The sequence below is a fragment of the Streptomyces sp. NPDC014764 genome, assembly GCF_043082785.1.
GTDB lineage: Bacteria > Actinomycetota > Actinomycetes > Streptomycetales > Streptomycetaceae > Streptomyces > Streptomyces althioticus.
Genome location: NZ_JBIBXY010000017.1, coordinates 79,440 through 125,394, shown reverse-complemented (window position 1 = coordinate 125,394; position 45,955 = coordinate 79,440). Strand labels below are relative to the sequence as shown.

Below are 45,955 nucleotides of genomic sequence, written 5' to 3'. Positions count from 1 at the left end.
CAGCGGGGTCTGGCCGCCGACTACCCGGTCATTCTCGGCGGCGCCGCCCTCACCCGCGCCTACGTCGAGCAGGATTTGCACGAGATCTACCAGGGGGAGGTCCGCTACGCGCGCGACGCGTTCGAGGGTCTGCGCCTGATGGACGCCCTGATCGGCATCAAGCGTGGTGTCCCCGGCGCGAAGCTGCCGGAGCTGAAGCAGCGGCGGGTGCGTGCGGCGACGGTGGAGGTCGAGGAGCGTCCCGAGGAGGGCAGCGTCCGCTCCGACGTCGCCACCGACAACCCCGTCCCCGTCCCGCCGTTCCGGGGCACCCGCGTCGTCAAGGGCATCCAGCTCAAGGAATACGCCTCATGGCTCGACGAGGGCGCGCTGTTCAAGGGCCAGTGGGGTCTGAAGCAGGCCCGCACGGGCGACGGCCCCACCTACGAGGAGCTGGTGGAGACCGAGGGCCGGCCGCGGCTGCGTGGTCTGCTGGACCGGCTGCAGACGGAGAACCTGCTGGAGGCGGCCGTGGTCTACGGCTACTTCCCCTGCGTCTCCAAGGACGACGACCTGATCATCCTGGACGAGGACGGCAACGAGCGCACCCGCTTCACCTTCCCGCGCCAGCGCCGTGGCCGCCGTCTGTGCCTGGCCGACTTCTTCCGCCCGGAGGAGTCCGGCGAGACGGACGTCGTCGGTCTCCAGGTCGTCACCGTCGGCTCCCGCATCGGCGAGGAGACCGCCCGGCTGTTCGAGGCCAACGCCTACCGCGAGTACCTCGAGCTCCACGGCCTGTCCGTCCAGCTCGCCGAGGCCCTCGCCGAGTACTGGCACGCCCGCGTCCGCTCCGAGCTGGGCTTCGCGGGCGAGGACCCGGACGTCATGGAGGACATGTTCGCCCTGAAGTACCGGGGCGCCCGCTTCTCCCTCGGCTACGGCGCCTGCCCGGACCTGGAGGACCGCGCGAAGATCGCGGACCTGCTGGAGCCGGGACGCATCGGCGTGCAGCTCTCCGAGGAGTTCCAGCTCCACCCCGAGCAGTCCACGGACGCCATCGTGATCCACCACCCGGAGGCGAAGTACTTCAACGCCCGCTGAGCCGGTCCGGCGACGCCCCTGGCCGGCGACGCCCGCCGGTCCGGCGACGCCCCTGGCCGGCGACGCCCGCCGGTCCCTTGCGGCCGCCGCCCCGGAGGCCGCACCAGGCACTTCCGGCGCGCACGACGTACACTGGTCGGTCCACCGCAGGCCGGTTCCCTTCGTGGGAACCGGCCTGATCGTCCCTTTAGGAGGTATGTGGATGACCAGTACGGTCCCCGCGCTCGGAACCCTTACGGCCGAAGGCTCGGCCCTCCAGGCCGTGCTCCTCGACATGGACGGCACCCTGGTGGACACCGAGGGCTTCTGGTGGGACGTCGAGACCAAGGTCTTCGCGTCACTCGGCCACACCCTCGACGACGCCTGGCGCCACATCGTGGTCGGCGGCCCGATGACCCGAAGCGCGGGATTCCTCATCGAGGCGACCGGGGCCGACATCGGTCTCGACGAGCTCACGGTGCTGCTCAACGACGCCTTCGAGAGCCGCATCGACCACAACCTGCCGCTGATGCCGGGCGCCGCGCGCCTGCTCGCCGAGCTGGCCGAGCACGAGATCCCTACGGCGCTCGTGTCCGCCTCCCACCGGCGCATCATCGACCGGGTGCTGCCCGTCCTGGGCGCCGAGTACTTCGCCCTGTCCGTGGCGGGTGACGAGGTGCCGCGCACCAAGCCGCACCCCGACCCCTACCTCGCGGCGGCCGCCGGACTCGGCGCCGACCCGCTGCGCTGCGCGGTCGTCGAGGACACCGTCACGGGCGTCACCGCCGCCGAGGCCGCCGGCTGCCAGGTCGTCGCGGTGCCCTCCGTGGGTCCGATCACCCCGGCCGCCCGTCGCACGGTCGTCCCGTCGCTGGACGTCGTGGACCTGCCGTTCCTGCGCGGTCTGATGACAGACCTGCGCTGACCGCTCACGCGGTGTGCACCGTCGGCGGATCCGGCATGCGCGGCGCTCCGTCCTGGGGCCGTTCCGCCCGAGCCGTACGCATGCGTTTCCGGCCGCCGGTGGCTGAATCCGCAGGGCCTGCGAGCCACTTTTCACACGTGATGTTCACCACATTCACACGCATCGACAACGATGTCCGGGCGTGCATCCCGCCCGATTGGGGAGATCACCGGCGCGCCCATGTGTCCTGATTGGTGGGAAGCTGCACCAATCCTTCCCCGGTCATCCCTGTCGGTCCGTTCACACCTGGTTCCGCTGCGTGATGAGGCCCCAACTCCGGGGGCTGCGGACCCTTCTGCGGACCCGGACTAATCTCGTCGCGAGAACCTCACCCCTCGCTGTTCGCCGCCGTGCCGACCCCTGCACGCGCGGACGGCGCGGAGACGACGACGTCCTGGAGAAATTCGAGCATGAACCGCAAGACTTTGGTGCTGGCGGCCGCGATGGGCCTGCTCGCGCCGGTGCTCGCCGCTTGTGGCGACACCGAGAGCGGCAGCGGCGACGGCGACGCGATCGTCGTGGGCACCACGGACCGGTTCACCGCCTCGGAGGAGGAAGGGCTCGCCCCCCTCGACCCCGCCTGGGCCTACGACGTCGGCACCTGGAACATTCTGCGGCAGACCGTCCAGACCCTGATGGTCCAGCCTCGCGGCGACGGCGAACCCGTGCCCGAGGCGGCCGAGTCCTGCGGCTTCACCGACGCCGGCAACGAGCGCTACAGCTGCACCCTGCGTGACGGCCTCCAGTTCTCCAACGGAGACAAGATCACCGCGCAGGACGTGAAGTACTCCATCGACCGCGCCCTCTCCCTCGAAGGCGACAGCGGTGTCTTCGCCCTGCTGTCCACCATCGACACCATCGAGACGCAGGGCGACCGCGAGGTGATCTTCCACCTCAAGGCGGCCGACGCGACCTTCCCGTACAAGCTGTCCACCCCGGTCGCGGGCATCGTCAACAAGGACGCCTACGCCAAGGACAAGCTGCGCGAGGGCTTCGAGGTCGACGGCTCCGGCCCGTACACGATGGAGTCCGAGGTCAAGGACGGCGCCCTGGTCCGCGCCACCTTCACCAAGAACCCGTCGTACAAGGGCGTGCTGCAGGCCAACAACGACAAGGTCGAGCTGGTCGCGTACGACAGCGCCGACTCCATGGGCGACGCGCTGGAGGACGGCAAGATCGACGTCATGTCCCGCAGCATGTCGCCGGAGCAGATCCAGCAGCTGGCCAACGCCACCGACGGCGAGATCGAGCTCGTGGAGTCCCCGGGTCTGGAGATCCGCTACCTGGCCTTCAACACCAAGGCCGAGTCGGTGAAGGACAAGGCCGTCCGCCAGGCGATGGCCCAGGTGATCAACCGCGACGAGCTCGTCGCCAAGGTCTACGGCAGCCAGGCCGAGCCGCTGTTCTCGCTGGTGCCCGCCGGCGTCACCGGCCACTCCAACGCCTTCTTCAACAAGTACGGCGACCCGAACGTGGCCAAGGCGCGCGAGCTGCTCGAGGAGGCTGACGTCGACACGCCGGTGAAGCTCACGCTGCACTACACGACCGACCACTACGGTCCCGCCACCAAGGCCGAGTTCGAGCAGCTCAGCAAGCAGCTCAACGACAGCGGTCTGTTCCAGACGGACACCGAGGGCACCTCCTGGGACAAGTTCCGCCCGGCCGGCCAGAAGGGCAAGTACGACGTCTACGGCATGGGCTGGTTCCCGGACTACCCGGACGCCGACGCCTTCGTCGCGCCCTTCCTCGACGAGGACAACTTCCTCAACTCGCCCTACGTCAACAACGACGTCCGCAAGGACCTGATCCCCCAGTCGCGCCGCCAGGCCGACCGTCTGAACGCCTCGAAGACGTTCGAGGAGATCCAGGACATCGTGGCCGACGACGTGCCCGTGCTGCCGCTGTGGCAGGGCAAGCAGTACCTCGCCGCCCGTGACGACATCACCGGCACCGCCTACGCGCTCAACTCGTCCTCCACGCTCCAGCTGTGGGAGCTCGGACGCGGTGTCAGCGGCTGACGAATCTGTACGCCGGGATCCGGTGGCTCGGTCCGGACCCACGGAAACGACAAGGCATCGCACGTGAAACTGCGCACCCAGTGGCCGGCACTGCCCCTCGTGGCCGTGCTGGCCTCCGGCCTGCTGACCGGCTGCGGCTCCGAGGAGGGGGACGCGGCGACGAAGGGCTCCAAGATCGTCGTCGGCATGTCCGACGACGTCCTCGCCACCGACCCCGCGTCCGGATACGACCCCGGTTCCTGGCTGCTGTTCAACAACGTGTTCCAGTCGCTCCTGGGCTTCCCCAAGGGAGGCACCGAGCCGCAGCCCGACGCCGCGAAGAGCTGCGAGTTCTCCGACACCGCCACCCGGGTCTACACGTGCACGCTGCGGGGCGGACTGAAATTCAGCAACGGTGACCCGCTCACCTCGGAGGACGTGAAGTTCTCCTTCGACCGCATGCTGAAGATCGACGACCCCGACGGCCCCGCGGTCATGTTCCCGACCCTGGAGCAGGTGGAGACGCCGGACGAGAAGACGGTCGTCTTCCGGCTGAACACGGCCGACGCCACCTTCCCCAGCAAGATCGCCTCCGGCGCCGGCGCCATCGTCAACCACCGTGAGTACGACCCGAACGGTCTGCGTGAGGACGGCAAGGCGGTCGGCTCCGGCCCGTACAAGCTGGACTCCTTCGACGACGGCAAGGCCGTCTTCTCCGTCAACGAGCACTACAGCGGCTCGGCCGAACCGCAGAACTCCGGTGTGACGCTCCAGTTCTTCCACGGCGACCAGGGAGGTCTGAAGAAGGCCCTGGAGAAGGGCGAGGTCGACATCGCCTACCGCGGTCTCACCGCCCAGGACATCACCGAGATCGAGGAGGCCGACACCGGCGACGGCGGCATCGAGGTCGTCGAGGGCAGCAGCGCCGAGGTGCAGCACCTGGTCTTCAACATGGAGGACCCGGTCGCCGGCCGGCTCGGCGTCCGCAAGGCCATGGCCTACCTGATCGACCGCGACGCCCTGATGCACGACGTGTACGAGGGCACCGCCACCCCGCTGTACTCGATCATCCCGGCCGGTGTCGCCGGCCACAACACGGCCTTCTTCGACACCTACGGCGCCCGCCCCTCCAAGGCCAAGGCCAAGGCCGCGCTCGAGGAGGAGGGCATCACCGAGAAGGTGGAGCTGACCCTCTGGTCCACCCCGGCCCGGTACGGCCCGGCCACCGACCAGGAGCTCGAGACGATCGCCAAGCAGCTCAACGCCAGCGGCCTGTTCGACGCCGACGTGAAGTCGGTCGAGTTCGCCCAGTACGAGAAGGACGTCGCCGCCGGCAAGTACGGCGTCTACGTGAAGGGCTGGGTGCCGGACTACCCGGACGCCGACAACTTCACCGCCCCGTTCTTCGGCGAGGGCAACGTCCTCTCCAACAACTACGACCCGGGCGAGATCACGAAGTCGCTCCTGCCGCGCACCGCCGCCGAGAGCGACCGCGGCGCCACCGACAAGGAGTTCGGCGCGATCCAGGACCAGGTCGCGGAGGACATCCCGCTGCTGCCCATCTGGCAGGGCAAGCAGTACGCGGTCGTCCAGGACGGCGTCTACGGCCTCGAGTACTGCCTCGACGCGTCCACCGTGTTCCGGTTCTGGGAGCTGAGCAAGAGCAGCTGACCCGCCGCACACACGAACGTGGGGGCGCCCTCCCGACCGGGAGGGCGCCCCCACGCTTGTCCGGGACGACGTCGCGCTACTGCGCGCCGGGGCGCACCAGCCCGCTCTCGTACGCGTACACCGCGGCCTGCACACGGTCGCGCAGACCCAGCTTGGTCAGCACATGGCCCACGTGCGTCTTCACCGTGGTCTCGCTGACGAACAGGTCGGCGGCGATCTCCGCGTTGGACAGCCCGCGCGCCACCAGCTTCAGCACCTCGACCTCGCGGTCGGTCAGCGTGTGCAGGGTGTCCGGCACGGGCTCCTCGCCGGACGGCAGATGCGTGGCGTACTTGTCCAGCAGGCGGCGCGTGATACTCGGAGCGAGCATCGCCTCACCGGCGGCCACCACCCGGATCGCCTGCACCAGCTCGTTGGCCGGGGCGTCCTTCAGCAGGAAGCCGCTGGCCCCCGCCTTCAACGCCTCCACCACGTACTCGTCGAGATCGAACGTCGTCAGCACCAGCACCTTCGCCGGACCGTTCCGTTCCGGGCCGGTGATCTGGCGGGTGGCCTCCACCCCGTCCATCCGCGGCATGCGGATGTCCATGAGCACCACGTCGGGCTGCAGCGCCCGCACCTGGTCCAGGGCCTGGAGTCCGTCCCCGGCCTCGCCGACGACCGCGAGGTCCTGTTCGGCCTCCAGGATCATCCGGAATCCGGTGCGCAGCAGCGGCTGGTCGTCGACCAGTAGGACGCGGATGGCCACGTAAGTCTCCTTCGCTAGTCCGGCCCCATTCTGCCCTGCTCGGCCCCGCCGGACTCAGGCGCCCTCAAGGGCAGCGGATAGGGCGGGGGAGTGCCCCCGAACTCGGGGCAGTGCGCCTGGTGGTCGCACCAGCCGCACAGCTTCGTCGGCCGGGGCCGCCAGTCGCCCGTCTCGGTCGCCCGACGGATCGCCTCCCACAGCGCGAGCAGCTTGCGCTCCACCCGCTCCAGATCCGCGAGCACCGGGTCGTACGTCAGCACGTCCCCGCTGCCCAGGTACACCAGCTGGAGGCGGCGCGGGACCACCTTCTTCAGGCGCCACACCACCAGGGCGTAGAACTTCATCTGGAACAGCGCGCCCTCCGCGTACTCCGGGCGGGGCGCCTTGCCCGTCTTGTAGTCGACGATCCGCACCTCGCCCGTGGGCGCCACGTCCACCCGGTCGATGATGCCGCGCAGCCGCAGCCCGGAGTCCAGCTCCGCCTCCACGAACAGCTCCCGCTCGGCGGGCTCCAGCCGGCTCGGGTCCTCCAGCGTGAACCACCGCTCGACCAGCGCCTCCGCCTCCGTCAGCCAGCGCGCCAGCCGCTCGCCCTCCGGGTCGTCCGCGAACAGCTCCGTGACCTCCGGTCTGCTCTCGCGCAGCCGGTCCCACTGGCCGGGGATCAGCGACTTCGCGCGCGGCACCGTGCGGTCGCCGGCCGGGGCGTCGAACAGCCGCTCCAGCACCGCGTGCACCAGAGTGCCCCGGGTCGCCGCCTCGCTCGGCTTCTCCGGCAGCCGGTCGATCACCCGGAACCGGTACAGCAGCGGGCACTGCATGAAGTCACTCGCACGGGACGGCGACAGCGAGGCGGGCGGCGCGGCGGGTGGGCCGGCCACCACGACCGTGTCCGCTGCCTCGCCGGGCCCGGCCGGGCTGATCTCGGGCCGTGCCGCGCCCTCGGTGCTCGTCTCCATGACCACAGACCTTACGGCCCGCCGCCGACATCACGGCGACCCTGTGGACAACCTCCTCCGGGGCACGTGGGCAGGGAGGGTGCCACGGTGGAGCGTGGGGAGGAAGGGGAACGAGGGGGTAGAGACAGGGGTGCGGGGCGGAAGAGGCGGCGGACGCCGCATACCATCGAACCAGGACCCTCCCGTCCGGCAGGCGCGGGAGACGCAGCGAACGAGGGGACACCGGTGGACGTAAGCGGCGGGCGCGGACAGCCGCGGCCCGGCAACGACGAGTCGGCCGAGCACGCCGGGCCCGAGGCCCAGGCCCCCGGCGACACCGGCGACGCCCCCACGACCCCCTCCGCGAAGCCCGTCGACGAGACGGACGCCCGGCCCGAGGGCCCCACGCCCGGTCCCGGCGCCCAGGCCCCCGGGGGCGGCTCGCCGCACGACACGGGCGCCGCCCCGGAGCACGACGCCCCCGCGCCCGGCCACGACCGGCACCGCACCCCGGCGCACACGGAAGCCCCGGCGGACCGCCCCTCCCACGCGCCCGCCGGACGGCCCGAGCACCCCGACCACCCGTTCGCCCACTCCGGAAGCGGCAAGGGACAGCCCCCGCAACGCCCCGAGGAGCGCAAGCGCGGCGGACTGCTGATGGGCCGCCCGTTCGGCGTGCCCGTGTACGTCGCGCCCAGCTGGTTCCTCGTCGCCATCCTCATCACCTGGGTGTTCGGCGGCCAGATCGACCGCGTCCTGCCCGAGCTGGGCGCGGTCAGCTATCTGGTCTCCCTGTTCTTCGCGGTGGCCTTCTACGCCTCCGTGCTCGTGCACGAACTGGCGCACACCATCGCCGCCCTCCGCTTCAAGCTCCCGGTGCGCCGCATCCAGCTCCAGTTCTTCGGCGGCGTCTCCGAGATCGAGAAGGAGGCCGAGACGCCCGGCAGAGAGTTCGTACTGGCGTTCGTCGGCCCACTGCTGTCCCTGGTGCTCGCCGGGCTGTTCTACCTCGGTCTGCTCGCCGTCGACCCGAGCAGTGTGCCGGGGGTGCTGCTGGCCGGACTGATGGTGTCCAACCTCATCGTGGCCGTCTTCAACCTGTTGCCCGGTCTGCCGCTGGACGGCGGCCGGATGCTCCGCGCGGTCGTCTGGGCGATCACCGGCAAGCCCATGACCGGCACCGTCGCCGCGGCCTGGGTGGGCCGCGCCCTCGCCGTCTGCGTGCTGATCGGGCTGCCGCTGCTCACCCAGTCCGGGGCGCTCGGCTCCGACGCCGTGGACAACGTCGGCATGGACACCGTCCTGGACGCCCTGCTCGCCGCCATCCTCGCCGCGATCATCTGGACCGGCGCCGGGAACAGCCTGCGCATGGCCCGGCTGCGCGAGCACCTGCCCGAGCTGCGCGCCCGCACCCTCACCCGACGCGCGGTCCCCGTGGAGAGCGACGCCCCGCTCTCCGAGGCGCTGCGCCGGGCCAACGCGGCCGGCGCCCGCGCGCTGGTCGTCGTCGACGCCGAGGGCGTGCCGTTCTCCCTGGTCCGCGAGGCCGCGATCGTCGGCGTGCCCGAGCACCGGCGCCCCTGGGTGCCGGTCGGCACGCTCGCCCAGGACATCACCGAGGGCATGCGCGTCTCCGCGGAACTGGCGGGGGAGGAACTGCTGGACGCGCTGCGCGCGACGCCCGCCACCGAGTACCTGGTGGTCGAGGAGACCGGGGAGATCTACGGCGTGCTGTCCGCAGCCGATGTGGAGCGGGCCTTCGTGAAGGCCATGGCGCGCCCCTCCTGACCCGCCTCCCCGCCGCCGTCCGTGGTCGGCGGCCCCTCCGGGGACCGGTAGGCTGGTCACATGTCCGAACCGACCGGTGCCGCCCGCAGGCGCGGGCCCTTCAAGGTCGGGGACCAGGTACAGCTGACCGACCCCAAGGGCCGCCACTACACGTTCACGCTCGAGGCCGGGAAGAACTTCCACACCCACAAGGGTTCCTTCCCCCACGACGAACTGATCGGCGCTCCCGAGGGCAGCGTTGTCCGCACCACCGGGAACGTCGCCTACCTCGCGCTGCGCCCCCTGCTCCCCGACTACGTCCTGTCCATGCCCCGAGGGGCAGCCGTCGTCTACCCGAAGGACGCGGGGCAGATCCTCGCCTTCGCCGACATCTTCCCCGGCGCGCGCGTCGTCGAGGCCGGCGTGGGCTCCGGCTCGCTCAGCAGCTTCCTGCTGCGCGCCATCGGCGACCAGGGCATGCTGCACTCCTACGAGCGCCGCGAGGACTTCGCCGACATCGCCCGGCAGAACGTGGAACGCTACTTCGGCGGCCCGCACCCCGCCTGGCAGCTCACCGTGGGCGATCTCCAGGACAACCTGTCCGACGCCGACGTCGACCGCGTCATCCTCGACATGCTCGCCCCCTGGGAGTGCCTGGAGGCCGTCTCCAAGGCGCTCGTCCCCGGCGGCATCCTCTGCTGCTACGTGGCCACCACCACCCAGCTCGCCCGGACCGTCGAGTCCATCCGGGAGATCGGCTGCTTCAACGAGCCGACCGCCTGGGAGACGATGATCCGCAACTGGCACATCGAGGGCCTGGCCGTCCGCCCCGACCACCGGATGATCGGTCACACCGGCTTCCTGCTCACCGCCCGCCGGCTCGCCGACGGCGTGGAGCCGCCCATGCGCCGGCGCCGCCCGGCCAAGGGCGCCTACGGCGAGGACTACTCCGGCCCCAACGCCGACGGAGGCACCGGCCGCTGACGCGGTCCGCGCCCCTGCAACGCTCCGGCGCCGTGCCGCAGTTCCCCCCTCCCGGCGGGAACTGCGGCACGGCGCCGAAGCATTGACGCCCGGACCCGAGCCGGACCCCACGGCACACCTCCGCACGACGACTGCGGACCCCGCCGTTCCCTCCGTCCTGTGACGTGTGGCACGATGCTGGCCACCCCCACCGGCACAGCCCTCACAGGAGACACTCCTCGTGCAGTCTTCCGCCGTTCCGGAGCTCGCCCACACGCACGCCCGGCCCATCCACTGGGTCGCCACCGCCACGGCTGTCGCCGGTGTCGTGGCGCTCTCCTCCGTCCTGCAGCCCGACCACGCGACCGCCGCCGCGCCGGGCGCCCCGCACACGAGGAGCGCACCGGCGCAGGCGCTGCCGCCGGACCCCGCCGACGTGGACTTCCCGCTCGACTGCGGTCCCGTGAAGCTGGTGGTGAAGAAGCACGCGTCCGGCGACCTCGACGGCGACGGCCGCCCCGAGACGGTCGCCGCGGTCCACTGCGACGCACCGATGGGCACCCCGCCCGACGGCGTCTACGTGCTCACGCAGGCCGCCGGCGCGGAGCCGCGCCTGGTGGCCACGCTCGTCGATCCCGAGGACCGCACCAACGTCGAGAACTTCACCGTACGCGGCGGGGACGTCGTCGCCACGCTGCTCGGCTACTCGACCACCGACGTGCCCCGTTGCTGCCCCGACGTGCGCGAGACGGTGAAGTGGCGTTGGGAGAACGGCGCGTTCGTCCGCTCCGCGCCGTCCGACGCGCGGAGCGTGTGACCCGCACCCGGGCGCGCGGCGACCGCGTGCGCCCGGGCGTGTGAGGAATTCGGACAGGCGTGACCGGCCGTGCGGCGGCGGTCACCCCGCGTCGGGCCCGTACACCTCGACGCTGTCCGAAACGCGCCGGACGTGGATGCACTCGCCGGGGCACTCCTTCGCGGAGTCGACGACGTCCGTGAGGAGCGGCAGCGGGACGGGCGTTGCCGCGCCCTTGTCCTGGAGCAGTTCGTCCTGCCCGTTCTTCACGTACGCCAGGCCGTCGATGTCCAGCTCGAACACCTCTGGCGCGTACTGGGCGCAGATTCCGTCGCCGGTACACAGATCCTGGTCGATCCAGACCTCCAGGGCCTCGGCGCCGGTTGCGGCCTCCTGCTGCACGATCGTCTCTCCTGCCGTTGGGTGCGCCGAGCCGAGCGGGAATCCGGCCAGCTCCGACGGGTGTTGAACACGTCGACCCTAACGCCGACTGGGTTCCGATCATTCTCGATGGGTATTCCCCTGGCGTGAGGGAGAGCGCAAGGGTGAAGATCGGACACACCCCGACCGTCTTTGTGATCTAGGGGTTTCAATCGACACCCGCCCAGGTAGGGTCTGGAAGCGTCCAACTCCCCTTGGAGGAGGTGAGGACCGTGGCAGCCCACGACGACGACATGAACCGCGGCATCCGCCCGGGACGCGGGTCCGACGACCCGGCCGGGCAGATCGCCTACCTTGAGCAGGAGATCGCCGTCCTGCGACGCAAGCTCGCCGACTCTCCGCGGCACACGAGAATTCTCGAAGAGCGGATCGTCGAGCTGCAGACAAACCTGGCCGGTGTGTCCGCCCAGAACGAACGACTGGCGAGCACCCTCCGTGAGGCCCGCGACCAGATCGTGGCCCTCAAGGAGGAGGTCGACCGGCTGGCCCAGCCCCCGGCCGGCTTCGGTGTCTTCCTCACGGCGAACGAGGACGGCACGGCCGACATCTTCACCGGCGGCCGCAAGCTGCGGGTGAACGTGAGCCCGAACGTCGAGCTGGAGGACCTCCGGCGCGGCCAGGAAGTGATGCTCAACGAAGCGCTCAACGTGGTCGAGGCCATGGAGTTCGAGCGCGTGGGCGAGATCGTCACCCTCAAGGAGATCCTCGAGGACGGCGAGCGTGCCCTGGTTTTGGGCCACACCGACGAGGAGCGGGTGGTGCGGCTCGCCGAGCCGCTGCTGGACGTCACCATCCGTCCCGGCGACGCCCTGCTGCTGGAGCCCCGCTCCGGCTACGTCTACGAGGTGGTCCCGAAGAGCGAGGTCGAGGAACTCGTCCTCGAGGAAGTCCCCGACATCGGCTACGAGCAGATCGGCGGCCTCGGCGGCCAGATCGAGGCCATCCGTGACGCGGTCGAGCTCCCGTACCTCTACCCGGACCTGTTCAAGGAGCACGAGCTGCGCCCGCCGAAGGGCGTGCTGCTCTACGGGCCTCCCGGATGCGGAAAGACGCTCATCGCCAAGGCCGTGGCGAACTCGCTGGCCAAGAAGGTCGCCGAGGTCACCGGTGTCGCCGCCGGCAAGAGCTTCTTCCTCAACATCAAGGGCCCCGAGCTGCTGAACAAGTACGTCGGTGAGACCGAGCGGCAGATCCGCCTGGTCTTCCAGCGGGCCCGGGAGAAGGCCAGCGAGGGCACTCCCGTCATCGTCTTCTTCGACGAGATGGAGTCCCTCTTCCGCACCCGTGGCTCCGGCGTCAGCTCGGACGTGGAGAACACTATCGTCCCGCAGCTGCTCGCCGAGATCGACGGTGTGGAGGGCCTGCAGAACGTGGTCGTGATCGGTGCCTCCAACCGTGAGGACATGATCGACCCCGCCATCCTGCGTCCCGGCCGGCTGGACGTGAAGATCAAGATCGAGCGTCCGGACGCCGAGGCGGCCAAGGACATCTTCGGCAAGTACCTCACCGAGCGCCTCCCGCTGCACGGCGACGACCTCACCGAGCACGGCGGCGACAAGTCCATGACGGTCCAGAGCATGATCCAGACCGCCGTGGAACAGATGTACGCGGAATCCGAGGAGAACCGCTTCCTGGAAGTCACCTACGCCAACGGCGACAAGGAAGTCCTGTACTTCAAGGACTTCAATTCCGGTGCCATGATCGAGAACATCGTGGGCCGCGCCAAGAAGATGGCGATCAAGGACTTCCTGGAGAAGAACCAGAAGGGTCTCCGCGTCTCCCACCTCCTCCAGGCCTGCGTGGACGAGTTCAAGGAGAACGAGGACCTGCCCAACACCACCAACCCGGACGACTGGGCCCGGATCTCCGGAAAGAAGGGCGAGCGGATTGTTTACATCCGCACCCTCATCACCGGAAAGCAGGGCGCGGACACCGGACGCTCCATCGACACGGTGGCGAACACCGGTCAGTACCTGTAAAAGCAAGGGCGGCTGCGGGTGCCCACGTCGGGTACCCGCAGCCGACTGCTTTTCGGGCCACGGCTGGAGCACAGCAATGACGCAAATGATCTCCCCACCAGGGCGAAGGCGTTCTAGGCTCGTCCGTACCGCCGAGTCGCGCAGTGCGGGGACGGGCACCGCACACGCACCGGAGCGCCAGCGGTACAGCAGCGCCCCCGACCGGGGACGCCGCCGGGCAAGGAGGGCCGCATGACCGTACGGCGAGTAATGGGCATCGAGACGGAGTACGGGATCTCCGTCCCCGGCCACCCCAACGCCAATGCCATGCTCACCTCGTCCCAGATCGTGAACGCCTACGCGGCGGCGATGCACCGGGCCCGCCGGGCCCGCTGGGACTTCGAGGAGGAGAATCCGCTGCGCGACGCGCGAGGCTTCGACCTCGCCCGGGAGACGGCCGACGCCAGCCAGCTCACCGACGAGGACATCGGCCTGGCCAACGTCATCCTGACCAACGGCGCGCGGCTCTACGTCGACCACGCCCATCCGGAGTACAGCGCCCCCGAGGTCACCAACCCGCGGGACGCCGTGCTGTGGGACAAGGCCGGCGAGCGGATCATGGCGGAGGCCGCGGAGCGGGCCGCGCAGCTGCCGGGCGCCCAGCCGATCCACCTGTACAAGAACAACACCGACAACAAGGGCGCGTCCTACGGCACGCACGAGAACTACCTGATGAAGCGGGAGACCCCCTTCTCGGACATCGTGCGCCATCTGACGCCGTTCTTCGTCTCCCGGCAGGTCTTCACCGGCGCCGGCCGCGTCGGCATCGGCCAGGACGGCCACGAGCACGGCTTCCAGATCAGCCAGCGGGCGGACTACTTCGAGGTCGAGGTGGGCCTGGAGACCACGCTGAAGCGCCCGATCATCAACACGCGCGACGAGCCGCACGCGGACGCCGAGAAGTACCGGCGGCTGCACGTGATCATCGGCGACGCGAACCTCTCCGAGATCTCGACCTATCTCAAGCTCGGCACGACCGCGCTGGTGCTGTCGATGATCGAGGACGGGTTCATCGCGGTGGACCTGGCCGTCGACCAGCCGGTGCGGACCCTGCACCAGGTGTCGCACGATCCTTCGCTGAAGCACCTGGTCACGCTGCGCAGCGGCCGGACGCTGACCGCGGTGCAGCTTCAGATGGAGTACTACGAGCTGGCCCGCAAGTACGTGGAGGAACGCTTCGGGGCCGACGCGGACGAGCAGACGAAGGACGTCCTCACCCGTTGGGAGGACACGCTCACCCGGTTGGAGAACGATCCGATGAGTCTGGCCGGCGAGCTGGACTGGGTCGCCAAGCGGGAGCTCATGGAGGGCTACCGGCGCCGTGACGGCCTCGACTGGGACGCCGCCCGGCTGCACCTGGTCGACCTGCAGTACGCCGACGTACGCCCCGACAAGGGCCTCTACAACCGTCTCGTGGCCCGCGGACGGATGAAGCGGCTTCTCGACGAGGCCGAGGTCGAGCGCGCCCGTACGCAGCCCCCGGAGGACACCCGCGCCTACTTCCGCGGGCGGTGCCTGGAGCAGTACGCGGACGACGTCGCGGCCGCCTCCTGGGACTCGGTGATCTTCGATCTGCCGGGCCGGGACTCGCTCCAGCGGGTCCCAACCCTGGAACCGCTTCGCGGAACGCGTAATCACGTCAAGGCGCTCCTGGACCGCTGCCGGACGGCGGAAGACCTGGTCAGGGTGCTTTCCGGCGGCTGAGCGGGTGAGCCGCGCCCGTACCGGGTACCTGCGAGTACCCGGTACGGACCGGCCGGACAGGGTGGAAGTCCGCCCGTCCGGGAATCATCGAGGTGGTCCCCGTACGTTGGAGCAACTGCGGGGGCATTGTCGGACCCGGCTTGTAGGGTCTGATCTTGACCGAGCAACTGTGTCGGGCGAACCGAGCGGGGTGAGGGTGATGGCGACCAAGGACACCGGCGGCGGACAGCAGAAGGCCACGCGGTCCACCGAGGAGGTCGAGGAGCAGGCGGCAGAGACGCAGGCTTCCGAGGACCTCAAGGAGCGTCACGAGCAGCTCAACGACGACGTGGACGACGTCCTGGACGAGATCGACGACGTGCTCGAGGCCAATGCCGAGGACTTCGTCCGGTCCTTCGTGCAGAAGGGCGGCGAGTAGCCTCACCGGCTTCGCCGGTTCGGCAGTCACTGCGGTAGGCGGTGAGGAGAGGGCGCTGTCCGCGGCCGGTCCTGTGGCCGGTCGCGGGCGGCGTCCGCTCGGCTCCGGGTGGTGGCGCCGACGGCTCTTCCAGAAGCTGTTGTCGTAAATGTGGATCATTGCTGTGGGGCGGGTAGGGTCCGTGGCGTAATGTGCTTCAACTGCAATTCGGCCATCGGCAAGTTGGGAGATGATCCCGACGCTGTTCGTCGGGCAGCTGCCTACCTGGAAGGAACTTCGTGGAAGCCAATACTCCTGGCACCGGGCGTCTGCCGGCTGCCTTCCTGACGCCGGGCTCCTCCTCCTTCATGGACTTCCTCTCCGAGCACCAGCCGGAGCTGCTGCCGGGCAGGAGGACGTTGCCGCCCGTGCAGGGCGTGATCGAGGCCCCGCACGGCACGACCATCGTGTCCGTCACCTTCCCCGGCGGTGTGGTCCTCGCCGGTGACCGGCGGGCCACCATGGGGAACGTGATCGCGCAGCGGGACATCGAGAAGGTGTTCCCGGCCGACGAGTACTCGGCGGTCGGCATCGCCGGCACGGCGGGCCTCGCCGTGGAGATGGTCAAGCTGTTCCAGCTCGAGCTCGAGCACTTCGAGAAGGTCGAGGGCGCGCAGCTGTCGCTGGAGGGCAAGGCCAACCGGCTGTCGACGATGATCCGCTCGAACCTGGGCATGGCCATGCAGGGCCTGGCCGTGGTGCCCCTGTTCGCCGGGTACGACATGGACCGGGAGAAGGGCCGGATCTTCTCCTACGACGTCACCGGCGGACGGTCCGAGGAGCACGGGTTCGCCGCGACCGGATCCGGGTCGATCTTCGCGCGCGGTGCGATGAAGAAGCTGTTCCGTGAAGATCTGAGCGAGGCCGAGGCCACCACGCTGGTGGTGCAGGCGCTGTACGACGCGGCGGACGACGACTCGGCGACCGGTGGTCCCGATGTCGCGCGCCGGATTTATCCGATCGTCACCGTGATCACCGAGGACGGCTACCGCCGGCTCTCCGAGGACGAGTCGTCCGACATCGCCCGGTCCGTGCTGGAGCGCAGGCTGGAGCAGCCGGACGGGCCTCGGGCCTCGTTGCTGTAGAGCAGGGCTCAGCGTGGTCCTTCAGGGTGGTCCAGTGACTTCGACAGAAAGGGACGGGTAACCGGTGTCGACGCCGTTCTATGTCTCACCTCAGCAGGCGATGGCGGACCGGGCGGAGTACGCCCGCAAGGGCATTGCCCGAGGCCGCAGCCTGGTCGTGCTGCAGTACGCCGACGGGATCGTGTTCGTCGGCGAGAACCCGTCCCGTGCGCTGCACAAGTTCAGCGAGATCTACGACCGGATCGGGTTCGCCGCGGCCGGCAAGTACAACGAGTACGAGAATCTGCGGATCGGTGGCGTGCGGTACGCCGATCTGCGGGGGTACACCTACGACCGCGGTGACGTCACCGCGCGCGGTCTGGCGAACGTCTACGCGCAGACGCTCGGCACGATCTTCTCCAGCGTGGGGGAGAAGCCGTACGAGGTGGAGCTGGTGGTGGCCGAGGTCGGGGAGACCCCGGAGCAGGACCAGATCTACCGGCTGCCGCACGACGGGTCGATCGTCGACGAGCACGGCTCGGTGGCGGTCGGGGGCAACGCGGAGCAGATCAGCGGGTACCTCGACCAGCGGCACCGGGACGGGATGACGCTGGCGGAGGCGCTGAGCCTGGCCGTCCAGGCGTTGTCGCGGGACACGAACGGCAGCGAGCGGGAGATTCCCGCGGAGCGGCTGGAGGTGGCGGTGCTGGACCGGACACGGCCGCAGAAGCGGAAGTTCAAGCGGATCGAGGGGCGGCAGCTGGTTCGCCTCCTGGAGGCGGCAGGCGGCGGGTCCTCGGAGGAGACGCGGTCGGGCGGGGACGTGGAGTAGGCCGCGCTCCTGCCCGGTGGGGTTGCGGTATGACGCCTGCGGGGTGGGTGCCCGTCCGGTAGGGGTTGCGGTCTGACGCCTGCGGCGCAGGGTTGCGGTCCGTGGGGGGGGCTGACGTAGCGCCCAGGGTGGGGTGGTGGTGCGGGGCCGCGGCGGGGGTAGTCGTCCTCGGTCTGGCGCGAGAGTGCGTGCTTCTACGTGCAGGGCACGGACGCGCCAGCCGCTGCGGGCGCCCACCCCCACCCCGTCCCCTCCCCGCCGTGGGCGACTACACCGCCACCGGCTGGCGGGCGTCGCCCGCCAACTGCGGGCAGTCGTGCCGCCTGGGGCGGCACGGGTGGGCGCGGCGGCACCCCGTAAGCGCCGGGGTGCGCGAACACCCCCCGGCGCGCACCGACGCGGGTGACTGTCGGGGCCGGGTGCGTCGATACCCGCCCGTGCCCGCCCTTACGGAACCCGGGTCGTGGAACCCCGGACCTCCAGGTGGACCGGGATGTCCGTCCCGGAGGGCTGTTCGCCGTTCAGGACGGCGAGCAGCGTCTGCATGCCCCGTTCGCCGAAGAGCTCCGCGTCCAGCCGGACAGTCGTCAGCTCAGGGTCGATCGCCGTGGCGAGCGCCAGATCGTCCATTCCGGTGACGGAGAGGTCCGCGGGGACGCGCAGCCCGAGGCGGCGGGCCGCCTTGTAGACGCCCGCCGCCAACTGGTCGTCGTCGCAGACGACCGCCGTCACCCCGTTCCCCGGGGCAAGCGCGGTCTCCGCCGCGGCCTCCGCCCCCTTGATGGAGATCGGCGAGCGCGCCGTGCGCAGCGACGTGCCCGGCACGCGGCGGAGCCGCGCCTGCAGCTCCCGTGCGCGGACCTCGAAGGTCCAGGACGGTACGTCCGCGCCGAGGTGCAGGAAATGGCGGTGGCCCAGCCCAAGAAGGTGCTCGGTCACTTGACGGACCCCGTCCGCGATGTCCAGGTTCACCGTGGTGCCGGACGCGGCAGGGTCGCTGTCCAGCATGACGAGGGGAAGCTGGTCGCCCCGGATCGCGGTGAGCGCCTCCGCCGCCATCGAGGACGCGATGACGCCGTCCAACGCGGCCTGGGCGGACGCGAACGGGTCGCGGGCCGGGCCGATGCCCTCGGGGGAGGGGTAGAGCACCACGCCGAAGCCGTGGCGGGAGGCGACGCGGGCCGCGCCCGTGTAGACCCCCGCGAAGAACTCCGTGGTCAGGGCCGGCACGACCAGCAGGACCGTCCGCGTACGGCCCAGCCGTAGGTTGCGGGCGGCGAGGTTGGGGCGGTAACCCAGCGCGCGGGCGGCCTCGCGGACGCGTTCCGCCGTGGCCTCGGAGACCCGGCCCCGCCACTTGTCGCCCAGCACGAGCGACACCGCGGCCTGGGACACGCCTGCCTCCCGGGCGACGTCCCGGCTCGTCGGGCGGGTCCTGGCTCTGGGCACCGGCGCTCCTTCGTCTGGACTGGTGAACAGCGGTCATGGTACGTATGGAGGGCTTAGTTATACGTAACACTTCGGTGAGAGGGCCGGTATGGCGACGGGTTACCTGGACATCCTCCGGGCGCGGCACGCCACCCGGCTGCTCGTGGGCACGCTGGTGGGACGGCTGCCCAACGCGACCGCGCCGATCGCGATCGTGCTGTTCGTGCGGGCGGAAGGCGGGTCGTACAGCCTCGCCGGTGTGCTCGCCGCGGTGTACGGCGTGTCCAACGCGGTGGGGCAGCCGGTGCTCGGGCGGCTCGTCGATCTGAAGGGGCAGCCCCGGGTGCAGTTGCCGGCGGCGCTGCTGTCGGCGCTGGCGATGGCGGTGTTCGCCTTCACCGGGACCGGGTCGCTGGTCGTCGCGGTCGCCGCCGTCGCCCTGGCGGGGCTGTTCACTCCTCCGCTGGAGGGCGGGCTACGGGCGCTGTGGTCCTCGGTGCTGCCCAAGGAGGAGCACGTGCACCGGGCGTACGCCCTCGACGCCGTGGCCCAGGAGGTGATGTTCGCCGTCGGGCCGCTGCTCGTGACGGTGTGCGTCTCCCTGTGGTCGGCGCAGGCGGCGCTGATCGTGCTGAACGTCATCGGGGTGCTGGGCGCCCTGTCCGTGGTCGTGTCGCCGCCCTCGCGGGCCTGGCGGTCGGCCCCGCGTGAGGCGCACTGGCTGGGGGCGCTGCGCTCACCCGGTCTCATCGCGCTGCTCGGGGCCTTCCTGGCGGTCGGCATGGCGCTGGGGTCCATCACGGTGGCCGCGGTGACGTACTCCGACGACCACGGCGGCGACGCCGTGTACGGCTGGATGATGGCCGGGATCGGGCTGGGCGCGCTGGTCGGCGGCATCGCGTACGGGGCACGGCAGTGGGCCGGGGAGCCCGCACGGCGGCTCCAGGCGATCGTGGCGCTGCTCGCGGTGTTCTACCTGCCGCTCATGCTGATGCCGGGTCCGGTGGCGATGACGCTGCTCATGGTGCTCGCGGGAGTCTTCCTGGCCCCGGCGATCGCGTGCGCGTTCGTCCTGGTGGACCGGCACGCGCCGCGCGGGACGGTCACCGAGGCGTTCTCCTGGCTGGTGACGACCTTCACCGTCGGCGCGTCGCTCGGCACCGGAGTGACCGGGCCCGTGGTCGAGGCCGGCGGGGCGCTCTGGGGATTCGCCGTACCGGGTGCGGCGGGCGGCGTGTCGCTGCTGGTTTTGATCGCCACCGGAAGGGTATTGGCGGTTCCGGCCAGGACGGCGGTTGTCGCGGCCGGTCCGGAAAATGATCCGAACCGTGCCGTCGAACCCCGTTTCAGCTCGAAGGATCGGGCGTAATGTTCCCTCATGGACCGCCGCATTTTCGGGCTGGAGAACGAGTACGGCGTCACGTGCACGTTCAGGGGACAGCGCCGCCTGTCGCCTGACGAGGTGGCGCGGTACCTCTTCCGCCGTGTCGTGTCATGGGGCCGAAGCAGCAATGTCTTTCTGCGGAACGGCGCCCGCCTCTATCTCGACGTGGGGTCACATCCGGAATACGCAACGCCGGAATGTGACAACGTGACCGAACTGGTCACCCACGACAAGGCCGGCGAGCGCATTCTCGAAGGACTCCTGGTGGACGCCGAACGACGCCTGCACGAGGAGGGAATCGCGGGCGACGTCTACCTCTTCAAGAACAACACCGACTCGGCCGGAAACTCCTACGGGTGCCACGAGAACTACCTCGTGGCCCGGCACGGGGAGTTCTCCCGGCTCGCGGACATCCTCATCCCGTTCCTGGTGACGAGGCAGCTGCTGTGCGGGGCCGGCAAGGTGCTGCAGACGCCGCGCGGCGCCGTCTACTGCGTCAGCCAGCGCGCCGAGCACATCTGGGAGGGCGTCTCCTCGGCGACGACCCGCTCCCGTCCGATCATCAACACCCGGGACGAGCCGCACGCCGACGCCGAGCGCTACCGCCGGCTGCACGTCATCGTCGGCGACTCGAACATGTCCGAGACGACCATGCTGCTCAAGGTCGGCGCCACCGACCTGGTGCTGCGCATGATCGAGGCCGGCACCGTCATGCGTGACCTCACCCTGGAGAACCCGATCCGGGCGATCCGCGAGGTCAGCCACGACATCACGGGCCGCCGCAAGGTGCGCCTGGCCAGCGGCCGGGAGGCGTCCGCGCTGGAGGTGCAGCGCGAGTACTACGAGAAGGCGGTGGACTTCTGCGAGCGCCGCGGGATCCGCACCGGCACCGTCGACCAGGTGCTGGAGCTGTGGGGCCGCACGCTGGACGCGATCGAGGCCGAGGACCTCGACCGCATCGGCACCGAGATCGACTGGGTCATGAAGTACAAGCTGCTCGAGCGCTACCGCGCCAAGCACAACATGACCATGTCGCACCCGCGGGTCGCGCAGATAGACCTCGCCTACCACGACATCCACCGCCGTCGTGGCCTGTACTACCTGCTCGAGAAGAAGGGACAAGCCGCCCGGATCTGCAACGACCTGAAGATCTTCGAGGGCAAGTCCGTGCCGCCGCAGACCACTCGGGCCCGGCTGCGGGGCGACTTCATCCGGCGCGCCCAGGAGCAGCGCCGTGACTTCACGGTCGACTGGGTGCACCTCAAGCTCAACGACCAGGCCCAGCGCACCGTGTTGTGCAAGGACCCGTTCCGTTCGGTGGACGAGCGGGTGGAGAAGCTGATCGCCGGCATGTGAGAGGACCTGTCCTCCGGGAGTTGACGAAACACCCGGAACGTCACACGGGCGCCGTACGTTACACCGTGCGGCGCCCTTCTCACGCCGTAGAGTTGCGCGGACGCCATCCACAAGATCGATGATTACGAGGCCCCCACCGTGCGCCGACGCTCACTTCTCATTGCCGTTCCCGCTGGACTGGCCGCCCTCGCCGCGTGCGGCGACGACAAGTCCGACTCCGGCAAGGCCAGCGAAACGGCCGCCCCCTCCGAGTCCGAGGCGTCGGCGGCGCCGTCGCCGAAGATCGTCGAGGGGCCGCTGCCGGCGATCACGGCCGGGACCGAGTTCGGTGAGAAGCCGACCGTCGCGAAGGGCAGCGGCGACCCCTCCAAGGACCTCGCGGTCAAGACGGTCATCGCGGGCGGCGGGCGCACGATCGCGGAGAACGACTTCGTCGTCGCCCACTACCTGGGCCAGGTCTGGAGCACCGCCAAGGTGTTCGACAACTCCTACGACCGCAAGGAACCCCTGGCCATCCAGCTCGCGCAGGGCACGATCATCGACGGCTGGCGCTACGGACTCGTGGGGAAGAAGGCCGGCAGCCGCGTCCAGATGGCGATCCCGCCCACCTGGGGCTACGGCGACCAGGGCAACGCGCAGGCGGGCATCAAGGGCACCGACACGCTGGTGTTCGTGGTCGATGTGCAGGACACGTTCAACGCCAAGAGCTCCGCCAAGGGCACCGACGTCGCCCAGGACAACATCGACCTGCCGAAGGTCGGCACCAACACCGACGGCAAGGCCCCCTCCATCGAGGTGCCGGACTCCGACGCGCCGAAGAAGCTCGTGGCGAACTACGTCATCGAGGGTGACGGCGAGAAGGTCGGCGCCAAGGACAGCGTCCTGGTGCAGTACAAGGGTGTGCTGTGGGACGGCGGCAAGGAGTTCGACTCCACCTACGGCCGCGGCCAGCTGACCTCCTTCTCGCTCGAGCAGGTCGTCAAGGGCTGGGCGCAGGGCCTCACCGGCAAGAAGGTCGGCAGCCGCGTCCTCGTCGTCATCCCGCCGGAGCTGGGCTATGGCGACAACCCGCCGCAGGGCAGCGGCATCCAGAAGGACTCCACGCTGGTCTTCTCCGTGGACATCCTCGCGAAGCTGTGACCCCCGCCGGGATGCAAGACTGTGCGTGTTCGCCTTTCCGTAGACAAGCAGGAGCATGAAGACGTGAGCATCGACAAGCCCGAGATCGACTTCCCGGGCGGCGAGCCCCCGGCGGACCTCGAGATCAAGGACATCTGGGAGGGCGACGGCGAGGAGGCGAAGGCGGGTCACACCGTCACCGTCCACTACGTGGGTGTCGCCTTCAGCACCGGCGAGGAGTTCGACGCCAGCTGGAACCGCGGTACCCCCTTCCGCTTCCCGCTGGGCGCGGGCCGGGTCATCGCGGGCTGGGACAAGGGCGTGCAGGGCATGAAGGTCGGCGGCCGCCGCCAGCTGACCATCCCGGCCCACCTCGCCTACGGCAACCAGAGCCCCACCCCGGCGATCCAGCCCGGTGAGACCCTGATCTTCGTGGTCGACCTGCTCGGCGTCTGATCCGACCGGAGTCGATCGCCGAGGGTCCGTGCCTGTCCGGGCACGGGCCCTCGGCTTTCACCACGCCACCCCGGGGCGGTACGGTCATCGGTCGTAAGCACCATAGGGAGGCGAAGCGCGTCGATGGCCATTGCCAAGGCCGAGCGGCTGATGAATCTGGCGCTGTGTCTGCTCGGGACGCGGCGGCCGCTCACCAAGCGCGAACTGCGCGAGTCCATCGAGGCGTACCTCGAGGCGGGCTCCGACGACTCCTTCAACCGCATGTTCGAGCGCGACAAGGACGATCTGCGCGAACTCGGACTGGTCATCGAGACCGTCGAGAACCTCGAGGGCGAGACGGGCTACCTCGCCCGCCGTGACAGCAACCGGCTGCCGCCCATCACCCTGGACGCCGAGGAGGCCGCCGCCCTCGGGCTCGCCGCGAAGGTGTGGCAGCAGGCCCGGCTGGCCGGCGCGGCCTCCGGCGCCCTGCAGAAGCTGCGGGCGGCCGGACTCCCCGAGGACGTCGACCCGTACGGCGCACACGGCGCGCTGGAGCCGCGCATCCCGGTGCACGAGGCCGCGTTCGAGCCGCTGATGCTCGCCTGCCGCGACCGCCGCCCGGTCGTCTTCGACTACCGCAAGGCCAACGCCGCCCAGCCCGAGCAGCGGCACGTCGAGCCGTGGGCGCTGGAGTGCTGGCGCGGCCACTGGTACCTGGCCGGCTGGGACCGTGACCGCGGCGCCGAGCGGGTCTTCCGGCTCTCCCGGATCACCGGCAAGGTGCGCTCGCGCGCCGGCCGGTTCTCCGTGCCGGTGCCGGACGTCGTCACCGTGCGGGAGACCGTCGCGAGCTGGGCCGGGGAGACCGCCGACCGCTCCGCGCGCATCCGGCTGCGCTCCGACGCCGGCTTCCCGCTCCGGGCCAAGGCCACCTCGGTGCGGGAACTCGGCGACGGCTGGGACGAGTTGGAGATCCCGTACGGGCACGGACTGGACGCCTGGCTGGTGGAGTTCGGACCCGACGTGGTGGTGCTGGAGCCCGAGGAACTGCGGGCCGACGTGGTGGACCGGCTGCGTGCCGTGGCCAAGGGCTGAGGGGGAGCGGACGACAACGTGGCAGGCAAACCGGTCAGGCCCGTGAACGCCATCGACCAGACCCGGCGGATGCTGTCCCTGGTGACGTATCTGCGCGAGCGCCCCGGCGCCCGCATCGAGGACGTCGCGCGCGCCTTCGGCATCACCGAGGACGAACTGGTCTCCGACCTCGACGTGCTGCCCATGTGCGGCACCAGCTTCCGCGGCGGCGACCTGCTGGACATCGACACCGACGGCGAGCGTATCTGGTGGCACAACCCGGCCGCCCTGGGCGCCGACGCGGCCGAGCCGCTGCGCCTGGCCGCCGACGAGGCGACCGCGCTGCTCGTCGCCGCCCGTGCCGTGGCCACGCTGCCGGGACTGCGCGAGAGCGACCGTCAGGCGCTGCTGCGGGCCACCGCCAAGGTGGAGACCGCGGCCGGCGAGACGGCCGGCGCCAGCTCCCGGCTCTCGGTGACCTTCGAGTCCGAGGGCGGAGTCTTCGCGGACGTCGACCGGGCCATCGCAGAGCGCCGACGGCTGTGGATCCGCTACTACTCACCCGCCCGCGACGAGGTCACCGAGCGGGAGATCGACCCCATCCGCCTGGTGAGCGTCGGGCACACCTACGTCGAGGCGTGGTGCCGCCGCTCCGAGGCGCGCCGCACCTTCCGGCTGGACCGGGTCGCCGAGATCAAGATCCTCGACGAGCCGTCCGCGCCGCCCGAGGTGGAGCTGCGTGACCTGTCCGAAGGGCTGGTGCAGCCCGCGGCCGAGGACCCGGAGGTGGTCGTCGAGGTCGGGCCGGGCGGGCGCTGGGTCGCCGAGTACTACCCGCACGACAGCGCCGATGAGCTTCCGGACGGCGGACTGCGTATCACCCTGCGCACCCCCGACCCCGCGTCGCTGAAGCGGCTGGCGCTGCGGCTCGGCCGTGACGGGCGCATCGTGGAGCCGCAGGAGCTGGCCGAGAGCGCCCGCCGGGCGGCCCGTGAGGCGCTGGCGGCGTACGACGGGGCCGGGGCGGCGGGATGACCGGGCAGGACGACAGTCAGGAGCGAGGGCTTTGAGCGAGTCGGCGACCACAGGGGCACGGGGCATGACGGCGGCGTCCGCGTTCGCCGGGATGACGAACGTGGCCCCGGTGATGTTCCGGGCGGGCTGCCCGGACTGCCGGGAGCGCTTCGAACTCTCCGCGAGCGCACTGCGCCTCGCCATCGGAGCCAGCAGCCGCACCACGTTCTACTCCTTCACCTGCCCCGAGTGCGGGGCCGCCGTCCGCAAGCCCGCGGGGGAGCGGATCGTCGAGCTGCTCACCGGCGGCGGGGTGCGTACGCTCCGACTGCACTCGACCGTCTAGGCTCGACCCATGTTCTGGCCGATGTTCGCCGTGGCCCTGGGATTCCTGGGGCTGTTGGTGCTCGCAGTGCTCGCCGTCCGGGTGTTCGTCGAGGCGGAGCGCCTCGGCAGGCAGGTCGCGGACTCCGCCCTGCGCATCGGTCGCGCGGCCGAGGACCTGGAGCGCGCGGCGACGAGCACGGCCCGCTCGGCGGAGGCCCTGTAACCCGCGGTCGGCGCCGGCCTGGTCGCGGCCGTCCGGACGGCCGCCGTCGCCGCCCTGTCACGGGCCGGGGCCCGGCAGGTACGCTGCTGATCGCGGCCCGGGGAACGAGGCACGGGCCGCGGACGGGAGTACGCACAGGGATTGCCGGACGTTTACCTCTGGGCGTTACGATCGCTGTCTGCACCGTCCTTCGGACGCATGTCCGACCGGTCGGACAGCTCCCACCCACCCGCCTCGGTGAGAAGGTAAAGACTTATGGGACGGCTCGGACCTACCGAGATCATTCTGATCCTCGTCGTCATCATCCTGCTGTTCGGTGCGAAGAAGCTTCCCGACATGGCGCGGTCGCTCGGCAAGTCCGCCCGCATCCTGAAGAGCGAGGCGAAGGCGATGAAGGAGGACAACAAGTCCTCCGCTCCGGCCGACCCGCCGGCGACCGACGAGCAGCCCCCGGCGCAGCGCACCATCCAGGCCGCCCCCGGCGACGTGACCAGCTCCCGCCCGGTCACCGAGCCGACGGACACGACCAAGCGCTGACGCAGGGCCGGTGACCTCCGGCCCGCCGCACGAGATGGGAACGTGGGTTGCTCAAGTCTGCCCGCAAACAGCAGCAGAGGGATCCCGAGGGGCGCATGCCTCTCGTGGAACACCTGCGTGAGTTGCGCAACCGCCTGGCCAAGGCCGTGCTCGCGATCGTCGTGGTGTCGGTCGTCGCCGCGTTCTACAGCGAACAGCTCATGCAGTTCCTGGCCGAGCCGGTGCCCAAGTGCGACGACTTCACGAACAGCGACGGCGGCAACTGCGCCATCGTGTCGTTCAACACGCTGACGTCGCCGTTCACCACGACGATCAAGGTGAGCCTCATGGCGGGCCTGGTCGTCTCGAGCCCGGTCTGGCTGTACCAGCTGTGGGCCTTCGTCGCCCCCGGTCTGCACCGGCACGAGAAGAAGTACACCTACGCCTTCACCGCGGCCGCGGTGCCGCTGTTCGCCGGCGGCGCCCTTCTCTCGTACGTCATCCTCCCGGTCAGCATCAAGGTGCTGCTCAGTCTCACGCCCGGGGGATCGGCGAACATCCTGTCGCTCGACGAGGTCCTCGACTTCACCATCCGCATGGTGCTGATCTTCGGACTGGCCTTCGAGCTCCCGCTTCTGCTGGTCATGCTGAACATGGTCGGCATCGTCACCGGCCGCCGGATGCTCGGCTGGTGGCGCGGTGTCGTCATGGGCGTCTTCGTCTTCGGCGCCGTCGCGACGCCCACCACCGACCCGGTGGGCATGCTCGCGCTGTCCGTGCCGATCATCGTCCTCTTCTTCTTCGCCGTGGGCTTCTCGCTGATGAACGACAGACGGCGCGCCCGCAAGGAGTCCCAGGGCCCCTCCGACGACGAGGCCTCCGAACTCGACCACACCCCGGAAGCGGTCGAACCGGCCGAGCCGGTCACGGCGCTGCCCGAGCAGACCTCCCGGGACCGCGTCAACGGTTATGACGACGTGACCTGAGGACGGTCCCGCACCTCGTAGGGTCGCTCCCGTGACCAGCGAGATCACCCTCTTCGTGAACCCCACCGCGGGCGGCGGCCGGGGCGCCCGCGCGGCGCGGACGGCCGCCGCCGCGCTGCGCGACGCCGGATTCCACGTCCGCGCCGTGACGGGCGACGGCCCCGAGGACGCGCTGTCCCGGGCACGCACCGCCGTCGAGGAGGGCACCGGGGCCCTGATCGCCGTCGGCGGCGACGGCATGGCCAACCTCGCCCTGCAGGCCGTCGTCGGCACCGGCACCCCTTTCGGCCTGGTGGCCGCGGGCACCGGCAACGACTTCGCCCGGGCGCTCGGCATGCCGCTGCGCGAACCCGCCACGTCAGGCCGGATGATCGCCGACGCGCTCAAGAGCGGGCGCTCCCGTGACGTCGACCTCGGCCGGATCGGCGACCGCTGGTTCGGGGCCGTGCTCGCCTCCGGCTTCGACTCCCGCGTCAACGACCGGGGCAACCGGATGCGCGTCCCCCTCGGCCGCTTGAAGTACGACGTGGCGATGGTCGCCGAGCTGGCCGCCTTCCGGCCGCTGCCCTACCGGATCACCCTGGACGGCGGCGAGGTCCGCGAGGTCGAGGCGACGCTGGTGGCCGTGGGGAACGGGCCGTCCTACGGCGGGGGCATGCGGATATGCCCGGGCGCCGATCTCACCGACGGGCTGTTCGACATCACGGTGGTCGGCGAGTGCAGCCGGGCCACGCTGCTGCGCGTGTTCCCGCGGGTCTACAAGGGGACGCACGTCGACCACCCCGTGGTGACCGTGATGCGGGCGGCGAGCGTGGAGCTGGCCGCCGAGGACGTCACCGGCTACGCGGACGGCGAGTACGTCGGACCGCTGCCGCTGACCGCCACCTGCGTGCCGGGAGCGGTCCGGGTCGTCGGGCCCTGAGCGGACGTCGCCGCACCTCACGTGGCGGATCGGGATAATGATCGTCACGTTGTCGGTGCGGCCCGGTACGCTCGAAAGCACGATGACAGAGGACCTCTCACCGGCCGAGCGGTACGCGGCAGCACGCAGGCGCGCTGCCGAGCAGGCCACCTCGCTCGCCTCCTTCCGCGAGATGTACGACTTCGGCCTCGACCCCTTCCAGGTGGAGGCCTGCCGGGCCCTGGAGGCCGGGAAGGGCGTGCTGGTCGCCGCCCCCACCGGATCCGGCAAGACGATCGTCGGCGAGTTCGCCGTCCACCTCGCCCTCCAGGAGGGCAAGAAGTGCTTCTACACGACGCCCATCAAGGCGCTGTCGAACCAGAAGTACGCCGACCTGTGCCGCCGCTACGGCACCGACAAGGTGGGCTTGCTCACCGGTGACAACAGCGTCAACTCCGAGGCGCCCGTGGTCGTGATGACCACCGAGGTCCTGCGGAACATGCTGTATGCCGGGTCTCAGACCCTCCTCGGCCTCGGCTACGTGGTGATGGACGAGGTGCATTACCTCTCCGACCGCTTCCGGGGCGCCGTCTGGGAGGAAGTGATCATCCACCTCCCGGAGTCGGTGACACTGGTCTCCCTCTCGGCGACCGTGTCCAACGCCGAGGAGTTCGGCGACTGGCTGGACACCGTCCGCGGCGACACCGAGGTGATCGTCTCCGAGCACCGGCCCGTGCCGCTGTTCCAGCACGTGCTGGCCGGCCGACGGATGTACGACCTGTTCGAGGAGGGGGAGGGCCACAAGAAGGCCGTCAACCCCGACCTGACGCGCATGGCCCGACTGGAGGCGAGCCGCCCGTCCTGGGGTGATCGCCGCCGGGGCCGCAACGGCATGCGGGAGGCGGACCGCGAGCGGGAGCGCAGACAGCGCTCGCGCGTGTGGACGCCGGGCCGGCCGGAGGTCATCGAGCGGCTCGACGCCGAGGGCCTGCTGCCCGCCATCACGTTCATCTTCAGCAGGGCCGCCTGCGAGGCCGCGGTGCAGCAGTGCCTGTACGCGGGCCTGCGGCTCAACGACGACGAGGCGCGGGCCCGGGTCCGTGACCTGGTCGAGGAGCGGACAGCCTCCATTCCGCCGGAGGACCTGCACGTCCTCGGCTACTACGAGTGGCTGGAGGGCCTCGAGCGGGGCATAGCCGCGCACCACGCGGGCATGCTGCCGACCTTCAAGGAGGTCGTCGAGGAGCTGTTCGTGCGCGGTCTGGTGAAGGCCGTGTTCGCGACCGAGACCCTGGCTCTGGGCATCAACATGCCCGCGCGCTCGGTGGTGCTGGAGAAGCTCGTCAAGTGGAACGGCGAGCAGCACGCCGACATCACCCCCGGCGAGTACACCCAGCTGACCGGCCGGGCGGGCCGCCGTGGCATCGACGTCGAGGGTCACGCCGTGGTGCTCTGGCAGCGCGGGATGAACCCCGACCACCTCGCGGGACTGGCCGGCACGCGCACGTATCCGCTGCGCTCCAGCTTCAAGCCGTCGTACAACATGGCGGTCAACCTGGTCGAGCAGTTCGGGCGGCACCGCTCGCGGGAGCTGCTGGAGACGTCGTTCGCGCAGTTCCAGGCGGACAAGTCGGTCGTAGGCATCTCGCGGCAGGTGCAGCGCAACGAGGAGGGGCTCGAGGGCTACAAGGCCTCGATGACCTGCCACCTCGGTGACTTCGAGGAGTACGCGCGGCTGCGCCGGGAGCTGAAGGACCGGGAGAACGAGCTGGCCCGCCAGGGTCAGGTGCAGCGGCGCGCCGAGGCGGCTGTCGCGCTGGAGAAGCTCAGGCCCGGTGACGTCATCCACGTGCCCACCGGCAAGTACGCAGGGCTGGCGCTGGTGCTCGACCCGGGGCTGCCCGCCGGCCGGACCAACGGCCACCGGGGCGTGGAGTACCACGACGGTCCGCGGCCGCTGGTGCTGACCGCCGAGCGGCAGGTGAAGCGGCTGGCGTCGATCGACTTCCCGGTGCCCGTGGAGGCGCTGGAGCGGATGCGGATCCCGAAGTCCTTCAACCCGCGCTCCCCGCAGTCCCGCCGGGACCTCGCCTCCGCGCTGCGCACCAAGGCCGGCCACATCGTGCCGGACCGGCACCGGAAGAACCGCGCCCCTGCGGCCGACGACCGGGAGATCGCGCGGCTGCGCAAGGTACTGCGGGCGCACCCGTGCCACGGCTGCCAGGACCGCGAGGACCACGCCCGCTGGGCGGAGCGCTACCACCGGCTGCTGCGGGACACCTCGCAGCTGGAGCGGCGCATCGAGGGGCGGACGAACACCATCGCCCGCACCTTCGACCGGATCGTCGCGCTGCTGACGGAGATGGACTACCTGCGCGGCGACGAGGTCACCGAGCACGGCAAGCGGTTGGCCCGGCTGTACGGCGAACTCGACCTGCTGGCCAGCGAATGCCTGCGCGAGCGGGTCTGGGAGGGCCTCGGCCCCGCCGAGCTCGCCGCGTGCGTCTCGGCGCTGGTGTACGAGTCGCGGGTCGCCGACGACGCCACGGCGCCCAAGCTGCCCTCGGGCAATGCGAAGGCCGCGCTCGGCGAGATGGTCCGCATCTGGGGCCGGCTGGACGCGCTGGAGGAGGACTTCCGCATCAGCCAGACCGAGGGCGTGGGCCAGCGCGAGCCCGACCTGGGCTTCGCCTGGGCCGCCTTCATGTGGGCCTCCGGCAAGGGACTGGACGAGGTGCTGCGCGAGGCGGAGATGCCGGCCGGCGACTTCGTGCGCTGGTGCAAGCAGGTCATCGACGTGCTGGGGCAGATCTCCGCGGCCGCCCCGGTCTCCGAGGGCTCGACCGTCGCGAAGAACGCCCGCAAGGCCGTGGACGGTCTGCTGCGCGGGGTGGTGGCCTACTCGTCCGTGGGCTGACCCCGCTCGACACTGTCCCCGGAAGCCCGGTGCGCCCCTCGCGCGCCGGGCTTCTGCACTGTGCGCGCCCTCGTGCGGCCGCATCACCCGCGGCGTGCGCGGGAAGGGATGGAAGGGCCTCCGGGAGAGCGTGGACCGCCGCTCCGAGGGCCCGGTTCACCCGTGACAGTGAGTGGCCGTCGCACGCCTGTGCGTCGTGACGCGGAGTGTTCGATTCGTGTCCGACTGTGCAAATGGCCCCGAGCGTACTCCTGCCCGGGGGTCGTTGCCGGCAGTTGCTGAATATGACATGGCGATGATCCCGTCGGACTAAGCTCGCCCGCAGCGCACCGAGTTGAGATGAATTCGTGCGCCTGTTCCCTTATGTGCACGTTCCCGACCGTCAGTCGATACGCTTCAGAGGGCTCACATGGCGAGTGTCCAACTTCCCTACGCACGCGTGCTGTTGCTGCCGGCCATAGTGATGGCCGCGGCGACCGGAGCCGCCGTCGCCCTGGTGACGGAGCCCGCCCGGATCGCCGTCGGCGTGTGCGGTGCGGTAGCCACCCTGCTGGTGGCCGCCACCGCGACCGAGGCGGTGCGCCGCGGCCGTGTACTGCGGGAGGCGCGCGCCGAGCACGAACGTCACCGTGCGCATCTGGAGGCGCGGATCGCCGCCCACGACACGGAGACCGAGTACTTCATCCAGCAGGTCTTCCCCGCCTGCCTCGACCATCTGCACGCCGGCAACGAGCCGGACGAGGTCATGCGCGCCCTGCCGCGGCTCAACCCGTCCTGGCGGGACCTCCCCAAGTACCAGCAGGTGCTGCTGCGCAAGGTTCTGAAGATCATCGACGACGAGGAGAACCTGCGTGACTCCTCGCAGCGTTCCTTCGTCTCCATCGCCCGCCGCGTCCAGGCCATCGTCCACCAGCAGGCCAAGGAACTGAGGGAGATGGAGGAGGACCACGGCCGGAACCCCGAGGTCTTCGACGACCTCCTGCGCATCGACCACGGCACCGCGCTGATCGGCCGCCTCGCCGACTCCATCTCCGTCCTCGGCGGCGGCCGCCCCGGACGCCAGTGGCCCAAGCCGGTCGCGCTCTACAGCGTGCTGCGCGGCGCCATGTCCCGCATCCTCGAGTACCGCCGTATCGACCTGAAGTCGATCGCCAAGATCAACATCAAGGGCATCTACGTCGAGCCGGTCATCCACGCCGCCGCCGAACTCCTCGACAACGCCACCCGCTACTCGCCACCCACCAGCAAGGTCAGCGTCACCGCGACCGAGGTGCAGACCGGCGTCGCCATCGAGATCGAGGACGCGGGCGTCAGCCTCGACGAGCAGGCCCGCGCCCGCATCGAGGGCATCCTCGACCGCGCCCAGCGAGGCGTCGACCTCCAGGAGATCGGCGGCAACCCGCGCCTCGGCCTCGCCGTCGTCGGCCGCCTGTGCACCCAGTTCAACATGCAGGTGTCGCTGCGCGCCTCCGCCTACGGCGGCGTCCGCGCCGTCCTGATCGTCCCCAGCGAGATGATCACCGACGAGCCCGGCGTCGGCCTCGCCCACGGCATCGGAGCCACCGCCGTGCCCCGCCCCGTCGACGCCCTCCCCGGCCCGCAGCGCGCCCCCAAGACGCGCCGCCCCACCAGCCCCCGCATCCCCGAGACGGCCGCCGTGGAGGACGACGTCCCCGAGGTCACCGAGTGGACCGCGGGCGGCCTCCCGCAGCGCCGCAGCCGCGTCAAGACGCCGCTCGCCCAGCGCTACGCCGAGCAGGCCGCCGCCGAGCGCGCCGAGCGCGAGGCCAAGGAGCGCGGTGAGGAGTACCACGACATCTGGGCCGCGGCCGAGCCCGAGAAGAAGCAGAACGACCGCGAACCCGGGCTGTGGGTCGACGCCTTCTGGGAGGGACTGAAGAAGGACCTCGACCCGGACGTCCACCCCACGGACTTCACCCGGAACCCGACCGCCTACCTGCATCTCATCAACGAACCGGCCCGCACCGAGGCCGAGGACGAGGGGGACCTCAAGTGATCCAGCAACGAGCCAACTTCGACTGGATGCTCAAGGAGCTGGCCGACGGCGTACCCGGCGTCGAGATGATCGTGGTGCTCTCCGCCGACGGCCTGCGCATCGCCCGCTACGGCGGAGAGCCGGACGCGGCCGACCGGGTCGCCGCCGCCTGCGCCGGCGTGCAGAGCCTCGCCGCCGCCGTCGCACAGGAACTCCCGCACGGCGACGGCGAGATGAAGATGGTGCTCATCGAGATCGACGAGGGCTACTTCTACTTGATGGCGGCCGGAGCCAACGCCTACCTCGCGGTGCTCTCCGACATGACCTGCGAACCCGGCCGCATGGGCGGCATGATGCGCGACCTCGTCGTCCGCATCGGGGCCCATCTGACCAGTCCGCCCCGACGGAACGGGCAGACCGTATGACTCCTCCCCAACGCCAGAGGCGCACTCCCGGGCAGGGCACCCTCGCGCAGCCGGCCGCCCCGGCCCGGAAGGAGGGCGAGGGCGGCAACCCGGAGCGGCTGTACGTCGTCGCGGGACCGGACGGCAAGCGCGCCGACATCGACCTGGTCACGCTGATCGTGGCGCGTTCCCCCGACCCTCCGCCCTCGGCCACCCCCGAGCAGGCGGCGCTGCTCCGGCTCTGCGTCGCCCCCCTGTCCGTGGCCGAGCTGTCGGCCTACCTCAGTCTGCCGTTCAGCGTGGTGACCGTGCTGATCACCGAACTGCTGACGGCGAAACTGGTCCAGGCGCGCTCCCCGATCGTCCGCAAGGCGCTCCCGGACCGTTCCCTTCTCGAAGCGGTGATGCATGGACTTCAAAGGCTCTGACACCGTCCCGGGCCCACGTGCCGAGGACCAGCTGCCTCACACGGCGCAGTCCGCGGTGAAGATCGTGATCGTCGGCGGGTTCGGGGTCGGCAAGACCACCATGGTCGGCTCGGTCAGCGAGATCAAACCGCTGACCACCGAGGAGACCATGACGCAGGCCGGCATCGGGGTCGACGACAACTACGGCTCCGCGTCCAAGACGGCCACCACCGTCGCCATGGACTTCGGCCGCATCAGGGTCACCGACGAGCTGGTGCTGTACCTGTTCGGCACGCCGGGCCAGGAACGCTTCTGGTTCCTGTGGAACGGCCTGTTCGAAGGCGCGCTCGGCGCGGTCGTGCTGGTCGACACGCGCCGCCTCGAGGTCAGCTTCGACGTCATGGGCCGCCTGGAGGAACGCGGCGTGCCGTTCGTCGTCGCCGTCAACTCCTTCCCGGACGCTCCCCGTTACCCGGTCGCCGACCTGCGGGCCGCGCTCGACCTGTCGGAGATGATCCCGATCGTGGACTGCGACGTGCGGCGCCGTGCCTCCAGCCGTGACGTGCTGATGACGCTGATGCGGTTCCTGCACTCGCTCGCGATGACGGGTTCGCTCACCTGAGGGCCTCGTCGACATGACGCCCGCCCGCCCGAAGCGCCCGTACACATGACGGGTGTGCCCACCTCGTCCACATGACGGGTGTGCCCTCTGACGTGCGGGACCATCCCCCTTCCCGGACCTTCTAGGCTCTCCCCCTTTCGGAGCGACCACAGTGACGCCTGAATCCCACTCCCAGACGCCGGACCGCCCGTCCGGTGACGACGCCCGGCCCGGACCGCCCCCCGGATGCCCCGCGCACGGCCCGGGCCCCGGCGGACTCGCCCGGCTCCACGAGTCGGACGACCTCAAGAAGCTCTACGAGCAGCTGCGCGAGGAGCACGGCCCGGTGGCGCCCGTGCTCATCCACGACGACCTACCGCTGTGGGTGGTGCTCGGCCACGCCGAGAGCCAGCAACTGGTGCGCAGTCCGGGTCAGTTCACCAAGGACAGCCGCATCTGGTCCGTGCTCCGCGACGGCCTGGTCAAGCCCGACCACCCCCTGATGCCGCACATCGCCTGGCAGCCGATGTGCGCCCACAACGAGGGGGAGCAGCACCGGCGCTGGCGCGGCGCCATCGACACCGCGGTCTCCGCCACCGACTTCCGCAGCCTGCGCCGGTACGTCAACCGCAGCGTCCAGCGGGTCGTCAACCGGTTCTGCGAGGCCGGCGAGGCCGAGCTGGTCAGCGAGTACGCCGAGCACCTCCCGATGGCCGTGATGTGCCACGTCCTCGGCATGCCCGACGAGTACGACGACCGCATGGTGCAGGCGGCCCGCGACATGATCCGCGGCACCGAGACCGCCATCGCGAGCAACGCCTACGTGATGGAGGCACTCAACCGCCTCACCGCCCGCCGCCGGAAGGAACCCCGGGACGACTTCACCGGCCACCTCGTCGGCCACCCGGCCGGGCTGTCCGACGAGGAGGTCAGCCAGCACCTGCGGGTGGTGCTGATCGCCGCCTACGAGGCCACGGCGAACCTGCTCGCCAACGTGCTGCGTCAGGTGCTGATCGACCCGCGCTTCCGGTCGCAGCTCAACGGCGGCCAGATGACCGTGCCCCAGGCGGTGGAGCAACTCCTCTGGGACGAACCGCCGTTCAGCACCATCTTCGCCTACTACGCCAAGCAGGACACCGAGCTGGGCGGGCAGCGCATCCGCAAGGGCGACGGGCTGCTGTTCGCGCCCGCCCCGGCCAACGTCGACCCGCGGGTCCGCCCCGACCCGACCGCCGACATGCAGGGCAACCGCTCCCACCTCGCGTTCGGCGGCGGCACCCACGAGTGCCCCGGCCAGGACATCGGCCGTGTCATCGCGGAGATCGGCGTCGACGCCCTGCTGATGCGGCTGCCGGACGTGGAGCTGAGCTGCGACGAGGAGGAGCTGACCTTCACCGAGTCGATCGCCTCGCGCCATCTGGTGTCACTGCCGGTGCACTTCACGCCGCGGCCGCAGCAGGAGATCACGCAGGCGCCGAGCCACGAGGTCGGAGCCGGGTCGCCCGCGGCGTACGACTGGCAGATCGGAGGGGTGCAGCGGCAGGCGCCCGCTCCTGCCGCTGCGCCCGCTCCTGTGGGTGCGTCCGCTTCCGTGGGTGCTCCCGTGGGGGGAGCGGGCGCGGAAGCGGGTGTGACGGGTGCGGATGTCGGCGGGGCCCCGGACGCCGGGCCGATCCCGGCCGCCGCGCCCGTGCCGCCGCCACTCGCACGGCCCGAGCCGCCCAAGGGCGCCTGGCAGCGGTTCCTGCGGTGGTGGCGCGGCTACTGATCCGCCGCCCAGGTGTCGTACGAGGCCCACGCCTCGAGCGCCCGGCCGCTGGTGAACCGGCGTTCCTCGCCCGTCAGCGGGTCCGTGAACGTCAGTTCCCGCGCCAGCAGTTGCAGCGGGCGCCGGAAGTCGCCGGCCGGGACCGGCGCGGTCACCTCGGGGTAGAGGGGGTCGCCCAGGATCGGCACCCCCAGGGCGCTCATGTGCACCCGGAGCTGGTGGGTCTGGCCGGTGCCGGGCAGGAGCCGGTACCGGGCCAGGCCGTCCTCCCTGCGAGCGGTAAGCGCTACGCGGGTTTCCGCGTTCGGTTCGCCCTCGACCTCTCGTGCGGTCAGCTGTCCGCGTTCTTTGACGATCCGGCTGCGGACGGTGCGGGGCAGGTCCAGGGCCGGGTCGTAGCGAGCGACGGCCTCGTACTCCTTGTGCACCCGGCGGTCGCGGAACAGCGTCTGGTACGCGCCGCGCTCCTCGGGGCGCACGGTGAACAGCACAAGTCCCGCCGTGAGGCGGTCGAGGCGGTGCGCGGCCGTCAGGTGCGGCAGGCCGAGTTCGTGGCGGAGGCGGGCGAGAGCCGTCTGGCGGACGTGGCTGCCGCGGGGAGTGGTGGCCAGGAAGTGGGGTTTGTCCGCGACGACGAGGTGGCCGTCCTGGTGCACCACGTGCAGGGGGAAGGGGACGGAGGGCTCCTCGGGCATGTCGCGGTGGAACCACACGGTGAGGCCGGGGGCGTAGGGGGTGTCCGGGGGGACGGGGCGGCCGTCCGCGCCGACGATCTCACCTGCGGTGAACATGGCGTCGAGCTGGGCGGACGGCGCGGAGAGGCGTCGGACCAGGTGCTCGCGTACGGTCGCGCCCGGGCCGTTCGCGGGGAGACGTACCCGGACCGGGTCCACGCCGTCGCGTTGCGGCAGGGGTGGGGGAGGGGCGGGGGTGCGTCGGCGTCTCACGTGGGGCAAGGGTACGGGGGTGCGGGGGTGCCTGCCGGGCGCGGGCCGGTGGGGGTCGGGTGCGCAGTTCCCTTCGCCCCTGGGCGTGGTGCTGTGCGTGCTCATGCTTCGCCCCGGTGGGGGGCGAGCGCGCAGTTCCCCGCGCCCCTGAAGGTGTCGTCCCTGAGGGGCGTCTACGAAACGGGCTTGTTCTCCTGTTCCGCCTCGATGCGGGCGTTCCATTCCCTCTTGGAGGCCTGCCAGCCGTCCTCGTTGTGGCCCAGGCGCCAGTAGCCGGAGATGGAGAGGTCCTCGCGGGGGATCGCGCGGTCCACGCGGAGGAGCCGGCGGAGTTCCTTCACGAAATGGGCCTCCCCGTGGACGAAGGCGTGGACACGGCCCTCGGGCCACTCGAGGGCGTGGACGGCCTCCGCCAGTGCCTCACCGACCCTGCGGTCGCCGCGGTGCAGCCAGCGGATCTCCACGTCGGAGTCGATCTTCTGTTCCTCATCCGGGCCCGCGATCTCCAGCAGGGCGACCGCGCGGGCGCCCTGCGGGAGCGATTCGAGGGCGCGTGCGATGGCGGGCAGCGCGCTCTCGTCGCCGGCCAGGAGGTGCCAGTCGGCGGCCGGGTCGGGGGCGTAGGCGCCGCCGGGGCCGAGGAAGTGGACCACGTCGCCGGGGCGGGCGTTGATCGCCCAGGGGCCGGCCAGACCCTCGTCGCCGTGGATCACGAAGTCGAGGGTCAGCTCACGGTGTTCGGGGTCCCAGTGACGGATCGTGTACGTCCGGGTCACCGGCCACTGCGCGCGCGGGAACTCCGCACGGATCCGCTCCAGGTCGAAGGGCTCCGGGTAGACCGCACCCGGCGCCGGGAACAGCAGTTTGACGTAGTGGTCGGTGCAGGTGTCCGCCGAGACGCGGGCGAGGCCCTCGCCGCCCAGCACCACGCGCTGCATGTGCGGGGTCAGCCGCTCGGTGCGGACGACCACGCCGGTGTGCGGGATGCGCGGCGCGCGTGCCGGTCGCTCTGCCATGAGGACCTCCCAATCGCGGTTAGGTATGCCTAAGTTAGCACCTACCGCTCCGCGAGAGTCGCCAACAGGCGGGTCACCGAGCCGCCCAGGCCCCAGCGCGCGGCCAGGGACTCCACGGCGGCCGGGTCGCGCGGGGCGCGCGGCAGGGCCGTGTCGACGTCCGGGACGGGGACGTCGTCCGCGACCCGGACGACCTTCGGCGCCACCGCGAGATACGGCCGCGCCTCGTCCAGACGCCTGCGCTGCGTCGGCGTGAGCTTCGACCGCGGGTCGTCCACGGCCGCCAGGATCCCGGCCAGGTCCGTGAACTCGGCCAGCAGCTTGGCCGCCGTCTTCTCCCCGATGCCGGGCACGCCCGGCAGGCCGTCGCTCGGGTCGCCGCGCAGCAGCGCCAGATCCGCGTACCCCTTGCCGTCCACCCCATACTTCGCGCGCAGCGCCGCCTCGTCCGTGACCTGCAGCGTGCCGACGCCCTTCACCGGGTACAGCACGCGCACCCCGCGCGCGTCGTCCACCAGCTGGTACAGGTCGCGGTCGCCGGTGACGATGTCGACCGGGCCGTCCGCCCGCGCGGTGAACGTGCCGATCACGTCGTCCGCCTCGTACCCGGCGACGCCCACCCGGGCGATGCCCAGCGCGTCGAGCACCTCCTCGATCACCGGCACCTGCGGCGACAGCGTGTCCGGCACCTCCTCCACGTCCGGACCCGTCTCCTGCTCCTCGGCGACGCGGTGCGCCTTGTACGAGGGGATCAGGTCCACCCGCCACTGCGGGCGCCAGTCGGCGTCCATGCAGGCGACCAGGCGCTCCGGCCGGTGGTCCTTGACCAGGCGGTCGACGAAGTCCAGCAGCCCGCGCACGGCGTTCACCGGCGTGCCGTCCGGCGCCTTGACGGACTCCGGGACGCCGAAGTAGGCGCGGAAGTAGAGGGAGGCGGTGTCGAGAAGCATCAGTCCGGTCACGTCCCGCATCATGCCCCACCCCACCGACAGCACCGGCGTGGCGGCGCGCCCGTGTGGCCCTCCGCGCGACGTGTTGCGCCCTGCGCCACATCTGTGAGGCAGCACACGAAAAGTTTGCGCCGTTCGATTCCGGGGAGGCGCGGCGGCGGAACGATGCCGGTTGCTGCTTCAACCTGTCGTGGGCCCTCGGTCCGCCGCATCGCTCCGGCATCTGTCGCCGAGACGAGAGGTACGTGTGTCATCAAGGCTTGAGGCCGAGCATCTGTTCAAGGTGTTCGGCAGACGACCGGACCAGGCAGTCGAACGACTGCGCAACAACACGGCGGACCGCGAGGAGCTACGGTCCGACGGCGTCACCGCCGCCGTCATCGACGCGTCCTTCTCCGTGGAGCCGGGCGAGATCTTCGTCGTCATGGGCCTCTCGGGATCCGGCAAGTCGACCCTGCTGCGGATGCTGAACGGTCTGCTGGAACCGACCGCCGGGCACGTCCGCTTCGACGGGCAGGACCTCACCGCCCTGTCCGACCGCGAGCTGCGGGACGTCAGGTCCCGGAAGATCAGCATGGTCTTCCAGCACTTCGCGCTCTTCCCGCACCGCAGCGTCCGTGACAACGCTGCCTACGGTCTTGAAGTGCAGGGCGTGCCCCGCGCCGAGCGCGAACGCCGCGCCGACGAGGCGCTCGCCCTGTGCGGCCTGGCCGGCTGGGAGGACTCGTGGCCCGACGAGCTGTCCGGCGGTATGCAGCAGCGCGTCGGCCTCGCCCGCGCGCTCGCCACCGACGCCGACCTGCTGCTGATGGACGAGTCCTTCAGCGCCCTCGACCCGCTGATCCGCCGCGACATGCAGGACCAGCTGATCGAGCTGCAGAAGAAGCTGAAGAAGACCATCGTCTTCATCACCCACGACCTCAACGAGGCCATGCGCCTCGGTGACCGCATCGCCGTCATGCGGGACGGTCGCATCGTCCAGATCGGCACCGCTCAGGACATCCTGATCCGGCCGGCCAACGACTACGTGGCGTCCTTCACCCAGGACGTCGACCGCTCCCGCGTGCTCACCGCCCAGGCCGTGATGGACACCGAGGTGCGCGGCGACGAGGCCGACTGCGCCTGCGAGACCGCCACGCCCGGCACGTCCTTCACCGACCTGTGCGCCATCAGCGCGCGTGTGCCGCACCCGGTGGCCGTGGTCGACGAGGGCGACCTCGTCGGCGTCGTGCCCCGGCAGCGCCTGGTCGGCTTCCTCGGCGACGAGGAGGCGGCCCCCGGGGTGTGCGACAGTCCCAAGGGCCAGGGCGGGAAGGTGATGGCCAATGCCTAGGATCCCGCTCGGCGACTGGGTCAACACCTCGGTCGACTGGCTGCTCGACAACCTGACCTGGCTGTTCGACTTCTTCAAGGCCGTCTTCACCGGCGCCTACGACGGCGTCAACGCCGTCCTCCAGGCCCCGGAGCCGCTGATCCTCTGCGGCATCTTCGCGGTCATCGCCTTCTGGCTGCGGGGCACCCTCGCCGGTGTCCTCACCTTCGTCGGCTTCGCCTTCCTCGACTCCATGGAGTTGTGGGAGGACTCGATGGTGACGCTGTCCCTGGTGCTCGTCGCCACCGTGATCGCCCTGGTGATCTCGGTGCCGGTGGGGATCTGGGCGGCCCGGTCCGACCGGGTCAGCGCCTTCGTGCGGCCGATCCTGGACTTCATGCAGACGCTGCCCGCGATGATCTACCTCATCCCGGCGATCCTGTTCTTCGGGACCGGTTCCGCCCCCGGCATCGTCGCCACCCTGATCTTCGCGCTCGCCCCCGGCGTGCGCATGACCGAGCTGGGCATCCGGCAGGTCGACAAGGAACTCGTCGAGGCGGCCGAGGCGTTCGGCACCACGCCCCGCAACACCCTGCTGCGCGTCCAGCTCCCGCTGGCGCTGCCCACGGTGATGGCGGGCGTCAACCAGGTCATCATGCTCGGCCTGTCCATGGCGGCGATCGCCGGCATGGTCGGCACCGGCGGGCTCGGCGGCGCCGTCATCGAGGCCATCGGCCAGCTGAACATCGGCCTCGGCGCCGAGTCCGGCCTGGCCATCGTCATCCTGGCGATCTACCTGGACCGCATGACCAGCGCCCTGGGCACCCAGGTGTCACCGCTGGGCCGCCGCGCGGCCGCCAAGGCGCGCGTCGCGCAGGGGCTCAAGATCTGGTCCTACCGTCCCCGGCCGCAGGTCGCCGTGGTCGGCATCGTCGTCCTGGCCCTGGTGGCGGGCGGCATGGGTCTGTTCGGCGGCTCCGGCGGATCCTCCGGCACCACCGCGGACGACAAGAACGTCGGCGACGGCAAGAAGATCAGCATCGGCTACATCCCCTGGGACGAGGGGGTGGCATCCACGTACCTGTGGAAGGAGATCCTCGAGCAGCGCGGCTTCGAGGTCGAGGCCAAGCAGCTGGACGCCGGGCCGCTCTACACCGCGCTGGCGCAGGGCGACGTCGACTTCCAGACCGACGCCTGGCTGCCCACCACGCACGCGGAGTACTGGAAGAAGTACGGCGACCGGCTCGACGACCTCGGCACCTGGTACGAGGAGACGACCCTGGAGCTGTCCGTCCCCGCGTACATGAAGGACGTCGACTCCCTCGAGGACCTGAAGGGCAAGGCCGCCACCTTCGGCGGGAAGATCACCGGCATCGAGTCCAGCGCCGGCATGATGGGCCTGCTGAAGAGCAAGGTGCTGCCCGCCTACGGCCTCGACAAGGAGTACAAGGTCGTCGACAGCTCCACCCCGGCGATGCTGGCCGAACTGAAGCGCGCCTACAGCAAGAAGGAACCGGTCGTCGTCACGCTCTGGTCGCCGCACTGGGCGTACAGCGACTACGACCTGAAGAAGCTGAAGGACCCCAAGGGCTCCTGGGGCGAGGGCGACGCGGTGCACCTGGTGTCCCGCAAGGGCTTCGCCGGTGAGAACCCGGTCGTCGGGCAGTGGCTGAAGGACTTCTCGATGAGCGAGAAGGAACTCACCGGCCTGGAGGCCGAGATCAACAGGGCCGGCAAGGGCCGTCAGCAGGACGCCGTGCGTGCCTGGCTGAAGGACAACCCGGACGTCGTCGACAAGCTGGCCCCCGTGAAGTCCGGTTCGGGCGGCGACACCCCCGCCGAGGCGAAGCGCGCCCTGGACGTGGCGTGGTTCCCGTGGGAGGAGGACGTCGCCGTCACCTACCTGTGGAAGAACGTCCTGGAGCGGCGCGGTTACAAGCTGAACCTCAAGCAGATGGAGGTCGGCCCGGTCTACACCGGCCTCGCGTCCGGGGACATCGACCTCAACTTCGACGCGTGGCTGCCGCACTCGCAGAAGAACTTCTACGAGCCGAACAAGGACAAACTCACCGACCTCGGAACCTGGTACGAACCGGTGTCGCTGGAGATCTCCGTCCCGTCCTACGTCAAGGACGTCAAGTCCCTGGCGGACCTCAAGGGCAAGGCCGACCTGTTCGGCGGGCGGATCATCGGCATCGAGCCCGGCACCGGCCAGATGGACATCCTGAAGAACAAGGTGCTGCCCGCCTACGGCCTGGACAAGGAGTACAAGGTCGTCGACGGCTCCTCGCCGGCGATGCTGGCCGAGCTCAAGCGCTCCTACGCCATGAAGAAGCCGGTCGCGGTCACGCTCTGGTCGCCGCACTGGGCGTACAACGACTACGAACTGACCAAGCTCGCGGACCCGAAGCGTGCCTGGGGCGCCAGCAACACCATTCACACCATCGCGAGCAAGAAGTTCCCCGAGCAGTACCCGCAGCTCACCAAGTGGATCAAGGGCTTCCACATGAGCGAGGAGGAGCTCGGGTCCCTGGAGGCGGAGATCAAGAACCGCGGCCAGGGACACGAGGAGGAGGCCGTCGCCGCCTGGCTCGAGGAGCACCCGGACATGGTGGAGCGGATGACGCCGCAGTAGCGCCGTTCCACCGGTCACGTCCTGCGAGGGGCGGGTCCCGGAGCGTCCCCCAGGGGCGCCCGGACCCGCCCCTCGCGCCGTCCGGAGCCGCCCCCCGCCACCGTAAGAATCCGGACAACCGCAGAGCGTGAACCCCTCCCCGAACGTCCCCCGACTTCCCCGTGACCTTCTGGCGAACACGGTGAACAATGGCGGGAACACCCCCTTTCGCGTGCGAGGTGTGCCGAAGGGCCCCGGCGGGCGGCTGGCGTGAACTGTGAGGTCCGTACCGGCCGCCGAGGGAGGCGACGTGACAGGCGCCTGAAACGGTTTGCCGAACATGCGTAGGGTGCAGACAACTCAGCAAGGGAAGAGCGCCGGAACCTCGGCGGTCGGGTGCGACGAGCGGCGAAGGAGGGAGCCGGAGCGATGGGCGACCACAAAGAACAGCCCTTGCGGGTGGGCGCGGCCGTGCGGCGGCGACGCCGCACGCTGGACCTCACCCTCGCCGTCGTGGCCGAGCGCAGCGGTCTGTCGGTCCCGTTCCTCAGCCAGATCGAGAACGAGCGCGCGCGTCCCAGCCAGACCTCCCTGGAGAAGCTCGCCGACGCGCTGCGCACCACCGCGGTCGAACTGCTCGCCGCCGCCGACCCGGCGTGCAGCGTGGACGTCGTGCGCGCCGAGGGAACCGAGGAGTGGGCGGAGCCGCGGGTGCGGTCCCTGGTCCGCGGCCACCACCAGATGCACGCCCAGGAGTTCACCGGCGACCACGACGCCGGACGTGAACTGCAGTTCCGCAACGACCAGTTGATGTACGTCGCCGAGGGCGCCGTGGAGATCGAGGCGGAGGGGCGCGCCTATCGGCTCGGCCGCGGCGACACCCTCTACCTCACCGGCGGCGTACGGCACCGCTGGCGGGCCACGGTGCCGGAGACCCGGCTGCTGGTCGTCGCCGTCGCCGAGCACATCGAGGCGCTGCGGGACACCAAGCCGCCCCGATGAGCACCCCACGCGTGGTCTCCCTCGTCCCCTCGCTCACCGAGGCCGTGGCGGCGTCGGCGCCCGGTGCCCTGATCGCGGCCACCGACTGGTGCACGCATCCGCCCGGTCTGGACGTGCCCCGCATCGGCGGTACCAAGAACCCGAAGACCGACCGGATCGCCGAACTGGCCCCCGACCTGGTGATCGCCAACGAGGAGGAGAACCGGCCGCCGGACCTCGACGCCCTGCGCGCGGCGGGCCTCGGCGTCCTGGTCACCCACGTACGGACCCTGCCGCAGGCCCTCGCCGAACTGGACCGCGTCCTGACCGCGTGCGGGGTGCGGAGCCGGCCCGGCTGGCTGGACGCGGCGGAGGCGGCGTGGGAGACGCCGCCGCTGTTCCCGGAGCCGCGCACGGCGGTCGTCCCCATCTGGCGCCGCCCCTGGATGGTGCTCGGCCGCGACACGTTCGCGGGCGACCTGCTGTCCCGGCTCGGCGTACACAATCTGTACGCGGACCACTCCGAACGGTATCCGCGCGTCCCGCTCGACGAGTTGCGCGCGGCTCGGCCGGATCTGGTCGTCCTCCCCGACGAGCCGTACCGCTTCACCGCCGACGACGGTCCTGAAGCCTTCCCCGCACTCCCGTGCGCCCTGGTCGGCGGACGCCATCTCACCTGGTACGGCCCGTCGTTGTCGGAGGCGCCGGATGTACTGGGGCGGGCGTTGCGGGAGGCTCGCGCCTGACGGCCGGTGCTCGAGCGGCGGGCGTGTGCCGCGCGTTGCATAAGCTGGGCTTATGAGCAGGACGGAAGGTCACGGCGGCGAACGGTCCGGAAACGGCGGTTCGCTCGGGCACCGGGTGCCCGACCTCGGCGCGCTCGAGCTGCTGCTCGCCGTGGCGCGGGTGGGGAGTCTGGGCCGGGCCGCGCGGGAGCTGGGGATCACCCAGCCCGCCGCGAGCAGCCGGATCCGGTCGATGGAACGGCAGCTCGGCGTCGCCCTCGTCGACCGCTCGCCCCGCGGGTCCCGGCTCACCGACGCGGGCGCCCTGGTCACGGACTGGGCCCGGCGGATCGTCGAGGCGGCCGAGGCGTTCGACGCGGGCGCGCAGGCGTTGCGTGACCGCAGGGACTCGCGCCTGCGGGTCGCGGCGAGCATGACGATCGCCGAGTACCTGTTGCCGGGGTGGCTCGTCGCGCTGCGCGCGCAGCGGCCCGACACGGCGGTGTCCCTGCTCGCCGGCAACTCGACGGCGGTCGCGGAGCGGCTGCTGGCGGGGGAGGCGGACCTCGGCTTCGTGGAAGGGCTGACGGTGCCGTCCGGACTCGACTCCACGGTGATCGCCCACGACCGGCTGGTCGTCGTCACCGCCCCCTCGCACCCCTGGGCCCGCCGCAGACGCCCCCTGGCGGCGGAGGAACTGGCGGCCACGCCGCTCGTCCTGCGGGAGGAGGGCTCGGGCACCCGGCAGGTGCTGGACGCGGCGCTCGGCGGACTCGCCCGCCCGCTGATCGAGCTGTCCTCGACGACGGCGGTGAAGGCGGCGGCGGTCGGCGGCGCGGGACCGGCGGTGCTGAGCGAACTGGCGGTGGGGGAGGAGCTGGGGATGCGGCGCCTGGTCCGGATACCGGTCCGTTCGGTCGCTCTGGCCCGCGACCTACGCGCGGTCTGGCCCACGGGCCACCGCCCCACGGGACCGGCACGGGAACTGCTGTCGCTGACGCGCAGCTGAAGAACCGGGCTCGCGCCCGCTGATGGGGGGCGACCGGTGTCCGGGCTGCCGTCCGCTGATGGGGGGCGGCCTGTGCCTGGGCTGCCGTCCGCCATGGGGAGGCGACCCGTGCCCTGGGCTGCC

The 45,955-nt window shown here is 70.8% G+C and carries 41 protein-coding genes and 1 pseudogene; 35 read left to right on the top strand and 7 right to left on the bottom strand.

Annotated elements, in window-relative coordinates:
* The 4 genes from ACF1AG_RS29040 to ACF1AG_RS29025 form a co-directional block, all read left to right on the top strand.
* Positions 1-1,080, top strand: a 1,080-nt coding sequence (locus ACF1AG_RS29040) for a vitamin B12 dependent-methionine synthase activation domain-containing protein (RefSeq protein ID WP_359607159.1), incomplete at its 5' end; no start/stop codon positions are given.
* A 202-nt stretch (positions 1,081-1,282) separates the two neighbouring features.
* Positions 1,283-1,984 (top strand): HAD family phosphatase, encoded by a 702-nt coding sequence (locus ACF1AG_RS29035; RefSeq protein WP_359607161.1) that lies wholly within the window; start codon positions 1,283-1,285, stop codon positions 1,982-1,984.
* Positions 1,985-2,433: 449 nt separating this feature from the next.
* Positions 2,434-4,041, top strand: a complete 1,608-nt coding sequence (locus ACF1AG_RS29030; RefSeq protein WP_391810621.1) for an ABC transporter substrate-binding protein — start codon at positions 2,434-2,436, stop codon at positions 4,039-4,041.
* Positions 4,042-4,104: 63 nt separating this feature from the next.
* Positions 4,105-5,691 carry an ABC transporter substrate-binding protein gene (locus ACF1AG_RS29025; protein WP_391810620.1) on the top strand — a complete coding sequence of 529 codons (1,587 nt, stop codon included), beginning with the start codon at positions 4,105-4,107 and terminating at the stop codon, positions 5,689-5,691.
* Positions 5,692-5,767: 76 nt separating this feature from the next.
* Here the strand turns inward: ACF1AG_RS29025 and ACF1AG_RS29020 are convergent, their stop codons facing one another.
* A complete protein-coding gene (locus tag ACF1AG_RS29020) occupies positions 5,768-6,439 on the bottom strand; it encodes a response regulator transcription factor (RefSeq protein ID WP_024885186.1) in 672 nt (223 codons plus the stop codon).
* Positions 6,440-6,453: 14 nt separating this feature from the next.
* Positions 6,454-7,398, bottom strand: coding sequence for a PD-(D/E)XK nuclease family protein (locus ACF1AG_RS29015; protein WP_359607166.1), 945 nt, complete (start codon positions 7,396-7,398; stop codon positions 6,454-6,456).
* A 225-nt stretch (positions 7,399-7,623) separates the two neighbouring features.
* Between ACF1AG_RS29015 and ACF1AG_RS29010 the strand changes: the two genes are divergently transcribed.
* From ACF1AG_RS29010 to ACF1AG_RS29000, 3 genes are all read left to right on the top strand, one after another.
* A complete protein-coding gene (locus ACF1AG_RS29010) occupies positions 7,624-9,165 on the top strand; it encodes a site-2 protease family protein (RefSeq protein WP_359607168.1) in 1,542 nt (513 codons plus the stop codon).
* A gap of 60 nt (positions 9,166-9,225) precedes the next feature.
* The gene (locus tag ACF1AG_RS29005; protein WP_359607170.1) at positions 9,226-10,128 is read left to right on the top strand and encodes a tRNA (adenine-N1)-methyltransferase; all 903 of its coding nucleotides are present in this window, start codon (positions 9,226-9,228) and stop codon (positions 10,126-10,128) included.
* Between the two features lie 220 nt (positions 10,129-10,348).
* Positions 10,349-10,924, top strand: coding sequence for a hypothetical protein (locus ACF1AG_RS29000; protein ID WP_387796671.1), 576 nt, complete (start codon positions 10,349-10,351; stop codon positions 10,922-10,924).
* Positions 10,925-11,005: 81 nt separating this feature from the next.
* Here the strand turns inward: ACF1AG_RS29000 and ACF1AG_RS28995 are convergent, their stop codons facing one another.
* Entirely contained in the window at positions 11,006-11,305 is a 300-nt protein-coding gene (locus ACF1AG_RS28995; protein ID WP_359607514.1) for a ferredoxin, read from the bottom strand.
* A 251-nt stretch (positions 11,306-11,556) separates the two neighbouring features.
* Here ACF1AG_RS28995 and arc point away from each other — a divergent pair, with 251 nt between their 5' ends.
* From arc to prcA, 6 genes and pseudogenes are all read left to right on the top strand, one after another.
* A complete protein-coding gene (arc, locus tag ACF1AG_RS28990; RefSeq protein WP_359607512.1) occupies positions 11,557-13,323 on the top strand; it encodes a proteasome ATPase in 1,767 nt (588 codons plus the stop codon).
* Positions 13,324-13,554: 231 nt separating this feature from the next.
* The gene (gene dop / locus ACF1AG_RS28985) at positions 13,555-15,066 is read left to right on the top strand and encodes a depupylase/deamidase Dop (RefSeq protein ID WP_359607510.1); all 1,512 of its coding nucleotides are present in this window, start codon (positions 13,555-13,557) and stop codon (positions 15,064-15,066) included.
* A gap of 199 nt (positions 15,067-15,265) precedes the next feature.
* On the top strand, positions 15,266-15,484 hold the full coding sequence (locus tag ACF1AG_RS28980) for a ubiquitin-like protein Pup (RefSeq protein ID WP_359607508.1): 219 nt from the start codon (positions 15,266-15,268) through the stop codon (positions 15,482-15,484).
* Between the two features lie 135 nt (positions 15,485-15,619).
* Positions 15,620-15,811, top strand: a pseudogene (locus ACF1AG_RS28975) (endonuclease domain-containing protein); the annotation flags it as partial.
* Positions 15,763-16,608, top strand: a complete 846-nt coding sequence (gene prcB / locus ACF1AG_RS28970; protein WP_359607506.1) for a proteasome subunit beta — start codon at positions 15,763-15,765, stop codon at positions 16,606-16,608. The pseudogene ACF1AG_RS28975 and the gene prcB, both read left to right, overlap by 49 nt.
* Before the next feature lie 64 nt (positions 16,609-16,672).
* Positions 16,673-17,419 (top strand): proteasome subunit alpha, encoded by a 747-nt coding sequence (gene prcA, locus ACF1AG_RS28965; protein ID WP_359607504.1) that lies wholly within the window; start codon positions 16,673-16,675, stop codon positions 17,417-17,419.
* A 447-nt stretch (positions 17,420-17,866) separates the two neighbouring features.
* On the opposite strand, the gene ACF1AG_RS28960 is transcribed toward prcA, so the two are convergent.
* Complete coding sequence (locus ACF1AG_RS28960; protein WP_387796675.1) at positions 17,867-18,868, bottom strand: LacI family DNA-binding transcriptional regulator; 1,002 nt, start codon at positions 18,866-18,868, stop codon at positions 17,867-17,869.
* An 88-nt stretch (positions 18,869-18,956) separates the two neighbouring features.
* Here ACF1AG_RS28960 and ACF1AG_RS28955 point away from each other — a divergent pair, with 88 nt between their 5' ends.
* The 17 genes from ACF1AG_RS28955 (at position 18,957) to ACF1AG_RS28875 (ending at position 36,278) form a co-directional block, all read left to right on the top strand.
* Positions 18,957-20,216: an MFS transporter gene (locus ACF1AG_RS28955; RefSeq protein ID WP_387796677.1), complete on the top strand. Its 1,260-nt coding sequence runs from the start codon at positions 18,957-18,959 to the stop codon at positions 20,214-20,216.
* Positions 20,217-20,225: 9 nt separating this feature from the next.
* Positions 20,226-21,587 carry a Pup--protein ligase gene (gene pafA / locus ACF1AG_RS28950; protein ID WP_024885172.1) on the top strand — a complete coding sequence of 454 codons (1,362 nt, stop codon included), beginning with the start codon at positions 20,226-20,228 and terminating at the stop codon, positions 21,585-21,587.
* A 138-nt stretch (positions 21,588-21,725) separates the two neighbouring features.
* Positions 21,726-22,727: an FKBP-type peptidyl-prolyl cis-trans isomerase gene (locus ACF1AG_RS28945; RefSeq protein ID WP_359600835.1), complete on the top strand. Its 1,002-nt coding sequence runs from the start codon at positions 21,726-21,728 to the stop codon at positions 22,725-22,727.
* A 63-nt stretch (positions 22,728-22,790) separates the two neighbouring features.
* Entirely contained in the window at positions 22,791-23,162 is a 372-nt protein-coding gene (locus ACF1AG_RS28940; RefSeq protein WP_359600836.1) for an FKBP-type peptidyl-prolyl cis-trans isomerase, read from the top strand.
* Between the two features lie 123 nt (positions 23,163-23,285).
* Positions 23,286-24,239 carry a YafY family protein gene (locus ACF1AG_RS28935; RefSeq protein WP_279328232.1) on the top strand — a complete coding sequence of 318 codons (954 nt, stop codon included), beginning with the start codon at positions 23,286-23,288 and terminating at the stop codon, positions 24,237-24,239.
* 18 nt (positions 24,240-24,257) lie between these two features.
* Entirely contained in the window at positions 24,258-25,253 is a 996-nt protein-coding gene (locus ACF1AG_RS28930) for a YafY family protein (RefSeq protein ID WP_086704625.1), read from the top strand.
* Between the two features lie 64 nt (positions 25,254-25,317).
* Positions 25,318-25,578: a hypothetical protein gene (locus tag ACF1AG_RS28925; RefSeq protein WP_359600837.1), complete on the top strand. Its 261-nt coding sequence runs from the start codon at positions 25,318-25,320 to the stop codon at positions 25,576-25,578.
* 9 nt (positions 25,579-25,587) lie between these two features.
* Positions 25,588-25,782, top strand: a complete 195-nt coding sequence (locus ACF1AG_RS28920) for a hypothetical protein (RefSeq protein ID WP_359600838.1) — start codon at positions 25,588-25,590, stop codon at positions 25,780-25,782.
* Between the two features lie 255 nt (positions 25,783-26,037).
* Complete coding sequence (gene tatA / locus ACF1AG_RS28915; RefSeq protein WP_033274976.1) at positions 26,038-26,319, top strand: Sec-independent protein translocase subunit TatA; 282 nt, start codon at positions 26,038-26,040, stop codon at positions 26,317-26,319.
* Between the two features lie 95 nt (positions 26,320-26,414).
* Positions 26,415-27,284, top strand: coding sequence for a twin-arginine translocase subunit TatC (tatC, locus tag ACF1AG_RS28910; protein ID WP_359752523.1), 870 nt, complete (start codon positions 26,415-26,417; stop codon positions 27,282-27,284).
* Positions 27,285-27,315: 31 nt separating this feature from the next.
* A complete protein-coding gene (locus ACF1AG_RS28905) occupies positions 27,316-28,206 on the top strand; it encodes a diacylglycerol kinase (protein WP_359600840.1) in 891 nt (296 codons plus the stop codon).
* A 37-nt stretch (positions 28,207-28,243) separates the two neighbouring features.
* Positions 28,244-31,102 (top strand): DEAD/DEAH box helicase, encoded by a 2,859-nt coding sequence (locus ACF1AG_RS28900; protein WP_391810619.1) that lies wholly within the window; start codon positions 28,244-28,246, stop codon positions 31,100-31,102.
* Positions 31,103-31,511: 409 nt separating this feature from the next.
* Positions 31,512-33,119, top strand: a complete 1,608-nt coding sequence (locus ACF1AG_RS28895; protein ID WP_387796682.1) for a sensor histidine kinase — start codon at positions 31,512-31,514, stop codon at positions 33,117-33,119.
* On the top strand, positions 33,116-33,523 hold the full coding sequence (locus tag ACF1AG_RS28890) for a roadblock/LC7 domain-containing protein (protein ID WP_006132309.1): 408 nt from the start codon (positions 33,116-33,118) through the stop codon (positions 33,521-33,523). Before ACF1AG_RS28895 ends, ACF1AG_RS28890 begins: the two co-directional genes overlap by 4 nt.
* Positions 33,520-33,930 carry a DUF742 domain-containing protein gene (locus tag ACF1AG_RS28885; RefSeq protein ID WP_391810618.1) on the top strand — a complete coding sequence of 137 codons (411 nt, stop codon included), beginning with the start codon at positions 33,520-33,522 and terminating at the stop codon, positions 33,928-33,930. The genes ACF1AG_RS28890 and ACF1AG_RS28885 overlap by 4 nt, the downstream gene beginning before the upstream one ends.
* On the top strand, positions 33,911-34,531 hold the full coding sequence (locus ACF1AG_RS28880; protein WP_359600843.1) for an ATP/GTP-binding protein: 621 nt from the start codon (positions 33,911-33,913) through the stop codon (positions 34,529-34,531). The genes ACF1AG_RS28885 and ACF1AG_RS28880 overlap by 20 nt, the downstream gene beginning before the upstream one ends.
* A gap of 151 nt (positions 34,532-34,682) precedes the next feature.
* Entirely contained in the window at positions 34,683-36,278 is a 1,596-nt protein-coding gene (locus ACF1AG_RS28875) for a cytochrome P450 (protein ID WP_359600844.1), read from the top strand.
* On the opposite strand, the gene ACF1AG_RS28870 is transcribed toward ACF1AG_RS28875, so the two are convergent.
* From ACF1AG_RS28870 to ACF1AG_RS28860, 3 genes are all read right to left on the bottom strand, one after another.
* Positions 36,272-37,225 carry an RluA family pseudouridine synthase gene (locus ACF1AG_RS28870; RefSeq protein ID WP_387796684.1) on the bottom strand — a complete coding sequence of 318 codons (954 nt, stop codon included), beginning with the start codon at positions 37,223-37,225 and terminating at the stop codon, positions 36,272-36,274. The two genes, ACF1AG_RS28875 and ACF1AG_RS28870, sit on opposite strands and share 7 nt — an antisense overlap.
* Before the next feature lie 173 nt (positions 37,226-37,398).
* Positions 37,399-38,241 (bottom strand): siderophore-interacting protein, encoded by an 843-nt coding sequence (locus tag ACF1AG_RS28865; RefSeq protein WP_387796686.1) that lies wholly within the window; start codon positions 38,239-38,241, stop codon positions 37,399-37,401.
* A 41-nt stretch (positions 38,242-38,282) separates the two neighbouring features.
* Positions 38,283-39,212 (bottom strand): 5'-3' exonuclease, encoded by a 930-nt coding sequence (locus ACF1AG_RS28860; protein WP_359600869.1) that lies wholly within the window; start codon positions 39,210-39,212, stop codon positions 38,283-38,285.
* 226 nt (positions 39,213-39,438) lie between these two features.
* Here ACF1AG_RS28860 and ACF1AG_RS28855 point away from each other — a divergent pair, with 226 nt between their 5' ends.
* From ACF1AG_RS28855 to ACF1AG_RS28835, 5 genes are all read left to right on the top strand, one after another.
* Entirely contained in the window at positions 39,439-40,524 is a 1,086-nt protein-coding gene (locus ACF1AG_RS28855) for a glycine betaine/L-proline ABC transporter ATP-binding protein (protein ID WP_359600847.1), read from the top strand.
* Positions 40,517-43,138, top strand: a complete 2,622-nt coding sequence (locus tag ACF1AG_RS28850) for an ABC transporter permease/substrate binding protein (RefSeq protein ID WP_387796688.1) — start codon at positions 40,517-40,519, stop codon at positions 43,136-43,138. Before ACF1AG_RS28855 ends, ACF1AG_RS28850 begins: the two co-directional genes overlap by 8 nt.
* Positions 43,139-43,546: 408 nt before the next feature.
* Positions 43,547-44,119 (top strand): XRE family transcriptional regulator, encoded by a 573-nt coding sequence (locus ACF1AG_RS28845; RefSeq protein WP_359600849.1) that lies wholly within the window; start codon positions 43,547-43,549, stop codon positions 44,117-44,119.
* Complete coding sequence (locus ACF1AG_RS28840; protein ID WP_387796690.1) at positions 44,116-44,844, top strand: helical backbone metal receptor; 729 nt, start codon at positions 44,116-44,118, stop codon at positions 44,842-44,844. The genes ACF1AG_RS28845 and ACF1AG_RS28840 overlap by 4 nt, the downstream gene beginning before the upstream one ends.
* Before the next feature lie 52 nt (positions 44,845-44,896).
* The gene (locus tag ACF1AG_RS28835; protein WP_387796692.1) at positions 44,897-45,832 is read left to right on the top strand and encodes a LysR family transcriptional regulator; all 936 of its coding nucleotides are present in this window, start codon (positions 44,897-44,899) and stop codon (positions 45,830-45,832) included.
* Positions 45,833-45,955 lie beyond the last annotated feature (123 nt).

Bases quoted from the DNA above. Each gene is read 5' to 3' on its own strand.
- ACF1AG_RS29035 (WP_359607161.1), top strand. From the start codon at position 1,283: ATGACCAGTACGGTCCCCGCGCTCGGAACCCTTACGGCCGAAGGCTCG.
- ACF1AG_RS29030 (WP_391810621.1), top strand. From the start codon at position 2,434: ATGAACCGCAAGACTTTGGTGCTGGCGGCCGCGATGGGCCTGCTCGCG.
- ACF1AG_RS29015 (WP_359607166.1), bottom strand. From the start codon at position 7,398: ATGGAGACGAGCACCGAGGGCGCGGCACGGCCCGAGATCAGCCCGGCC.
- ACF1AG_RS29005 (WP_359607170.1), top strand. From the start codon at position 9,226: ATGTCCGAACCGACCGGTGCCGCCCGCAGGCGCGGGCCCTTCAAGGTC.
- dop (WP_359607510.1), top strand. From the start codon at position 13,555: ATGACCGTACGGCGAGTAATGGGCATCGAGACGGAGTACGGGATCTCC.
- ACF1AG_RS28980 (WP_359607508.1), top strand. From the start codon at position 15,266: ATGGCGACCAAGGACACCGGCGGCGGACAGCAGAAGGCCACGCGGTCC.
- ACF1AG_RS28955 (WP_387796677.1), top strand. From the start codon at position 18,957: ATGGCGACGGGTTACCTGGACATCCTCCGGGCGCGGCACGCCACCCGG.
- pafA (WP_024885172.1), top strand. From the start codon at position 20,226: ATGGACCGCCGCATTTTCGGGCTGGAGAACGAGTACGGCGTCACGTGC.
- ACF1AG_RS28935 (WP_279328232.1), top strand. From the start codon at position 23,286: ATGGCCATTGCCAAGGCCGAGCGGCTGATGAATCTGGCGCTGTGTCTG.
- ACF1AG_RS28925 (WP_359600837.1), top strand. From the start codon at position 25,318: ATGACGGCGGCGTCCGCGTTCGCCGGGATGACGAACGTGGCCCCGGTG.
- ACF1AG_RS28920 (WP_359600838.1), top strand. From the start codon at position 25,588: ATGTTCTGGCCGATGTTCGCCGTGGCCCTGGGATTCCTGGGGCTGTTG.
- tatA (WP_033274976.1), top strand. From the start codon at position 26,038: ATGGGACGGCTCGGACCTACCGAGATCATTCTGATCCTCGTCGTCATC.
- tatC (WP_359752523.1), top strand. From the start codon at position 26,415: ATGCCTCTCGTGGAACACCTGCGTGAGTTGCGCAACCGCCTGGCCAAG.
- ACF1AG_RS28900 (WP_391810619.1), top strand. From the start codon at position 28,244: ATGATCGTCACGTTGTCGGTGCGGCCCGGTACGCTCGAAAGCACGATG.
- ACF1AG_RS28895 (WP_387796682.1), top strand. From the start codon at position 31,512: ATGGCGAGTGTCCAACTTCCCTACGCACGCGTGCTGTTGCTGCCGGCC.
- ACF1AG_RS28885 (WP_391810618.1), top strand. From the start codon at position 33,520: ATGACTCCTCCCCAACGCCAGAGGCGCACTCCCGGGCAGGGCACCCTC.
- ACF1AG_RS28880 (WP_359600843.1), top strand. From the start codon at position 33,911: ATGGACTTCAAAGGCTCTGACACCGTCCCGGGCCCACGTGCCGAGGAC.
- ACF1AG_RS28865 (WP_387796686.1), bottom strand. From the start codon at position 38,241: ATGGCAGAGCGACCGGCACGCGCGCCGCGCATCCCGCACACCGGCGTG.
- ACF1AG_RS28860 (WP_359600869.1), bottom strand. From the start codon at position 39,212: ATGCGGGACGTGACCGGACTGATGCTTCTCGACACCGCCTCCCTCTAC.
- ACF1AG_RS28850 (WP_387796688.1), top strand. From the start codon at position 40,517: ATGCCTAGGATCCCGCTCGGCGACTGGGTCAACACCTCGGTCGACTGG.
- ACF1AG_RS28845 (WP_359600849.1), top strand. From the start codon at position 43,547: ATGGGCGACCACAAAGAACAGCCCTTGCGGGTGGGCGCGGCCGTGCGG.
- ACF1AG_RS28840 (WP_387796690.1), top strand. From the start codon at position 44,116: ATGAGCACCCCACGCGTGGTCTCCCTCGTCCCCTCGCTCACCGAGGCC.
- ACF1AG_RS28835 (WP_387796692.1), top strand. From the start codon at position 44,897: ATGAGCAGGACGGAAGGTCACGGCGGCGAACGGTCCGGAAACGGCGGT.